26 protein-coding genes (1 of these 26 running past the window's edge) are annotated in these 47530 nt (G+C 56.0%); 8 read left to right on the plus strand and 18 right to left on the minus strand.

Translation table 11 applies throughout. The features are described from left to right. The 9 genes from HY962_01085 to HY962_01125 form a co-directional block, all read right to left on the minus strand. A protein-coding gene (locus HY962_01085; GenBank protein ID MBI5645497.1) for a M20/M25/M40 family metallo-hydrolase crosses the window boundary here: on the minus strand, window positions 1-594 show its 5' portion. The gene continues 411 nt to the left of window position 1, outside the view; 594 of the gene's 1005 nt are visible here — the first part of the coding sequence; the start codon lies at window positions 592-594; its stop codon lies off the left edge, out of view. A 95-nt stretch (window positions 595-689) separates the two neighbouring features. Beyond that, on the minus strand, window positions 690-9803 hold the full coding sequence (locus HY962_01090) for a T9SS type A sorting domain-containing protein (GenBank protein ID MBI5645498.1): 9114 nt from the start codon (window positions 9801-9803) through the stop codon (window positions 690-692). A 480-nt stretch (window positions 9804-10283) separates the two neighbouring features. Beyond that, on the minus strand, window positions 10284-10922 hold the full coding sequence (lolA, locus tag HY962_01095) for an outer membrane lipoprotein chaperone LolA (protein ID MBI5645499.1): 639 nt from the start codon (window positions 10920-10922) through the stop codon (window positions 10284-10286). Window positions 10923-10972: 50 nt separating this feature from the next. Further along, window positions 10973-13747 carry a DNA translocase FtsK gene (locus HY962_01100; protein ID MBI5645500.1) on the minus strand — a complete coding sequence of 925 codons (2775 nt, stop codon included), beginning with the start codon at window positions 13745-13747 and terminating at the stop codon, window positions 10973-10975. A 30-nt stretch (window positions 13748-13777) separates the two neighbouring features. Beyond that, on the minus strand, window positions 13778-14866 hold the full coding sequence (gene gcvT / locus HY962_01105; protein MBI5645501.1) for a glycine cleavage system aminomethyltransferase GcvT: 1089 nt from the start codon (window positions 14864-14866) through the stop codon (window positions 13778-13780). Window positions 14867-14906: 40 nt separating this feature from the next. Further along, entirely contained in the window at window positions 14907-15560 is a 654-nt protein-coding gene (gene fsa, locus HY962_01110) for a fructose-6-phosphate aldolase (GenBank protein ID MBI5645502.1), read from the minus strand. Between the two features lie 198 nt (window positions 15561-15758). Next, on the minus strand, window positions 15759-16196 hold the full coding sequence (locus tag HY962_01115) for a 6-carboxytetrahydropterin synthase (protein MBI5645503.1): 438 nt from the start codon (window positions 16194-16196) through the stop codon (window positions 15759-15761). Window positions 16197-16282: 86 nt separating this feature from the next. Then, window positions 16283-17389: an LPS export ABC transporter permease LptG gene (gene lptG / locus HY962_01120; GenBank protein ID MBI5645504.1), complete on the minus strand. Its 1107-nt coding sequence runs from the start codon at window positions 17387-17389 to the stop codon at window positions 16283-16285. After that, complete coding sequence (locus tag HY962_01125; GenBank protein ID MBI5645505.1) at window positions 17390-18868, minus strand: LptF/LptG family permease; 1479 nt, start codon at window positions 18866-18868, stop codon at window positions 17390-17392. 451 nt (window positions 18869-19319) lie between these two features. Here HY962_01125 and sprA point away from each other — a divergent pair, with 451 nt between their 5' ends. Together sprA and HY962_01135 are read left to right on the plus strand one after the other, a co-directional pair. Continuing rightward, window positions 19320-26597, plus strand: coding sequence for a cell surface protein SprA (sprA, locus tag HY962_01130; protein MBI5645506.1), 7278 nt, complete (start codon window positions 19320-19322; stop codon window positions 26595-26597). A gap of 96 nt (window positions 26598-26693) precedes the next feature. Continuing rightward, complete coding sequence (locus HY962_01135; protein ID MBI5645507.1) at window positions 26694-27611, plus strand: glycosyltransferase family 2 protein; 918 nt, start codon at window positions 26694-26696, stop codon at window positions 27609-27611. Here HY962_01135 and HY962_01140 read toward each other — a convergent pair. Further along, complete coding sequence (locus HY962_01140) at window positions 27597-28190, minus strand: sterol desaturase family protein (protein MBI5645508.1); 594 nt, start codon at window positions 28188-28190, stop codon at window positions 27597-27599. The genes HY962_01135 and HY962_01140 overlap by 15 nt on opposite strands. A gap of 204 nt (window positions 28191-28394) precedes the next feature. Here HY962_01140 and HY962_01145 point away from each other — a divergent pair, with 204 nt between their 5' ends. Continuing rightward, window positions 28395-31121: a UPF0182 family protein gene (locus tag HY962_01145; protein MBI5645509.1), complete on the plus strand. Its 2727-nt coding sequence runs from the start codon at window positions 28395-28397 to the stop codon at window positions 31119-31121. A 5-nt stretch (window positions 31122-31126) separates the two neighbouring features. Here HY962_01145 and HY962_01150 read toward each other — a convergent pair whose 3' ends face one another. Both HY962_01150 and HY962_01155 read right to left on the minus strand, forming a co-directional pair. Next, window positions 31127-31960, minus strand: a complete 834-nt coding sequence (locus tag HY962_01150; protein ID MBI5645510.1) for a sulfurtransferase — start codon at window positions 31958-31960, stop codon at window positions 31127-31129. A gap of 289 nt (window positions 31961-32249) precedes the next feature. After that, entirely contained in the window at window positions 32250-32420 is a 171-nt protein-coding gene (locus HY962_01155; protein MBI5645511.1) for a hypothetical protein, read from the minus strand. A 220-nt stretch (window positions 32421-32640) separates the two neighbouring features. Between HY962_01155 and HY962_01160 the strand changes: the two genes are divergently transcribed. After that, window positions 32641-35085 (plus strand): choice-of-anchor D domain-containing protein, encoded by a 2445-nt coding sequence (locus HY962_01160; GenBank protein MBI5645512.1) that lies wholly within the window; start codon window positions 32641-32643, stop codon window positions 35083-35085. 18 nt (window positions 35086-35103) lie between these two features. Here HY962_01160 and HY962_01165 read toward each other — a convergent pair whose 3' ends face one another. Further along, complete coding sequence (locus HY962_01165; GenBank protein ID MBI5645513.1) at window positions 35104-35862, minus strand: TerC family protein; 759 nt, start codon at window positions 35860-35862, stop codon at window positions 35104-35106. A 95-nt stretch (window positions 35863-35957) separates the two neighbouring features. On the opposite strand from HY962_01165, the gene HY962_01170 reads away from it, so the two are divergent. Continuing rightward, the gene (locus HY962_01170; GenBank protein ID MBI5645514.1) at window positions 35958-36887 is read left to right on the plus strand and encodes a hypothetical protein; all 930 of its coding nucleotides are present in this window, start codon (window positions 35958-35960) and stop codon (window positions 36885-36887) included. Between the two features lie 75 nt (window positions 36888-36962). Here HY962_01170 and HY962_01175 read toward each other — a convergent pair whose 3' ends face one another. Continuing rightward, window positions 36963-38330, minus strand: a complete 1368-nt coding sequence (locus HY962_01175) for a hypothetical protein (GenBank protein ID MBI5645515.1) — start codon at window positions 38328-38330, stop codon at window positions 36963-36965. 94 nt (window positions 38331-38424) lie between these two features. Between HY962_01175 and HY962_01180 the strand changes: the two genes are divergently transcribed. After that, the gene (locus HY962_01180) at window positions 38425-40008 is read left to right on the plus strand and encodes an SEL1-like repeat protein (protein ID MBI5645516.1); all 1584 of its coding nucleotides are present in this window, start codon (window positions 38425-38427) and stop codon (window positions 40006-40008) included. Here HY962_01180 and HY962_01185 read toward each other — a convergent pair. Then, window positions 39979-40893: an EamA family transporter gene (locus HY962_01185; protein ID MBI5645517.1), complete on the minus strand. Its 915-nt coding sequence runs from the start codon at window positions 40891-40893 to the stop codon at window positions 39979-39981. The two genes, HY962_01180 and HY962_01185, sit on opposite strands and share 30 nt — an antisense overlap. Window positions 40894-41035: 142 nt before the next feature. Here HY962_01185 and HY962_01190 point away from each other — a divergent pair, with 142 nt between their 5' ends. Next, the gene (locus HY962_01190; protein ID MBI5645518.1) at window positions 41036-41926 is read left to right on the plus strand and encodes a universal stress protein; all 891 of its coding nucleotides are present in this window, start codon (window positions 41036-41038) and stop codon (window positions 41924-41926) included. A gap of 1 nt (window position 41927) precedes the next feature. Next, window positions 41928-43622, plus strand: coding sequence for a cation:proton antiporter (locus HY962_01195; protein ID MBI5645519.1), 1695 nt, complete (start codon window positions 41928-41930; stop codon window positions 43620-43622). 148 nt (window positions 43623-43770) lie between these two features. Here the strand turns inward: HY962_01195 and HY962_01200 are convergent, their stop codons facing one another. The 3 genes from HY962_01200 to HY962_01210 form a co-directional block, all read right to left on the minus strand. Further along, window positions 43771-44166 carry a transposase gene (locus tag HY962_01200; protein MBI5645520.1) on the minus strand — a complete coding sequence of 132 codons (396 nt, stop codon included), beginning with the start codon at window positions 44164-44166 and terminating at the stop codon, window positions 43771-43773. Window positions 44167-44204: 38 nt separating this feature from the next. Further along, window positions 44205-44789 (minus strand): transposase, encoded by a 585-nt coding sequence (locus HY962_01205; GenBank protein ID MBI5645521.1) that lies wholly within the window; start codon window positions 44787-44789, stop codon window positions 44205-44207. 158 nt (window positions 44790-44947) lie between these two features. Beyond that, window positions 44948-47206 (minus strand): aconitate hydratase, encoded by a 2259-nt coding sequence (locus HY962_01210; protein ID MBI5645522.1) that lies wholly within the window; start codon window positions 47204-47206, stop codon window positions 44948-44950. Window positions 47207-47530 lie beyond the last annotated feature (324 nt).

Here is a 47530-nt window from a genome sequence, read left to right on the forward strand (position 1 = left end):
ATGTCCCCAAGATGCAGTACGAAGATCCTGTATCACATCCAGTAACTCATGTAAAGCCGAGTGCCCAAACTCGGGATATGCAGAATGAGCCGAGATCCCTTCAACAGTGAGCTCATATGAGAATACACCCTTATGTGCGGAGACAAATGTATTGTCCGTTGGTTCTCCAACGATAATATATCCGGCGCTACGCCCGGATGCAGCCGCGTGTTTAGCGCCAACACTATCTGTTTCTTCTCCAACAACGAACAGATACGAGCATCGTTTTCCCTCTGCGATGAGGTGATCTCCCGCACCAAGCATAGCCACAATAATTCCTTTGGTATCGCATGCTCCTCGACCAAAGAGGTAGCCATTTTCACTACGCGCTGGAAAATGGGGCGGGACTGTGTCCAAGTGGGTGCAAAAAGCCGCGTGGGGATTATCCTGCCAATTGACCCAAAGATTCCACCTAGAATCGCTCACATACTGACGAATTACATCATCACCACGTGCTCTGCAGTAGTTTTCGAGCAGCACTGATACCGCAGCTTCCTCGCCTGTGATGGAGGGTGTATTGACAAGTTGCGTAAGGAGGTCGAGAGAATGATCCATATTTCGAATCTACTGTTGACCCGGTAATAAAGAAAGCGCCCCGCCGAGGCGGGGCGCTTTCCCTTTGAAGACGAATCTTCTCAGGTCGAAGTGGATTACTTCAGCAGGGTCATCTTGCGAGTCTGCGTGAAGTCGCCAGCCACCATCTTGATGATATAGTTGCCAGAAGGCATCTGCTGACCAAGATCGTTTGTGGCATCCCATGTGGCCTTGAACGAACCAGCGTCCTTGGTCTCATTGACGAGCGTCTTCACCGGGGTGCCGAGGAGGTCATAGACCACGATGGACACCGGAGCGGACTTCGGCAGCGAGTAGGAAATGGTTGTTGTCGGGTTGAACGGGTTCGGGTAGTTCTGACCAAGAGCGAATTCCTTCGGTGTCGCGACAGTCTCGTTGCCGAGGATCTTGTCGATGACGATGGTCAGGAGGTAACCCGGGCGGTTGTCCGCGTTCGGCGGCGTGCTCTTCGTCGTATAGAGGTCGTCGTACGCTTCAACGAACCAGTACATGGAGTACTGACGCGTATTGTTCGTGCCCGACATCTTGTAGACGAGGCTCTGCAGCTGACCGTGGTTGGATGTGAACTTCGCGTCCATACCAAGACCATCAGACTCGAACCTTTCGGCGCGGGTGAGGCTTGTGCTGTCAACGAAGACCACGTTGTAGCGGACGACATCCGTGAACTTCTCGTTCGGCTTGAGGGCCGACACGACGATATCGGTGTACGGATCCTGCGGCACTGCCTTGGTCCAAGTAAAGGTCTCGGTCTGGAGGGCCGTGATCAGCTTGAGCACAGTCGCATCAGCCGGAGCTGTAAGCGGGAATGTGTTCGGAGCGTGATCGAGGACTTCGTACGAATCAGTCTGGCCGTTGATGGCCGGGTTGGTTTCATTGTACGCGCGGATCCACTGGAGTTCCTGTGCACCCTTAACACGCGCGATACGCGATGCCACGAAGTAATTGGTCGGACCGGTGATGAAGACCGAGCCACTGAAGATGTCGGACAGGCCAGGGATAGTGTTATCGAACTCGCCGGGGAAGCGGGCCGTAAACTTCGTCTGGATCTGCGCGTTCGACACGTTCAAGAAGCGGTCACGCGGCGACACAATGATTTCGTAGAGACGCATCTTGTAAACCTTGCTCGGAACCGGATTCTGCGCGGAGGTGAGTTCGACGAGGTAGTTTGTGATACCACCGACGTTGAAGTTCATCTTTGCAGAGGTCTGGTTGAGACCCGCGAGGATCGGGCTGACATCGATCTGGATGCCGCGCTCGGCCTTCGTATGGGTGACCTTGATCTTCGCAACGCCGTCAACAAAGGCAGACGGATCGATCACGAAGTCATTCGGACCGGCCTGAGTGAGGTTGGTTCCGTTATTGGTGATGACAGCCCAGGTGTAGCCGAGCTGATCAGCATTCCAGCTGCGGGAGCTGCTATCGGTGTTGGCAGTTGAGCCCTTCAGCGTGAGCGTCACGGGCACACCCTTGATGTTCCAGTCGCGGATGATGTTGCCATTCGCGTCCTTCGCAGTCAGGGTGAATTCAACTTCTTCACCGACCATCTTGTCGATGTCAGGATCAGCTGCGGTCGCGCTGATTTCCACTCCGCCCTTGTCGAGCTTGGTGAGATTCAGGTTGAACCAACGGCTGGCGAGCTCGTGCGGACGGCAGCCGAAGCGGCTCCACAGAGCTGTATCCGGACGGATGGTGCCATTCGGATCATAACGGAAGGTGACATCTTCCATCGGGAGGTTATCCGTCTGGTTGAAGTCTTTCACATACACCATCCAACGGATGATGACGGAGTCTGCACTTGTGCTGCTCGGATTCGTATCGAAACCGGCGAACAGGACATCAAGATCACTTGCGGTGAGCTGGGTGCCCGGCGTCGAACCGGCGTCTTTCACGATGATGGTACCAACAGGGGCACCCTTACCCGCCGGGAAGGTACGAACGACTTCGCCAACCCACATGTAGGTAAGCGTATCGACAGTACGACCTGACGGATCGTCGATCCACGTCTGGGATCCACCGTTGTAGACCTTGAAGCCACCGATAAGGATGCCCTTATTGATGTTGCGGTCGGAGGCGGCGGTCCAGATCACCGGAACGGGCTGCGATGTCGGGCCAAGCGCACTAATCGTGGCGTTGTCGACGGGCTGCACCGCTGTCGGCGGATTTTCCGGAGCACGGTTGATGGAGACGATAAGAGCAGGGGTCGGAGGCGGATTGTTCCGGATCGTCGCACCCGCGGTATCGGAATACGTTTCGAGACCGGCCTTGTTGAAGGCACGGACGAACCACTTCACGCGCATGACAAGACTATCGTTGTTCGGCTGCGGCTGTACGTTCGGGCGGAACAGGAGAGCACGGAGCTGGTCGCCGGGCACAGTCAGGGTCGGGCTGACTCCGAGATTGTCGGAGAGCATGCTGACGACGAGCTGACCAGTACCACCGGTACCAACACTGTCAATGATTCCGTACCATTCGTACTTCACAGTGTCATTCGGATTGTTCTTGCCGGGCACGTTGTTCCAGCGCGACGGGGTCCACTGCAGACGAAGGATATCGTCGGCAAGGCTGTTCGGCGGCTGGCAACCGGCTGTGCGGTCGAGACGGAAGAGAGTACGGTTCTGGGCCGTTGTTGTGCTAAGCACAAACGGTGCGGGCGCGAAGGCCTGCTTCACCCAGACCGGACGGCTGGAGACGACATTGGCCGGAAGGAGACCATGCGGAATCTTCAGGAGACCAGGATCGCCAACAGCAAGCGTCAGACGCTTGTCATCCGGCTTGATACCGACGTATTCGTTACGCAGGTTGGCCTGCGGGAACGGATTGAAGATGCGGAGTGTATCCTGACGGAAGTTCGTATTGTCAAGACCATCCGGGACATTGATCGGTTTGGCACCGAACCAGTTGCCGCCACCGCGGATCATGAGCGTACCACTCGGCTCAAGATTCGTGAAGCTCCAATCTGTGAAACGGGCACCAATCTGCACGAACATGGTGTCTCGTGCGTTCATATTACCGTAACGATCGTACGGGGTGACATTGTACACGTAGCGGAAGTCGCGGAAGATGGTATCCGGACGCGCATACGGAGTGTTGGCGCTATTCGGAATCGCGTCGGTGGCACCGTGACGGATCTGACCATAGAGACGTGTGAACATCTCCCAGTCGCTACCATCATGCATACCATCGGGATAGATACCGAGGTTTACGCGCGGAAGGGTATCGATGTCGGCCTGAACCGGGAGGATACCCAGCGGCAGGCGGGTGTTGTCAAACATACCCTGGGCAGGATCAAAGCTGCTCGGGAAGATCGACAGATAGGCGATACGATAAGGAACAACCACAAAGGTGTGGAGCAGTTTGCGGGAGGCAGTCGTACCGAAGAAGGAACGCGTCGCCGCGGCTTCCGGTGCGGTGTTTCCGAACTGCGAAGGAACACCCTTGTTAGCATACGGAAGTTCAGAAACCGACTGAGCTGTGACGTTCGGACCGAGGATACCATCCTCAATACCGTCGCCGCCTCTCCAGTAGGTGTCATCCAAATGCCAGAAGTTGTTCGCAATACGCTGGGCCTTGCGAACGACTGTCCACTTGCCCTGATCGTAGCTACACGTATCGTCAACCATCTGACCGGCTTTGTCAGTCAGGGTCGGATCGACAACGCGAAGGTCAACGACCTGCTCGGCCGTCGAGTCAATCAGACGAACGAATGCGCCAGGGGCAATCGGCAGCTGTGTACCGCTGCTGATACCAAAGGCACCGGCGATCGTCAGAACGCGGCGGTTGAAGTCGCCATTGAAAAGGTTGCCATTGGCATCCTGGCCACCCCACACACCGATGGCGGTCCGCGTACGGGCCATGCCATTCAGACCGGCGATGGTATAGTCGTCTGCACCCCAGCTGCTGACGCCGAGACGGGTGACGCGATCGAAGTCACCGCCGTTGGTCTGGGGAGCGTAGCTACCCGGACGGCCGCGATCCGTAAACGTACCCATGAGCTCGCCGCGCACGGAGTTGTTCTTTGCACCACCAAACGAGGGACTGGTATAGGTATACACCGAGTCAGCATACAGGCGGCTGCCGTAGACGCGGGTCTGGCCCGGCTGCGTATTGACACCCGTGAACTTGCTCAGATCATACGCTGCACCACCGGTCGGGGGATTGTTTTCCCAGATCGGAGTCACGCGAAGGAGGGTAGGACGCTGGTTCTGCGCACGGCCGCCGGCGATGTGCCAACCGATACCCTGATAGTTCAGAGTGCCGTATGCAGTGGTAAGCGGATTGAGATCATAGATGTTTCCGCCACCAGCCATGGTGATATCGAAGAAGAAGGTCGGGTTATCCGAGCGGACGCCAGGAATGGTGTACCCGAGCTTCACGATCATGTTGTCGTTGATGACGTTGAACGCATTGTTCGGTGCGGTCAACGGGCTGAGGTTGTTATACACATCGAGCTTCTGGAACACGGGGAGACCCGAGGCAGGATGACGCTCGAAGTTCGGGTTGATCGACGTGGCATCTTTGTCAAGATACAGCGGATCACCATCGCGGTCGACCGGCACGTTGTCGGGATTGACAACGAGGTACTTACCGACCATCGAGTTGCTCACGTTGCGCTTGTATGCCTGGCTGATCATGATGTTGTCGACACCAACTGCCGAGAAATCGTGCTGGATCGGATCCGCACCGGCCGGGAGACCGATCTGCGCAGCACCGATGGAACGATTCTCAGGCTCACCGACTCCAATCCAACGACCGGCCTGCGACTGCAGATATTCCTGGCCCGCGCGGAGAATGTCGAAGCGGGTCGGCTGCTTGGTCACGGACACGACGCGGCAGGTGTCGCGAATGATGTCTGTTGCGCCCGGACGGGAAAGATCGGGCCATGCGTCAGCCCATGCTTCAAAGTACATCGTGGTTCCCGCCGTCTTCGGCGTCGGGAATTCGAGTGCTGTGAAGTAGGACGTCTGGTTGATGTGCACACCCGAGACCAGATTGCTGATCTGCGTGTGGCGATAACGCGCTTTGCGCATCGGACCGAACTCATCACGAGTCCAGGAACCGGCGGGCATGATTGTTCCACCCGGTGCATTGTACGGTGCCGGCAGGGTACCGAAGTTCGGGCCCCACGCGCGGAACTTGATGCGGGCGGTGTCAATGACGTTACCAACATTGTTGCGATCGTACGGCGGCTTCAGCTGGAGTTCGACCAGGTTGCCAAAACGATCATACTCGCGGGCAAGAAGTGCCACGGTACGGCCGGCGGTAACCGAGTTTACGCTCTGCGGATCGGCATCCGTAAGATTCAGGGTGTCAACAATGTACGGACGGATATTCGAGTTCGCCATGCGGCCAAGGTGGGTCGCACGCTGCTCAACAAAGAACGGGTTGGCCGAATAGCCGTGGAAATACGGCGCATAGCCAGCACCACGCGAATCAGGATAGATGCTCACGTGCTCGAGCGACTGCATGCTGATAAGATCCGTCGGAAGCGGAACCGGGGAGGTCGCCGCTGCGGTGTACGGATAAATCTGCACGCGCACTGTCGGACCGGAGGTCAGATAGAGCGGCACGATAACACGCGGGGCATAGCCGCGGCGGCTTTCACCGACCGCGGTGCCTTCACCAAGGTTACGACCATTCGGGGAAAGGTCGAAAGCCAGGGTGTCGGGAGTAAGGGCAATACGAACGAGCTGGTGTGCAACGCGGCCGGAGACATAGTATGCAGTCACCCAACCAGCGGTGGCGGTATCACCAATCGTGGAACGCTTGAGAGTATCGTCGGAAACGAAAGTACGACCGAACTCACCAAAGCCACCACGCTGCGCGTTGTTCTGCAGCTGGGTCTTCGGAAGGGTGATCGGAAGCGTTTCGCTTTCAATGTAGAACTTCACCAGACGACCACCGACCGGGTTGTTATACTGGTCGAGGAGACGCGCGATGATACGCATCTGCTGGTTGTGCTCGGAAACCATGACGGTGTCCATCGGGATCGGAGCGGTGCAATCGCCATCGAGGCTCACATCGCTGGCAAGGAAGCCACCGATACCGCGGTTAACCGGCTCGAGAGGAGTCGGGAACGCGATGCCCGTTGTCGGAGGAACAGCACCGATTGCGCGGAAGAAATATCCGCGATAGAACTCGGAACCTTCAGCGGCGTCACGCGGCGTACCGGTGGAATACCAAGCGGCCAACGCATCGTTCGCTGTGATCGGGCTCCAGCCTTCCATCGGCGTCTGCGTTCCGGCCGGCTTGCCCCACGACTTGAAGATTTCAACGTTCTGAACAACGTCAGGAATGATGCTGACTTCTGCGAAACCACTGGTAAGGCTGAAGTCGCCAACATTCGGAATGTTCGTGTTGATGTTGAGATGCGCGCGGAGACGGATCACGTCTGTTCCGGCGAGGCTCAGCTTCGTCACGTTTTTCGGAGCGCGGAGGTAGAAACGCACCGCGTTGTAGTCCTGAAGCGCAGGGATGTCACCCTGAATGCCGGGAAGACCCTGGCCGGCTTTCACCAGCACGAGTTCGGCATTGAGGATCTGACCCGCGTTCGGGAGACCAACCGGAATCGCCGGATCGAAACCAGCGGGGTTGGACGGATTGTCGTAAGGAACCGGCGAACCGGCGCCACGCCATGCGACGTTCGGCGACACGCTACCGAAGAACACCTTCGTCGTCAGACCAGCGTTGAACGCGTCGACGAGCGGGGGATTGTCCGGAAGCTCGACCCACACCTTGTTCTGCTGGCGGTCGGTCGCATTGAAGTACGGAGCGATGTCTTTCGCATCGCCATGGCTGTTCGTCAAACGAACATACAGCTTGTCATAGATCTGCTTCGGCGCACCCGGACGGGTGAACGGACCGACGCTACCGACGACGAGCGCATCGCCCGTGCCGGTTACAACTTCAACGCGCGGATTGACCGGGAAGAAGAAGTAGTCATCGCCATTCCAGTACACGTCGGTGGAATCCATCGCCGTTGTCTGGAGGGTCGGGCGGCCAAGCTTGGCGTTGTAGCCAGTACCCGGACCAAACCACACACCCCAATTGTTGTTGGGCGAACCGTCCTTGATGAGGTACGTGTGCGCAAATCCGGGACCCGGATTCGGATCGTACTTCAGAGGATCGCGAAGATCGCTGTAACGATCATTGAAGGTGTAGCTGGCGCGGACGCGGATACGATATGCACCTGCGTTGTTGCTTCCAGTTGCAGCCTGGAATACGCGCGTGGCCATACCCATCGCACCGCGATTCGGATCGGCATACGCAGCAACGCGACCGGAGTCAGCACCCGGGTTACCGGACACGACCACGTTCGGAACGTACGTAACGAGCGAATCGAAGGTACCGTTCAGACGGTACGCAACTGTGCTGGGCGGATTCGTGAAGGTCAGATGACCAAACGGGCTGAGCTCGAACTTGAACGGCTCGTTGTCATCAACCGTGTTGCCGTAACCGTCATAGACCTTGATGTCCATACGGAGGAAACGGCGATCGGCTGTGTTCTTCCAAGCATCACGCGATTCGATGTCGATGACACGCGGAATGTTCGGACGAACGGTGATCTTCAATCCCGTCGGCGGAAGGTGATTGAGGCCTGCCGGATCGACAGGATCACGGTTCGGATCCACCTGCCACTGCACGCTTGTGCGTGTGGAGTTGTCAAGAAGAGCTTCCGTTGCACGAATGCTGTAGGAGTAGTTCTTCGGGAAACCACCGGAGGTATCCGGGAGAGCATTGAGGCCCTGGAGTGTGCCACCCTGGCCATCAAAGTATACTGTTGCTTCGGCAACGATGCGGACGGAGTCCTCAACGCCACCGGGGTTGCTTCCAACGTCAGCATGCGTGAACGCAAGACGACGGAACACGACCTGACCATACTGACGAAGAGTATCGTCGGCGGCCTGGTATCCCTTCAGGTAGATGGTTGCATCTTCGCCCTGCGGGGTGTTTTTCGTGTAAAGAAGCGCTTTCAGTTTCGGCTGAGTCATGCGATCCCATGTGCGGTTGCCCCAACCATCGAAGAAGCGAAGGGTATCAACAGCAGAGGACACAAGGCCCGGCTGATACGGATTGTGCGTCACAGCGTATTCACCAACACGATACGGCGGAATCTGGCCGAACTCGGGGTTCGGATTGCTTCCTGCATCGCCCGGGAAAGCCGGGTACACATTCGGGAAATTCTCGTTGTACCAGTACGGCGCGAGGGCCTGATACAGATTTGTAAACTTGATCGGGTTGCGCTCGGGCGGGAAGCCGTCGACCATCATTCCATAGTCAGGATTGACAATGGTGGTGAGGCCGAACGTGCGGGTTGTGCCCGGACGAAGCTGAAGAGTCTGGCTCTGCGCGACGGGAAGCCCATCGTCGCCGAGGAAATAACGACCGCGGGAATAATCACCGAAGGAGCCGATGTACTCACCAGCGTCGACGGCCTGCGCGGAGTCATTCACCCACGCGATAACCTGCGTGGTTCCGGGAAGGAGACGGAAGATACCGAGATCGGTCTGGCTCACGACGTCGCCAGCGTTGGCGAGGTTCGCGACGTTACCAATCACATGATACGCGCGAAGGGTGTCCTTCGTCGTGTCAGGCGGTACGGCAAGACCGGTCAGGTTGTTGATGTTCGGTTTGAAGTAGACGTTGCGAAGCTGAATACCGTCGCCGGCGCCCGTCGGCTGAAGAACCTGGAACGTGAGCACCTGACGAATGACATTCGGGTCTTTCGGGAAGAAGGGGGACGAGGTCGCGATGTTGCCGACGCGGCGATACACCGGACGCAGGCCGATGGATCGACCGGTTACTGCGTTGTCGGTGCCGTAGACGGCTGTTGCACCCACTGCTGTCACGACGTTGTTATACGCCTGACGGCCAAGGGTCATGCCCGGACTCGACGTGCTGATGCGCACGTTTGCGTAGTCAAACAGGTTACTCGTCAACATGTTGTTGACGATCTTGAACCTGTTCTGCACGAACATGATGACAACGGAGTCGCGATCGATGAAATTCTGAACACCACCGCCCATGTCGTACACCGAAACGGTATCCGTAACGAACGTTACGGAGTCACGTGTCTGCTCGACATTCCGGGTGATGTTGAAAAAGTCGCCCTTCCCCGTCCTGAGCTGCGCCTGTGCCGTCAGGCCGACGAGCACGAGAGCCAGGAAGGAGAGCAAGGTGAGGCTTTTTTTCATCCGAAAAATCTCCTGATTGTGAAATGGATTAGAAGGGATAGACTGGTTGATGCATGCTGTGAAGATGTGTGTGCTTCCTAGCCGCTGCTCATTCAGTTCCTCCTGTGAATACATGAGACATTAGTTCCTTAGAAAATCCAGTTGAATTGTTTTGCGTCGTTGATAAGAAAATGAAGCCTTGTAATATAGAGCACGGGTACTTTCCAAACAACCGTATCACTCGTTTACCGCGCTCACCCGCGTCTGGACACGATCGGGGCAGAAATGATACTGCAACATCCTTGCCAAAGATATATACGGCCAAAACGACAAGAAAATGGTTGTTTTGCTCTCCGCGTCAAAATTCTGACGCCTACGAATCTCTCGTTTTCAAATTTTGACGGACCAGGGCTGGAAACTAGTTTTCACGTGTCGGGATGTCGACTTCCTCCATTGCGGGTGACAGGGATGGCGGTTATATGTGACTGTTGCTGATTTTCCTTATCGCAGATCGATGATGTCCGTGCCTGAGGGCGCCTTGAACTCGAACCGAGTATCAGGGATGCCTTTGTCTATCGCGACATCCTTGATCGTGTACGTCGTGACCGTACCGCCCGATTCGGTTGCTTCAATTTTTCGGATAATCCAGTTTTTATTTACCCATATTTTCATTGTTCGCGCAGCGGGATTCCCCTCCTTGGGGGTGAGCTTCAGTACATAGCACGATTCGCCGAGCGACTTTTCTTCCCCGACCAAGGCCGAGAAATAATCCCGTGGATATTGGAGCAGCATGTTCTCGGGCGACAGCGAACGCGCGTCTTCCTTGTAAGTATTAACAACGAGCTGCTTGTTCTGCGGCGAGTACGACCACGACGTCTTGCCGTCGGTTACCAACACGCGTTGTTCGGTTTCGATCCGATACTTGTTTTTCTTCTTGAAATACAGTGTGCCCGAAGTCTGTTGTTCGAGCCGAGATACTTTGAAACGTACACTCTGGGTGAAGACGACGACTGCATCCTCCATGTCGTCGTATTTCTCCTGAACGTTTTCGATGATCTCTTTCGCGGTGATCCCGGCATATGCAACGACGTAGGCGGTGCCGAGCAGCATCAGCGCCGTGAGGATCTGCCATTGTGCCATTCTTCGCACATCAGTGGTCCGCGTGGCCACTGGATTTGCCTTTGTTCGCGTCATCGGTAATCCATCAACAGGGTGTCAATCTCATCTTCATTCTCTACCAGAACTTCGCGGGACTTGCTTCCGTCCGCAGGGCCCACCACACCCGCAATCTCCAACTGGTCAACAATGCGAGCAGCACGCGAGTACCCGATTTTCAATCGCCGTTGGAGCAGCGACACTGAACCCTGCTGATGGCGCACGATCAAATGAGCGGCCTCGAGTATGAGCTCATCGTTCTCAAGCGAATCTTCGCGGGACTGCCCCTTGCGTGAAGTTTTAAGGGAGGGCAACTGATACGGCCGCAAATAACCGCGTTGGTCGGCGATAAATTCCACCACCCGCTCGACCTCGGCCGTGCTGAGAAAGGCGTTTTGCACGCGCACCGGTTTTGGCTGGCCGCTTGGCTGATACAGCATGTCGCCATTTCCGAGAAGCTGATCCGCACCCGTCCCATCGAGAATGGTCCGCGAGTCGATACGACTTGCAACCTGGTATGCAATTCTCGCGGAGAAATTGGCCTTGATGACTCCTGTCAGAACGTCCACGGAAGGCCTCTGTGTCGCGACAATGAGATGAATGCCGACGGCGCGTGCCAGCTGTGCGAGACGTGCGATCGGCTCCTCCACTTCGCGCGCCGCGGTGATCATCAGGTCGGCAAGTTCATCGATGATGACGACTATGTACGGCAGACGGTAGTGCGTAAGCGTGTCGCTCTCTTTGAGCGCTCCGGACTTTACCTTCACGTTGTAATCAGTCACATGACGCACACCCGCTTTTGCGAGCTTGGTGTAGCGCATGTCCATCTCCATTTCCAGGCTCTTCAAAACAATGACCGCATTCGCAGGATCAGTAATGATTTCTTCGTCGATATCGGGACACGTTGCGAGGAAGTGGCGGCTGAGCCCGCGGTACTGCTGCAGTTCGATCTTCTTCGGATCGATCATGACAAACTTCACATCGGAAGGATGCGCTTTATACAGGATACTCGCGATCATCACATTGATCCCGACGCTCTTTCCCGATCCAGTCGCACCTGCAATAAGCAGGTGAGGCATCTTCGCGAGGTCGTCGATGAACACATCTCCCGTTATGGATTTTCCGAGTCCGAGCGGGAGGGAGTGACGGGCTTTCTGAAACACTGCCGATGATACCACGCTTTTAAAATTCACCATTTCAGGGGAATTATTCGGAATTTCCACCCCGACGGCACTTTTACCCGGTATCGGCGCGATGATGCGAATACCGCGAGCTGCGAGTGCCAAGGCAAGATCGTCAGAGAGAGAAACGATCTTGCTGATTTTAACACTGGAGTCTGGAACAAGCTCGAATTGTGTGACAACGGGACCAGGAATCACACGGATATCCCGGATTCCGATTCCAAAAACGGACAACTTCTCAATAACCTGATCGGCTTTTAGCTTGAGTTCCTGATCGGAGATGACATGCGCTCGCTGGGCATCGTCGAGCAAGCTTTCGTTCGGGTATTGATATCCCGAAAGCTTTTCGAGCGACAGCTCCTTGTTTGTCTCCTCACTGTTGACATCCGACTCTGCAAAGGCCATCTTCTTTGCCACGGCCTGCTGCACCGCCTTTTTTTCGTGCTCGTTGATGAGCGGTTCTCCGGCATCGATCGGGGCCACGGTTTCATTCTGGACTGCCAGTGCCTCGACTGGTGTTCGTTTTGCCACATCCTCTTTATCGCGTGACAAAGACGGCGCCTTCTGCGATGCGTCCGGTTTTAAATTCGGCTGCTCGGCAGACTTCCCATTCCGATCGTCACCGTATAATCCGCGCAACTCCTCAACGTTCTCCTTGGAAATTACTCCATTCGAGCGCGGCGATGAGTCTGAAGACAACGCGGGAGCCATGTTGCCGTTCAGCGGTGCGTCGGTGCGGGCGATAGAGACAGGCACATGACGCGGGGTGTCGATCGCCTGCACGGGCGCTGATGAAGGTACGGGGCGAGGCGGAACGGATTCAACCCGTTTTTTCGCAGGGAGAATAACATCCGGAACGGGATCCGGCACCGGCGGTAGATCCGCCTCAGCCAGTGACGCGGCTTCACGTTCGCGCCGCAATTCACGTATCGCGTCACCATGCATACTTGAGATGAGGGCACCTGCAAGGCGGCGCACCCGATCCAGCGTACGATGTATGTCGTAATCGACTGCGATGATCGCGAGAATTACGCCGGTTGCAATGACACCAATTATGCCGCCCGTTGTTCCAATCAATCGCGACAGGAGACCCGCCGCAAAATCACCGACGTTTCCAGCCCAGGCGGGCGAAATATCAGGCATCCAGGGAACAAGGCGTAGCAGTCCGAAAAATGTTGCGAGGAGGAGAACGAAGAGAACGGAATAATTCGTGTAATAACTCAGGACGCGCAGATCTTTTTTTCGGAGAATGAACCATCCCCAAATCGCCAGCCCTATCGGGAGTGCGATAGAGAAGAATCCCACCGTCGCGTTTATGAGAAATCCGGCGAGCAATGCGCCGAACAGGCCCAACCAGTTCCGGGTTAAGTCGGCGCGTGCCTGGATGTCGGGATCGCCACCAAACAGACGGAGCAGATCACCAGCGCCGAGATCGGCACTTGACTGATCCGCCGACGAGTAGGAGACAATAGCGAGGAACAACAGCATGGCGCATACGATCATCAGTATTCCGATGATATCGAGCTTGCGCCCAGGGTCGAGGCTGCGCTTCGTCTTCTGTTCGCGTGACGCGTCGGTATTAGTGCTTTTGCGTCTCACCGTCCTCTGAATGACAAAGTGGAACCGCACTGCGTCTCCGGCCTCGGGGCCGGGACCACGTCAGGAGTTCTTCTGAATGAAAGGAATTTTAACAACCTTGGCTGGGACGTCCTGATTACGGATACGTACATGCACCGTGCTTCCGGGTTCTGCGCAGGTGCTCGGGACGTATCCCATGGCGATGCCTTTTTCAAGCATCGGCGACATTGTGCCGCTCGTGATTACACCCGCGGGTGTGCCGTCAACGATAACGTCATACCCGTGACGCGGAACGCTCCGGCCCTCGACGAGCAGTCCGACGAGTTTACGGGGCATTCCGGCTTCTTTGGCTTTCAGAAGCACGTCGCGGCCAATAAAATCGCCCTTCGCGAGCTTCGTAATCCAGCCGAGTCCCGCCTCAAGAGGATGCGTTGTCTGGTCGATATCGTTGCCGTAGAGGCAAAATCCCACTTCAAGACGCAACGTGTCGCGGGCTCCGAGTCCAATAGCGGCGATGTCATATGGTTTGCCTGCCTCAAAGATTGCATCCCACATTTTAGATGCGAGCACCGGATCGTTCTTGAAATACACCTCAAAACCAAGCTCACCGGTATAGCCGGTGCGGGAGATGAGACACTCGATCCCTGCCACGGTTCCACGCAGGAAGGAGTAATACGGCATGGATGCGAGATCAAGATCCGTCAATACCCGCATGGTGTCGAGCGATTTCGGGCCCTGAATTGCAAGCAGCGCAGTGTCATCACTCTTGTCGATAAGCTGCACGTCGCCCGAAACATGTTCGGACAGCCATGCAAAGTCCTTCTCCATGTTCGAGGCGTTTACAACAAGCTGCACATAATCGCCGCAGTGGTACACAAGCAAATCATCCACGATGCCGGCGTTGTCGTAACACAGGGCGGAGTACTGGACTTTTCCTTCCTCGAGACGCGAGACATCGTTGGTAGTCATGCGCTGCACGAATGCAAAGGCGTCCTTGCCGCGCACTTCGAATTCGCCCATGTGGGTTACGTCGAAGACTCCGACGGTCGTACGCACGCGTTTGTGTTCTGCGATGATACCCTCATACTGAATGGGCATGTGGAAGCCGGCAAACTCGACCATCTTTGCGCCGAGGCCAATGTGTTTTTCGTGAAACGGAGTGAGTTTCATGGGACCATGTGCTTGTGTATGAATGTCGGTCTGATAGGAATCAGACAAGTTTCGCTTCGTTCTTCTTCCAGTCGGCGAGGAAGCGTTCGAGACCCGCGTCAGTCAACGGATGGTGGAAAAGCTGCTCAATAATCTTGTAGGGAATCGTCGCAACGTCGGCACCAGCGAGCGCGCTCTGGAGCGCATGAATGGGGTGCCTGATGCTCGCGGCCAGCACCTGAGTGGAAAAGGTGTAGTTCTGGTAGATTTGCACAATCTGGCGGATGAGATCCATTCCGTCTATCGAAATATCGTCGAGGCGGCCGACAAAAGGCGAGACATACGTCGCTCCGGCCTTCGCCGCAAGGAGAGCCTGCATCGGGGAAAAACACAACGTGACGTTGGTATGAATCTGTTCCGACGACAACACCCGCACCGCCTTCAAACCCTCCCGCACGAGAGGCACCTTCACAACGATATTCGGATGGATTGCTGCAAGTTCACGCCCTTCGCGGATAATACCCTCGGCGTCGATCGACACGACTTCGGCGCTTATTGGCCCATCAACAACGGACAGTATTTCATCGAGCAACTGCCTGAAGTTCTTACCTTCCTTTGCAACGAGAGAAGGATTTGTCGTGACTCCGTCGATCACACCCATGCTGGCGGCTTCACGGATTTCCCTGATGTCGGCACTATCGATGAATATCTTCATGGTCGGCCTGAAAAAGAACTTTAAATGGATGGCTGCAACTCAAAGCGTGAAAATACAAAAGCGGAATTTTCCACGCAATAATAGGGAAGGATTTCGAGCGGTTTTTTTCGAGGGCCGGCAAAGGATCGAAGCAGGCCTGGCGCGCAGAAGGGAAACTGTGGCCCGAGCCTTCGAGGGAAATATCAAGAGGGTTGCGGCCTAGACAGACCGGCTCATTTTTGCTTCCGCGTAGGAATTCTCGGTCTCATGAATTCGGACCGTTAGCTCCGTAATCCGAGGCTGTTTGGCAATGACTTCCCAAATCTTATCGAGGAAATAGCGCGTAATGTTTTCAGCCGTCGATTGAAAAGGGACGAGAGCACATTTGAATCCCTGGAATGCGAGAAAATCCCGCATGACAGAATCCCCTGTATAACAGAGGAAGGCATGATCAAGCGGCTCAACCAGAGGTTGCACCGCAAGTTTGAGATCACCGTAATCGATGAGCATCCCATTCTCATCGCACTGCCCCGCCACTTCAACCCACATGCGATACGAGTGGCCGTGAATATTCGCGCAGCCACCCTCGTGGAACGGGAGCCGGTGCCCCATTTCCCAGTGGAACAGGCGTGCGATGCGTACTGTGTCCATGTCCATGCATTAGATCCAGTTTGTGTGCGTTGGCGCCCTCGTCGGGCATCGAACGGAAAATTACACCCGACTCGAAGTGTGATCCAAGGCCCTTATTTCTGCACACGAGTGATGACAATCCCGGCAGCCACAAGAAAGAGCATATTCGGAAGCCAGGCGGCGAGGATTGCGGGTATCGAACCGTTGTACCCGAATATCTGGCTAAGCTTCTGTCCAACCAGATACACAAAACAGAGAAAGATGCTGATTCCGAACTGAACCGAAAGCCCGCTGCGCCGTTTTACAGATGCAAAAGGGACTGCAAAAAAAACGACAATCAGGGATGCGAACGGAAAGGCGATTTTCCCGTGGTAATCCACCAATAACCGGTCGATGTCGCTTCCCGCGCGCCTCTGGCGGTCTATGTAATCGCGCAATTCATCGAGTTCCATCTCTTCAGGCTTCTGTTGCATCCGCGCTATTACTTCCGGCGTCAGCGCGAGTACCGGCGCATCGAGCGAATCATCTCGCTCCACGGTCTCGCGACGAGCAGCTTTGAGAGACGAGTCGTGAAGGAAGGTCCGCGAGGTCGCGTTCTGAAGTTTCCATCGTCGACGGGGTAGATCCCAGCGCATCGACGCCGCATCAATACGTTTTTGCATGACCGTCGGGTCGGTAGTCCGGAATTGCTGAATCGAGACGCGCCGAGCAGTCAAGACCGACTCATCAAAGTACTCCACCGATACGATTCTGTTGTCGGTGTCTTGAAAATACATGTTGTACCTGCCGCCGACACGCAAGTTCTTTTTAAGGTACTCGCGTTCGATTGAGAGTCGCGCCGCATTGATCCGTGGTACCAGATAGCCATCGAACCCCAACATCCCAAGACTGACCAGCAGCGCCAGCGCAAGGAACGGCCGCATATACCGGCTTAAACTCACACCGCTGCATTTAATGATGGTGAGTTCGTTTGTTGCGCTCATCTTTCCGACAACAAAGAGGCCGGACAGCAGCAGTGCAACTGGAACCATCAAGCTGAGGATACGCGGAAGAAAGTACACGTAATAGGCGGCGATCATATGTGTCGGCACATTCTCGTCGATGAAATCATCCAGATTTTCGATCATGTCGACCATGATGAAGATCACGCTGAAGGCGATGATCGCAAACAGCGATACCTTGAGAAACTGCATGGCCAGATGGCGATCGAGGCGCGTCATTCAGGACTCGTGCGGATTGTGTACCGTCGATTGATGCTCCACGCGCCATGCACGCGGGATCAAACGTGTAAACACGGACCAGTCAATGACCCAGGTTTCTCGCGCGGTTTTAATCGCCAGAAGCACCCCGATGGTACCGAGCACCATGTTCGCAGCCCACATGCCAACAAATGGCGTGAGAATGTTCCTGTCTGCAAGCTTCTCTCCGCCTATCAGAAAGGCCCAATAAAAGAGGAAAAATCCCAAGCTGATTCCTGCTCCAACACCGAATCCTCCGCGCCGCGCCATCATGCCTAGCGGAGCACCGATGAGAACAAAGACAAGACACGCAGCGGGGATCGAGTACTTCTTGTATACTTCGACCAGGTATTTATTGACCTGCGTCTCGTCGTAGTCGATGGAGCTCTGTTCGGCGGCAATCATCGCCTGTGATTGCCGGAGGTTTCCCACAACACGCATGATGGCGTCGAGCGTGTCACGCCTAGTGGACACACCATGCACCGGGGACAGAATCGTATCCGGATCCACATCTGTCAGCATGGGTTCGAATGCATCTGCCGCGAAGGGGTCGGCGGGATCGCGTTCGTGTCGCATTAAGGTCCATGGAGAAATATCACGAATAATTCTCTGATGAAGAGCTTGCTGCTTTTTACCCTGCAAGGCGCTGATGGAGTCCACTATTCCCTCCATCATCTGCGCGCTCATGGTCCGGTCGTCTCGTTGTGCGGATGAAGCATCGCTTCGCTGAAAGCCGAAGCCGGAGGCCGGGATGCTGACGCGATGCCGCGAAAAACGGAGCGTGCGGTAGGAACGCGACTTGTCGGAATCGATTTCATGGATTTCACCATTTCGAAGATCCATGATCACTTTCGAATAGTCTGGTGAAAACGCCACACTGCCATGAGCCGCGGTCACAACCACCGATTTTTCCGGCCGGGACAGATCATAGATAGTCACGCCTTCCAGATCATTCGTTTTTTCAAACGTCTTCCTGACGAGGATGCGGTAATTCGGCAACTGATCGTCGGTGGTGAACACTCCGGCCTGGAGCGACAGCGTGGGCTTGATCCGCAGAATATCGGTCATGAGTGTGCGGAGGCGGATATTCGCTTCGGGCAGCACGCGGTTATTAAACAGGATTAGGCCCCAGGTGACCAACCCTGTCATGAAAAAAACCGGCAGCAACATGCGGTAGAGGCTCATGCCGCTTGCCCGCATGATGACGACCTCGTTGGTGGACGAGAGATTTCCGAAGGCCATCAAGGTTGCAACCAACACCGACATCGGCACGGAAAGAACCAGAATCCAAGCGAGATTCAAGGAAATCAGTTCAAGCACCACCCAAATGCTCAGTCCTTTCCCGACGATGTCACCCGCGGATTTCATAAGGAACTGAAGTAGAAAGAGAAACACGATGACTGCGTTCGAGAAGAGGAACGGGCCGACGTGTGCCCTCAGGATGTGCCTTCCGAGAATCATACGACCGCCTGCAATGCACCATCACACCGCATGGTCACAGTGTCTCCGTCGTCATAGGCGCGATCCGATATCCGACCGGGTGCGTCCGCTTCCTTGACTCCCCGCGGCACGCAATATTTCTGCATTGAATCAGTCGCATGAAAAAATATACCTTTGATCGGCGTGAACTCCAATGACGAACCGTGTCTCTCATGAGCAATCACGTATTTCTGCCCCTTCATTTTGTTGCACGTATTGCACGATTGTTCGTAGTTTTGAAGCTTGACAGAATCAGATAACGACGGAACCGAATATTTTGAGACCTCTCCAACACGAGTTTCCCACCAAACACAGGCGTCTATCGACACCTCCGCTACAGCGTTCATAAGTTGATTTTATCCACGACTGTACTTTCAGGAGTGTCATTCTGAACCCCTTACGTGTGATACCCCCACGAGTCGCGCGCGCGTCTATGACGTTCGCGCACATCGTCGCGGTGGTGGGACTTTCTGCAGCAGCCTTCGGCATCGTCGTCGGCCTGGCACCACGCCCGGCCTCAGGGAACGCCATATCCATGCATGGCGCGCGGCAGTGGAACGCGCTGTACAGCGATTCGCATCTACCCCGGACTGACAGCGGGAAAATTCTCGACGCGGGTCTTCGCCCCGAATCCGGGGAGCGGTCCGAAGCACAGGAGGTTGTGGCAGAAGCCGGAGAGTCGCGCGGGCTCACGACTTTCGATTTGAATGAGTCATTGAGCGTATATGATTCTTCACGTGTCCCAGACAACACGGCGGCTACCGCGTATCAGCCGGGTACCGAAGGCGACGACAGTCTCACAATTGTTTCCGATTCCACAAACAGAATCCGCTTCCTCCCGGATCGTCGGCGCCAGGGCGCTGTTGCGCGTCCATTCCCGGAGCGCATGTCTCCCGCATATCTGCAACCGAGCGAGGGGTACGGAATTCAGCGTGTTGTGAAAGTGGACTCGACACGCAACGTGGTGATCATCCGCGAACAAGTCAACGGCCGTGATGTGCGGATACCGTATGAGATGCCGCTCGAGGAGTACATTCAGCAGCGTTACGACTACGAAAGGAATCGGCGCACCGCGGAATTCATTGCGAAGCGCAACGACAGCCAGGCAGGCAAGCTCGAAGGGCTGTTGAAGAATATTTCCGAATTCGACATCCCTGTTCCGCCAAATCCATTGATGAGCATATTCGGAGATCGGAACCGTATCAGTCTGCGCATCAGCGGTTCGATAGACATCAACGCCGGATTCCGCATCGAGAAGTCGGACCAGCAGTCGGTGTTCATGCGGCAGACCCAGTTCTCGCCGAACTTCCGTCAACAGGTCAACGTGAACGTCAACGGCCTGATCGGCGACAAGTTGAGCATCCGCGCCGATTGGAGTACGGAGCGCACGTTCGATTATGAAAACCAGTTGAAGATCAAATACACCGGATACGACGACGAGATCGTAAAGAGCATCGAGGCGGGAAACGTGTCGTTGCAGACCCCTTCGCAGCTTGTGGGCGGGAGCGGCGCGCTCTTCGGTATCAAGGCGGAATTTCAATTCGGCCCGCTGCATCTATCAACCGTTGCGAGTCAGAAAAAGGGTGAGTCCAACAAACTCTCGGTGGCGGGAGGTGCAACAGAACAGAAGTTCGAAAGGCATGCGTACGATTACGCCGAGAATCACTATTTCGTCAGTCTCGACTACCGCGAGCCGGATCCGAACAAGGGCGGGGCGAACGTCTACGAGTCGTATTACAATTACCGCGCGGATGGAGGCACCGCCCCGCTCATCCTGCGGCCCGACCTGCAGATCCGCGATATGGAAGTCTGGATCACACGTCCGGCTTCGGTGGGTAGCGTGTCCGATCCCGAAGAGCGTCCGGGCGTCGCGTTCATCGACATGCCGAACTTCCTGTATTTCCAGTCCTCGCCCACGCTGAGCGACAGTGTGTTGAAGTATGCGGACGGAAATCTCAAGGTCGAATCACAATCAGGGATCGTTGAGGTCGGTAATTTCAAAAAGCTGAAAAAGGACGCGGACTACACCTACAATCCCACGACGGGCATTCTGACGATGACGCAGAGCGTCCAGGAGGATCAGGTCATCGCTGTTGCGTACAGAGTCGTGGGTGCGGATCAGGCCGGGCTCGGGGATTATTACTACGGCACATTTGTGAGTGATCAACGATTCGTCTCTTCCTCCGCCACGCCGCGTTTGGTGCTCAAGCTGGTCAAGCCCAAGAATCTGAGTCCGGCGTTCACGAAAGCGTGGAAACACCGTGTGCGCAGCATCTATTCGCTCAACATGCGCAACATCAAGAAGGAAGATCTTGCCAATTTCCGCATCGTTTACCGGCAGGGCGGAACCCCCGACGACGAGAACATGCCGGGCACATTTTTCAAATGGCTGCGTCTGTTCGGCATCGACTATTCGGACGACAACGCGACGGGACAGCCCGACGGAAAAATAGACTTCATCCCGGGGCTGACCATCGACTACATCCGCGGTGAAATCATTTTCCCAACTCTGGAACCGTGGAACGAGGGACTCAAGGCGCTCTATGCGCGACTTCCGGGTACAAACGTGGCTGACGTGCAGCAGTACCTCTATCCTGAAGTTTACACGTCGACGAAAACGATCGCGCGACAGAGTCAGAACGATAAAATCATGATTGTCGGCACGACGAAAGGTTCGAGTTCATCGACATACTATCTCGGATTCAACGTCGTTCCGGGCAGCGTGCGTGTACGTCTCAATGGCCAGCCGCTCGCCGCGGGGAGCGATTTCACTGTCGACGAGCAAGCCGGACAAGTCCGCCTCATCAAGGAAGAAGCGCTCGTACCCGGTGCGAAGGTCGAAATCGAATACGAGAAGCAGGATCTGTTTTCATTTGCATCGAAGACACTGCTCGGTGCGCGCGGCGAAGTGGACTTCGGGAAGGAGTCGTTCCTGGGATTCACTCTGCTGAGTCTGAATCAGAAGACGCTCAGCGACAAAGTGCGCATCGGTGAGGAACCGATCAGCAACACCATGTTCGGCGTCGACGCACGCACGCGGATCGACCTCCCCTTCATTACCGATGCGCTCAACACGCTCCCCTTCATCCAGACGAAGGACAAATCGTCACTAAGTATGCAGGGCGAGGCGGCTGTGATACTCCCCGATCCGAACACAAAGATCAGTCCCATTCCCTCGGATCAGGGCAAGGGCATCGCGTACATCGACGACTTCGAAGGAGCGAGAGTGTACATTCCTCTGCAGACTGCGTACTCCGCCTGGAAGATCGCATCCGTTCCGAAATCCGTGCCGGGCATCGACGCAGCAAGTGATTCGATCATGAATGGCCGCCGCGCGAAGTTGAACTGGTACAACGTGCCGATCTCTTCGTCTTCCAACCGTTCCGTAGTTGTCACCGACATCTGGCCGAACAAACTTGCGGCACGCGAAGATCAACGTGTGACGGTGCTCGACCTCGATTTCAAGCCCGATCAGCGCGGCGCATTCAACTACTCGCCTGATCTTGCAGCTCCATCGCAGACGTGGAACGGCATCATGCGCACGCTGCCAGTCAACGCAACCAATCTCGTCGACGGCAACTACAACTACATCGAGCTGTGGATGCGCGTCGAATCGCTCAATCAGGGTTCGAAGCTGCTGATCGATCTTGGCAAGGTGACCGAAGACGTGATTCCGAACGGCGTTCTGAACTCCGAGGATCTTGTCAATCCGGCGTCAATCCGCAACGGCATATTAAATCCCGGCGAAGACATCGGACTCGACATGCTGACCGATGCGGAGGAACGCGCGCTCTACCCGTCGCTCGGCGATGATCCATCACTCGACAATTACTCATACAACATCAACAACTGGGATGCTTTCAACGGAACGCAGACGAATATCGACGATGCCGCGGGCCAGTTTCCCGATACGGAAGATTTGAACAACAACGGCATCCTCGATCTGACAAACGATTATTTCCAGTACGAGATAGATCTCGACACCACCAAGTTTTCGCTGTCTCTTCCGCCATCGCAACGGAATCCGTGGGTGGTCGGAGGTGGGACAAACGGCTGGTATCAATTCCGCATACCTTTGACCAATGCGCGTGTTGTCGGCACGCCCGCCCTCGACAATGTGGAATACGTCCGCGTGCTGATGACGGGCATGGAGCGCGCGGGCATCGTGCGCATTGCCGAGTTTAATTTCGTGGGCAACCAGTGGTACGAGCGTGAGCGCAGCGATCCTTCGTTCACCGTATCAGTGGTGAACGTCGAAGACAATCCCGAGTACACGAGCCCGCCGGGCGTTGTGCGAGAGCGCGACCGTCGTCGACCCGATCAGGTGGTGTATATGAACGAGCAGTCTCTTGCGCTCGCCTTCCATAATCTGCCTGACACAACATACCGCGAGGCGTATCGTCTTTTCCCTGCCACCGGTGTCGACATGTTCAACTACGAAAGTTTGAAGATGTACGTGCACGGCGAGCAGAGTCTTGGACCGGACGACTACGAAGTCGTCATGCGTTTCGGCATCGACACTGCCAACTATTACGAATACCGGGCGCCGGCGCATCCCGGTTGGGACAGCAAGAACGAAATCGCGATTCGATTTGCAAACCTGACCGCGATAAAAACTCTGCGTGACACATGCAGCAAAGTCGCGGAAGTTGACGCCGAAAACCTCGGAGGTGCACCGGGTTCCAAGTACCGCGTCGTGGGTTGTCCGGACGTGGTGAGCGTGCGGTTCATTTCCGTGGGCGTGCGCAATCTTCATGTGGGACAGACAATCTCGGGCCAGATCTGGATAAACGAACTCCGCGTTGTCGGACCGAACAAAACAAAAGGCATGGCCTACACCGGCAGCATGAACCTGCGCATGGCGGACATCGCTGACATAAGCGCGTCGATGAGCCACACGGATCCGTACTTTCACTCCCTCTCCGAGCGGTTCAGCTCTTCGCGTGCGAGCACGACCACTTGGAGCATGAACACCACGTTGAATATCGACAAGGCCTTCCCGAAAGACTGGCAAGGAACGCAGGTTCGCGTCACGTACTCGCACTCCGAGAACCTGTCCAAACCCCTTCTACTGCCGGGACAGCCCGACGTGGAAGTCGAGGGCTCATTGCGCATCCTCGCAGAGGAGCTCCGGCGCCAGGGGAGACCGCAGCAGGAGATCGATGTTGCCGTGCGTGATGCGCGACTCGCCGCACAGACACTTGAGATCCGCGACAGTTGGGCCATACCAACCGTACGCCTCAAGGCGCCCGGCAAACACTGGCTGATCGAAGATTTTGTGAATCGGCTTGAGCTCAGTTACAATTATTCGATCGTGCGCTTCCGCGACCCCACGATACAGCGACGGCGCAATTGGCAGTGGCAGGCACGTGTCGGATACGGATACGATTTCGGACGCGAAGCATTTATCAAGCCGTTCAGCTCGATCTTCGACGGCGTATTCCTCCTAGATTTTTACAAGGACGCGAAGTTCTACTACCTGCCGTCTCGCATCAATCTCGGCGCGGATCTGAACCGCTCCCGCATCGAGGAGCAGAGAAGAAATCCGCCGGAATTCCGTCCTTTCATCAGAGAGTTCTCTCACAACAGGTCGATGAACATTTCGTTCACGCTGGCGGAGCAAAGTCTGCTCAATCTCAGTGGATCGTACAATTCGTCCTTGCAAACCTCCCTGCTGCATCTGGAAACCGATTATGCGGTTGATGAATTCGGCATGCGGATGAAAGATGCGTACGGTGCTGACGTCGTGACCCAACGCAAGAGCTCGACCATTTTCCGCGAGATCTTTTTTGGAAAGGGATCGTTGTACTTCGGCATCCCGATCCGCTACACCCAGCAATTCAGTTTGAACAGCCGTCCGTTGCTCCCGCGCTTCTTCGACCTCGACCGCTACTTCGACATGTCGGGAGGCTACACCGTGAATTACACGTGGCAGGAAAATCTGCAGCAGCTTGGTCTCGGTCGTCAAGCGAGCTATAACGCCAGTGTCAACTGGTCCGTCAACCTGCGTTTGAAGTCGCTCTTCGATCCGCTTTTCGACACCAAGGACGGCGGGCCTGCCGCGGGCGGACCGGCCGGAGCCGGCAGGCAGATCAGCATGCCCGAAGCGAAGAGGCCCAACGCGACCGCAGCCATCGATGACGCAAAACGCGATCTGATCAAACGGCAGAAGGAGTTGAAGGAAGCCGCGCGTGAGCTGCAGCAAAAGAATCCCAAGGAATTCGAGCGCGTTCAGGCCGACCTTAAAAAGAGCGAAGCGGAATTGAACCGTTTGATTGGCGCATCGACCGACACAACATCGGTTGCAACCGCAATTGTCGATTCGGCTGTTGATGCATCCTCGGGATTCGACGTCGAGAAGTTCCTGAAGAACGCGGCATACTACGCAATCAAAGTGCCCTTCCTCGATTACGAGAACATCAGTTTCACCTTTTCCGAAACAAACCAGAGTACTGTGACCGGCGTGCGCGGCGCAACCGGATTCTCCGTGTTCTGGACGACGGATCCCTTCGGGAACCCTGCCGACGCTGGGATCGGACCTTCGCGTCTGTATCAATTGGGTCTTGTGAGCGATCCCAATCCCGCGTCGGGCTCCCTGGGTTTCAAGAACAGCTTCCCATTCATCGGCATCGATAACTTCTCAAGGGGATTACGCGCACCGAATCCCAACGGCATATACACCGACAACTTCTCGCAGTCGAACACGATCGCGATAAAGACAAATCGCCCGTTGTGGGAAGGTGCACGCATCGAACTCAACTGGGACCTGCGCTGGTCGGTGAACAAGAATTATCAGTTCTCCACCGACAGTCTGGGAATCCAGACCATCACCAGTCTCACATCGACCGGTCAACTCGAACGCTCCTATCTCGCTTTCCCCGACTTCCTCTTCTTCAGTTTCTTCAACACGAACATTGAAGCGGTGAACGCGCGGTACAAGGAATTGATGTCGGACGCAGGCGACCGCCGCAGCCAAAGCGAGAAACTGACACAGGCCTTCGAGGAGGGTTTCGAGGCGATTCCGTGGCTCACGCGCGTCCTTGGCGGATTCCTGCCTCGCGTGAACTGGGGACTGCGCTGGGACGGCATCGAAAAAATCGGCTTCATGCAGAGCGTCGCCGATCGCATCGGCCTCGAGCATCGTTATTCCTCCACGATGACTACCGCCTTCCGTTACGATCAAAGCACGGGTGAGCGCAATACAGAGTCCAAACGCATCGGGTATAATTTTTCGCCGCTCATCGGTCTCTCCCTCGGCTTCAACAAATTGTGGGGCGGGGATATGACGGTGACCGCACGCTGGGGGAAGCAGCGGAATTTCGATTTGAATTCCTCCGCGAACAACATTGTGGAACAATCCACAGACGAAGTATCGATAACAGCGAATTTCAGGAAGACCGGTATCGAAATGCCGCTGCTCGGCCTCACGCTCAAGAACGATATCGACTTCAGTTTCTCGTTCAGTCTCAACAAGTCCGCATCACATGTGTACGAAGTTGTGAGCTTGGACTCTGGCGGTCAGCCTCGAGAAGGAACAACCAAAATCACCATCGAACCGCGCGTGCGGTATGTCATCAGCCAGCGCGTGCAGTCATCGGTATTCTACCGCTTCCAGCAGACAAAACCGGATTCGTCGGTGGGTTCGAGAATTCCCGGAACGACAATTCATGAAGGCGGTCTCGAACTTCGCATTTCGATCACGGGATCGTGAGCACCCATCGCGGCGCGGCACCATGCTCGCTTCACATTTGTCGGCGGCACTGGATTCAAAGCCGGGCCATCCGGTAATCAAGAACGCGGCCGTTCGATGACACACAGCGTGGTGATAGTGACACGCAACCGTGCGCAGGAAGTGAAAGACCTCCTGCACTGCCTTGCCGTTCAGACGACCTGTGCCGACGAGATACTTGTTGTCGATGCGTCGGACACTGACGAGACATCCGGATTCTGCTCGAACGATAAACCCGCAGGTACGCCTCTCCGCTACCTTCGCGCGGATGCGGATATCTGCACACAGCGCAACATAGGTATCGAGTCGAGCTGCGGGGACATCATCACATTCCTCGACGATGATGCTCGCATTGGCCCGGACTATTGCGCCACCATGCTTCGCTATTTCGAAAATGACGCCTCCATCTCGGGCGTCGGCGGTTCAATGACCGATGTCCCATTGCCCGGACTCGTCGAGCGCGTGTTCCGCTGTCTGTTTTTCATCCAAACAAACAGAGGCCGGAACCGCTTTCGTCTGTCGGGATTCCCTGACTTTGGATTCGCATTTCCACACGACCGCGAGGTCGACTTTCTTGCCAGTACGGCCGCCTCGTTTAGAAAATCCGCCATCGGTGCGCTACGATTCGACACAGGGGCATTCAGCGGGCGGGCGCTGGGACTACAAACCGGTCGAGCATTTGCGGAGGACGTGTGGTTTTCATTTCAGGTGGGACGGAGCGGCCGCCTTATCGTCGGCGCGTCACTGGCATTTTTTCACACGCCAAGTCCGGCATCGCGTGATGGTGTCCATGTGACCCAGACCTTGTACTACCACGCGATGCGGACCGTAAGCGCGCGCATGGCACACGGCATCATTCAGCAGCTCGCACGCCGATGGGCTCTTATCGGGTGCGGCCTGCTTGCGATGATACAAACGGTTGTGAAACGCGACCTCGGGTACCTCACCGGCTATCTTGCTTCATCCCGTCTACCGGCATCGTCAAGAACGGCCTGATTGATCCCGCTGAAATGATGTACGAAGGATGATATCCCAAAGCGGGGAACTGACACCATAGCCGCGATCAGGATCCGCGAAGTGATGGCGCATGTGATACTCTCGAAGATAGCCGAACACGCGGCCTTTTATCGGGAAGTGATGCACAGCGTAATGCGTCATGTCGTACGCTAGGTATCCTGTCAGCATGCCGGCCATGAGCGGTGCGGCATGTACGGTGCCAAAAAGCACTGTCCATAAAAAGTAGAACGCGGTGGCGAGCGGAAGACTCACGGCTGGCACCATGACGAGACGCAGCGGATCGCTGGGATAGTCGTGATGGACACCATGAAACATCCAGTGAATCTTCTGTCCCCACCCGGATTTCGGATGGTAGTGGAAAATAAACCGGTGAAGCGAGTACTCGATAAACGTCCATAGCGCGAGTCCGGCGAGGATCACGAGCACTGCTTTCGAGAGAGGGAGTTCGTACACGGCAAGAGCGGCGTACGTACATGCGGCTATCACGGGGACGAAGATCCAGAGCGGGACGGACCAGTGCACATGCGAGAAAAACTCCATGAAGTCGCTCTCGAACATTCTAGGCGTTCGTTTACTGTTTTCAATAAATAGCTTCATAGTCCTGCACTTTCAGCATATCACTTGAGCGTTGCGCGATGCGCGATAAAAAATAATACGAAGACGCGCGGAATACCGCAACGAGCGCGTTTCAAATGCACCCGTAGTTGGACTTCGCGGGATGACGCGCTAGATTTCATTTTCCTCCAGAAACCGGATCCTCCCATGAAGACGCGCCGCATCATCACGTTTGTACTGCTCGGTCTAATTGCGCTCCTGATTGTCCTCTCGATGGCGGCAGGATTCATCACCGACTTCTGGTGGTTCGACAGTCTCGGTTTCGCGGGTGTATTCCAGACCTCCTACGAGACACGATACGGACTGTGGCTGGCTTCGTTTGTACTCTTTCTTGCCGCGATGTACGGAACGCTGCGCACAGGCCTCGCCAGCGTCCCGTCGATTCCCGCCGATCCACGTTTTGCAAATCTTTTCGAGGCCCTTGGCAAGTTTGCCCGCGTCGCCCTTTACGGCGGCGCCGTGATTTGCGGTTTCATGACCTCGGGGTACATCGCCGGCCACTGGATGGACGCACTTGCGGCGGCCCAAGCGGAATATTTCGGAATAGCGGATCCAATCTTCGGCAACGATGTGGGGTATTACGTTTTCACACTTCCGTTCCTGGATGTGGTGAAGAACTGGTTGCTGGCCACCGTGGTACTCGCATTTATCGGCACGCTGCTCGTGTACCTCGTTCGGCAAGGCGTGTCTTTCGCGTTCGGCCGCGTTGCAGCGTCACCCCGTGCGCGCGTTCATTTGGCATCGATCCTTGCAGTGTTTTTTGTTCTGCTCGCATTCCATTCCTGGCTCGGGCGTTATGATGTGCTGTACTCGACACGGTCAGGCAGTTTTTTTGGAGCGGGATACACCGACGTCAACGCGCAACTTCCCGCCGCATGGATAGTGATTGTGCTGACCCTGGCGGCAGGCGGGCTGCTTGTGCAGGCGCTTATCAAGGGCGCGTACAAACGCCTGGCGCAGGTCTTTGGTGGATACGTCGCAATCGCGATTCTCGCGACAGGCGTGTTCCCCGCGGTTATTCAGGGCATCGTTGTCAACCCGAACGAGCAGATAAAGGAACTCGAATACATCCGCAACAACATCACGTTCACTCGTGTCGCGTTCGGGCTCGATCGCATCGAAGAGCGCACCATGAAACCGACGATGAATCTGACGGCCTCCGATCTTGCCGCAGATACCGCAACTCTGAGGAACATCGTTTTGTGGGATTACCGCCCGCTTGCGTCGACGCTCGACCAACTTCAGGTCATCCGCTTGTACTACGACTTTCCCGATGTCGATGTGGACCGCTACCGTCTGCCCGACGGATCGTATCGACAGGTTATGCTCGGCGCCCGTGAATTAAATCAGGACAAACTACCCGCAAATGCGCGGACCTGGGTGAACCAGAAACTCGTCTATACGCACGGCTATGGCATCGGTATGAGTCCGGTGAATGTTGTCACCGACGAAGGTCTGCCTGAATTTTTTGTGAAGGACATACCTCCGACCTCGAGCGTGGGCTTGGAGATTCGCAGGCCGGAGATTTATTTCGGCGAGGAAACACGCACACCTGTGGTGGTGAAGGGCAACATCGACGAGTTCGATTATCCCGTCGGAGACCAGAACCGCATGACTCGATACCTTGAGCAGACAGGCGTCGACATGGGATCCTTCTTCCGTCGGCTGATGTTCGCTCTGCACTTCGCGGACTTCAACCTTCTCATTTCGGGATACATCGGTCCGGAGAGCAGAATGGTGTATCATCGTGCGATACAGGACCGTGTTTCGAAGATAGCTCCCTTCCTCTCGTACGACGGGGATCCGTACCTGGTGGTCGGTGACGGGCGTCTGGTGTGGATGTACGACGCATACACGACGACCGATGCGTTCCCGTATTCGCGTCCTGTGGGAAACATCTCCTACATTCGGAACTCCGTGAAGATCACGATCGACGCGTACAATGGCGAGACGCAGTTTTACTCGTTCGGGATTGACACCGATCCAATCATCAGGGTCTACGCAAGAATCTTCCCGGGTCTGTTCAAACCGATCGACGCGATGCCCGCCTCACTTCAGAAACATGTTCGGTATCCGCAGGACTTGTTCGATATGCAAGCCGAGGTATACTCGACCTACCACATGGAGGATCCGACCGTGTTTTACAACAAGGAGGATCTGTGGAATATCGCGAACGAAAAACTGCAGGAAGAGGTGCAGAAGATGGAGAGTTACTCCGTCGTCATGCGCCTTCCCGGCGAACCGCGGGAAGAGTACATACAGATGGTCCCGTACACTCCGAACAGACGTGATAACATGATCGCCTGGCTGTGCGCGCGCAGCGACGGGGCGAATTACGGGAGAATGCTCGTGTTTAAATTCCCGAAGCAGGAACTGACATATGGTCCGATGCAGGTAACTGCACGAATCGATCAGGATCCGATCATTTCCTCGCAACTCACCCTGTGGAATCAGCAGGGATCGAGCGTTACGCGAGGGAATCTGCTCGTCTTTCCGATCAAGGAAGATGTGATGTATGTGCAACCGGTGTATCTGCAGGCGACGTCAGGGAAGCTTCCCGAGCTGAAGAGAGTGATTGTCTCGTACGGAAATCGCATTTCGATGGAGCCGACTTTGGAAGAGGCGCTGCGGCGAGTATTCGGAGGCAATGCCGCTCTGAGCACACCTGCTCCGAGGTCAAGCCCGGCTGCTGCGATCACATCTCCCACCGCCAATACATCGCCACTCAATGTGTCGCAGCTTTCGAAATCGGCTCTTGAGCGATATGAACGCGCGGTCAAATATCAGCGCGAGGGCAACTGGTCGAAGTACGGCGAGGAACTCGAACTTCTGAAACAGGATCTCAAAAAACTTGTGGAGCAGAGCGCGAAGTAGTCGCGTCAGTCTCCCGTCGCGACGGGATTATCCGGCCAGGAGATCCAATCGCTCCAACTCCCTGTGTATAGGCGCGGCATGCCGAGTCCCGCTTCTTCCATTGCAAGGACGGAAATGCAGGATGTCACCCCCGAGCCACAGTAAAAAATAGATTCAGGATGCAGGTTCTCGTACCGCGCACGCAATTGCTCGACGGGCAGCAGGTGCAATGATGCGCTGTGATTGCCCGCCCAGGGCAGATTCACCGCGCCCGGGATATGGCCGGCAATCGGATCAATTGGTTCGTTATCGCCGCGGAATCTTTCCGCTGCACGCGCATCCACAAGATGCACGCCGTCGGCGCGTCCTTTCACCTTGTCGATATCAACACGCATTCCCAAATGCGGTTCTGCCCGAAACACAGCGGGGGCGGGAGGTGTACCCGATCCCATTTCCGTATCACCGGGAAGCGATTTCCACGCGGTGAATCCGCCGTCGAGAATCCTGACACAATCATGCCCGAGATAGCGGAGCATCCACCACAGACGTGCAGCCCAAGAGCCGCCCGCGTCATCATAGGCTACCACGTTGGAGGTCCCACTCTGTATTCCGAGTGCTGAAAAGACGCGTTCCATACGCTCGATAGAAGGCAGTGGATGTCTTCCTCCGTGCGAACCAACCGGATCGGACAGGTGCTCGTCGAGAGCGCAGAAGACGGCCGATGGAATATGCGCCTGCATGTAGTCCTGACGACCCGCTTCAGGCCTGCCGAGGTCGTGGCGGCAATCAAATATCCGGAGAGAAGGATGGTTGATTTCGGTCCGCAATTCGGACGCGGTGATGAGGTTTGTTCTGCTCATATGTGCGAGTGGATTGTTGCGGAGAAGTGCGTTGACTGGGAAGAACCGGGGACTCAAGGTATGGAGAAAAAGAATTGCACCGAAAATCGATGGATAATGTGTAACGTTCCATCAGGTATACATGTTTTATATATGAGTCCGGCAGGCGAAAGGTTCCTACCCTCAAGATGGATAGACTCAACTTCACCTCCCTTTGAACAGGCTCATAGAGCGGCACTTCTCCCAAGGCCTTTCCTACTCCGGAACTCATGAATACTCCCGATGACCTATCTTCGCATCGGGTGCGGATTCACCCCGGCACAGCCGGTTTGCAGAACGAGGACGCCCGTCCTCGTTCTGTTTTTTCAACCATGATGGCCTGAGGGGATTGATCCTGCGATGTCTGTTGAATACCTTTCATGCATTCAGTCATATTTACGGCGGGATGCATCATGTCAATCGCACGGTTTGTCTTCACCATGGCGGTTCTTCTCCTCTGTTGTCAAGAGAATGTAATCGCACAGATCCTCCGCTGGGAAGCACAAGGGAGGGCACTCTGCACCGCAGCGGGTTGGCAAAAGAACCCCTACGCAACAACAGATGGTCGAGGTGGAGCGATTGCCGTTTGGGAGGACATTCGCAGCGGAACCGCACCCGGGATTTACGCAGCACGAATCAGCGCAGTCGGTGCACGACCATGGATGACTGACGGCATCCGGATCAGTTCCGCAAATACAGGCCAGCAATTGGCCGGCATTGTAACAGACGGCGCGGGTGGCGCCTATGTCGCGTGGTGGCATCGCGGCAACGGCTCGTACGATATTTATGCGCAGCGCATCGATTCTGCAGGAAGGATTCAATGGAGCGAAAACGGCTATCCGGTGTGTCGCGCGCAACATGATCAGCAATGGGCCGCAATTCGCTCGGACGGACAGGGTGGCTGTATCATCGCATGGCAGGACAAACGTGGACAGGACAACGATATCTACGCCCAGCGATTCGGCGCTTCGAACGTCCCTCTCTGGGGAGACAGCGGCGTAGCGGTCACGAACGCCCCAGGTGATCAGATGTACCCCGATCTCGCGTGTGATGGAAATGGCGGCGCGTTTATCGTGTGGATGGACCGCAGGGCCGGAGACGATGTATATGGACAGCGACTGCGGGGCGACGGCAGCCGTGCATGGGCTTCAGATGCGCCAATTGCTGTGTACAACGACCGTCAGATCGCACCTCGAGTAGTTGCCATGAGTCAAGGACGCGCAGCGGTTCTGTGGCAGGATTTTCGATCAGGCAATGCAGCAGCAGCACTGTATCTCCAGCTTATAGATTCGACCGGAGCGCAGAGCTTTGACCAAGGATATCAGATCGCAATCTCGCCGAAATCGCAGTCGGGGGTCTTTTTCACCGATGACGGGCGCGGTGGCGCAACGGCCTCATGGACGGACTTTCGCAACGGCCTCACGGATGGAGATGTGTACACCGGGGCAATCCTCCCCGACGGGACAATCCCACAGACTGCCTCCATCTACGGGCAGCCGATATGCACTATTGCGGGCACGACACAGGAACTGGCCCAGGTGCTCAGCGACAGTGCAGGCGGAGCATTCATAGTCTGGCAGGACAAGAGGAACACCTTCGACTACGATCTGTACATAAACCGCATATCGGCGGCGGGGCTGACGAACTTCACGGGATGGGACCTCAACGGCACGGTGCTGATCAAGGAAGAGCACGACCAACTGCGACCACAAATTGTCGCATCCGGTCGCGGCTCCGCAATCGTTGTATGGGTTGACGGACGTGTCGCCGACGGACAGGCCGACATATATGCACAAAAGGTCGACTATGCTCCGTGGTTGAGTTCGATGAGAGACACCGTGCGGTTTGGGATCCGTCCTGTCAGCAGTACCACATTTGATACACTCGTAGTTTCGAATTCCGGTCCCGTCGATCTCACGATCACCGACATCCGCAGACCGCCAGGAAACAATGGCGCGGCTGATTTCCGCATCACGAGTCCGGCCACACTCCCAATCACACTCAAGACCGATTCTTCGCTCCGGATCCCGCTTGCATTTACGCCAACGACTACGGGTTTGAGGGAAGCACAGGTACGCATCAAGAGTAATTTTTCCGTCGATCCGTTTCTGATTCCTTTGAGAGGAACCGGTACGAATCCAAAGATTTCGACTCCTTCACTCTTTATTTTTGGACCCAGCCGTGTCGGCTCTCCGATCGATACACAGATTGTTGACTGCATTACCAATTCCGGGACCGGGCCACTTGTGGTTACCAATCTTCGTTTCACTGGTGAACATCCGGGTGATTTTTCTGTACTGCATCCAGACACGGTTCCTTTCATCGTTGACGAGCGATCATCGCTGCCGTTGCGGTTACGCTTCACTCCTTCGGGCGAGGGCTCGAGGAGCGCGATCCTCGAGGTTATCAACGCGACGACAGACTCGGTCCGGCGCATCACGCTACGCGGCGCAGGCGGCTACCCCACGCTCACCACAAGCCCGAGCCGTGTTCGTTTTGACCGCGTGATGATCACACGTACGAGCACCAAAACCGTTGAAGTCCGGAACACGGGAGGCATAGATCTCCGTCTGCTTCGTGCGCAACTCGACAGCGGACGTGCCGATCAGTTTACCATCGATGGCTTTACTGCGACCACCGTTCCGCCCAACGGATATGTTCAATTCTCGGTAACTTTTCGACCAACCGAAGTGGGTTCCTTTGCTTCAAAGGTTAACATCGAGAGCGACGATCCGGCTTCACCGCATCGCATCCCGGTCGATGGTATCGGCGATCAGTTCAATGCTGCAGGCACCGTGGCCGAAACACCTGATGCGCGCATCATCGCGTTGTCGCCCCAGCCATGTCAACAAGGGCAGCCATTAGCCATCGAGTACGGACTCATGCGCCCCACGGCCAATCTCCGTCTCGGACTCCGTGACCTCCTCGGCAGGAGCTTGGTGTTGGTGACTTGGGGCAGGCGTGATGCAGGACGACACATTGAACACCTGGATTTTGGGTCGCTGCCTTCACCTGCGCCTCCAGGCGTATATATGCTGACGATTGAAGCTGAAATGGAAAATGGAACATTGGTACGACTTGCAGCGCCGGTCCTGATAACGCAATAATCACGTCGCTCGGATGATTCAGGAACCGCGTTCCGGGGACGGGGCGGGTCGTTGTCGTAATGCGACAGGCGTGCCTCGCCTTTTCTTCACACGGAGATTGAGCATCTCGACAAATACCGAGAAGCCCATCGAAAAATACACGTAGCCCTTGGGGATGTGCTGGTCGAGACCTTCCGCAATCAAGGACAAGCCGATCAGCAACAGGAAGCTCAGGGCCAGCATCTTTATCGTTGGGTGTTTCTCAACAAAGACACCTATCGGTTTCGCGGCAAACATCATGACACCGACCGCAAGCACCACTGCAAGTACCATCACCTCGAGCTGATTCGCCATTCCGATCGCAGTGATGACCGAATCGAGTGAGAAGACGATATCGAGCAGCACGATTTGCACGATGACATTGGCAAACGATGCCTTCATGCGACTGCGCGCCTTCTCCTCCTCTCCTTCGAGCTTGTCATGAATCTCATGCGTGCTTTTAAAAATGAGGAATGCGCCACCGAGGAGCAGAATGATATCCCGGCCGGAAATTTCGGCGCCGACGAGTGTAAACAGCGGCGCTGTGAGCCGCATGATCCACGACAACGAAAAGAGAAGTCCGATACGCGTGAGCATAGCGAGCGCAAGCCCCACCATCCGGGCCTTCGGCTGTTTCTTCGCCGGCAGTTTTCCCGTCATGATGGAAATAAAGATGATGTTGTCGATGCCGAGCACTATCTCGAGCACCGTCAATGTCAGCAGGGCGATCCAAGCCGACGGGTCGGTAATCCATTCCACGCGAATCCTCGTTTCTCACTGTGAAAGTTTGTAATCTAGTCAGAACAGTACTTTTGAATGAAATGATCCCGCAACATCACTTCCATAATCCACGCATGGCGACTGCTGTCGCCTTTTCAGTCCTGTTCAGTCTGAGTGTGGCAGGAGAACTGAACGCACAGAAGCGCGTCGCTCCAGTCCCGGAGATAACAAAAACGACTCTGTGGGATGTAGCCTTCTCAACCACGCACATCGGAATTGCTGTTGGCGACTATGGCGTGATACAGCGGACATCTGATGGCGGGCAGACATGGACTCCACAGAAATCCACCGACCAGTTCGCCTTTCGCAATGTCCATTTCTTCTCCCCTGCTGAAGCAATTGCCGCAGGATTCTGGGCGAGCATTTTCCGCAGCAGCGACAGCGGGCGAACGTGGACAAAAAGCAGCGTGGGGATCCGCCACCATCTTCCGGGACTTGCAGCAGCGGGCTGGGGATGTGTGTGGCTCTCAGGTGAAAAGGGTGTCATATTAAAATCGACGGACAGGGGAGCGACATGGTCGGAGCAGACTTCCGGAACGGGCCTCATGCTCGATGCAATTTCATTCGCTGATTCGCTTCACGGATGGTGCTCGTCGGTGCAGGGCTTGTTACTCGCAACAACAGACGGTGGTGCTCACTGGACAAAGCGCCAGCCGCCATCTGCGATGCCCATTACCACAGTCCTGTCACGAACCCTGCGCGAGTGCTGGATCGCGGGGTACAATGGATTGATCGCACAGACCACAGATGCGGGCGCCTCATGGTCCGTGAAGCAGGTATACAATGCAACGATCCAACGCCTGCGCTTCGATCGTAATGGCGTTGGATGGGCTGCGTGCAACAGGGGTATTGTCCTTCGATCAAATTCCGACCTCTCAGGGTGGAATCTCTTCACGCGTGCCGAGACCGAATCCCTGAATTCATTGCATTTTCCAGACGATTCGACTCTTGTGACCGTAGGCTCGGCGGGCACCATACTCCGCCTTTCGAGACAGCTTCACTAATCGCCCCAAGAAATTTAGCGACAGAAGCACGGTTCGGAGCGGTGTGTAGTTCGTGACGTGTTTTCAGTCCGGGCTTCAGAGGATCGTGATCAGTGCATGGCCAGTCCGCGTTCCATTCTGCGCGTGTATCACATAACAGCCGGCTGGTACATCCTGAAGTTCCATTCGAATGCTCTGAAATGTACCGGAAGGCACGCCGCACTCGATACTCATCACTAGCCGACCCAGCAAGTCAATGAGAGTAATCCGCAGTGGGGCTGCGACGATATCGCGAACGCCGATTACGACCAGACTCCCATTCCGTGCCACCACGGGCTGAGGAAAAACCTCTACAGCCAATCGCGGCGATGCTGCAAATGCAGGCGTATCGTTGCCACTGGGATCGAATTGCCGGCGGAATAGACCGCGCCCGCTGCCGGCGGCGAGTGTCAGTGAGGAGGCACCAGGGTTATCGAGCTGTCGCGTCGCAAGGGCATACACGGGGCAATGGATCTCGCCGCCTCCACCATCCAAGCGCCAACCGCCACCGTGGTTGTTGGAAATAAGAATTGCTCCCGTCTGCGTGCCGACGAAGATGTTCGACGCTTGTGCTGCCTCCTGCGAAGACGCCGCAACGCTCCATGCAAAACCAACCGATGGGAGAGTGTCGGGGAGAATCGACCACGTGCCGAGTTCATCCATCCATGCAATTCGTGGATTGCCCGCAAGAGCGAAGGGGTTCCCGCCGACGGTAATGATTCCACCGGATCCAAATCCCGTTGCGATATCGTGCGGCAGAAACGGAAGGTTGTTGACCGCCACCGACCAACCGCCTCCATTGTCCGTTGAGACGAGGATTCTCCCTCCTGAAAGCGGACTGTACACTGCAGCAAAGCACCGTCTCTTGGGACCCTGTCTTTCTGCCGCAAGCGCCCACACGAAACTTCCGGGATCTACAAATGTTGAAGCCCACGTTTTGCCACCGTCGAGACTTCGAAGAATATAGCCATCGGGAACAGCCAGAGACCCATGAGCGACAGCACGCGAACCGCCACCGAGCAGCGCTGTCGAGCTGTCGATCCAGCACATGGCGTAGTGCGCGCGCGTCTCGAATCCGTCAAGCTTCGTCCGCACCCATGTTGCGCCATTGTCCGGACTAAGAAGAAATACACCGCTGTCGCCACATACGGCGAGAGTAAATCGGGAAGGGAAACCGGTGTCGTACAGGTCGATGGCTGTTCCGATTCGAAGTGGAGTGAAGCTCACGGACTTGTCTTCGCTGAAATAGGCCAGGCCGTCTTCCCCTGCAAGGAGCACACGACCGGTGCTGTCAATTGCAAGACCGTACACACTGCTGTCGGCAGAGCATTCCTTCTCCTGGAGCAGCCGCTGCCAGCTCTGCCCATATACCTGCAACGATATACACGGCAGAATGACGAAGGCAAAGATGTATGGACGGATCATTGACGAAGATACACAGAACAGCGTACGCAGGACAGCCGAACGGTTGCGTGTTTTTGGGGTTGCGAGAGCGGGGTTGCGGGATGCACATTGCAGCATGCCACAGACACACTCGCCGCGACGATACACGCGCCTCCCTGTCCGATCGTTCGCGGTGATATTCTGCGTGATTGCTACGGCCGCTCATGTAGACGCGCAGGAATACGGGAACAGCCCGGTTTTCCGCGGATATCGCCCGAGGCAGCAAAAGTCGCGGCCGCAAAATCCGGATCCGGCACAACAATGGCGGGACCTGCAGCTCGTTCGTGAAGCAAATGCAGGCGATCAGTTTGCTCAACACGAACTCGGTTTGCGCTACCTGTTCGGTGACGGCTTTCAAGCCGATACGGCAAAAGCCGCCTATTGGATAGGAAAAGCGGCCTCTCAAAAACTGGCGCTTGCGAACTACAATTACGGTCTGTTGCTTGCGAATGGCTGGGGTATCACATGGGATCCATTTGCTGCGTACCGGCACATTCGGTTTGCCGCTGAGCGCGGACAGACCGAAGCCCAGCATGTTTTAGGTTTGACATACACCGAGAATCTCGTGGTTGCACGCGACTGGAAAACAGCGTTGAAATGGGTTCGTCTCGCCGCGGATTCGGGATTTGTTCCGTCACGCGCCCTACTGCCGGAGCTCGAATCCATCGCAACACGAAATGGTGTATCGGATTCGATTGCTCAAAGTGTTTCCGATTCTGACGAAGACAGTAATCCGGGTTCCAGCGGAACATGGTCGCCTGTATTGCTGGATTTTCGACGCGACACGGTTCCATCGCAGCCCGACGCTCGCGGCCTTGCCCGTGACGCCATCGCCACCGCAGGATTGAGCGGGCCCGATTCTACGGGTGTGTATGCGCTTGCAACAGGTGATTCGACTGACCAGACTCTCCTCCATCCATTATTTCCGGCTGCCGATGTTGGGAACCCCGAGGTTCTGACCTTTCTTGGGTACTGCATCCAGGAGGGCATGGGAATGACGAGGGATCCCGTGCACGCAGCAGAACTGTACATCAGAGCGATTTATATGGAGTCCCCTCGCGCGGCACAATTATTATGGACGCTGACACGGACCAAGGGTTTCCTCGGTGTGCTGCAGGCCCGGGTTTCGGAAGGTGAAACTCGTGCGATGTTTGTACAGTCCGAACTCGTCGCGCTTGAATTCGACGGACACATCACCGAGCGACAGGCCTATGATCTTCTTCTGAAGGCAGCAGAACGCGGGAGCAGCATAGCGGAGGTGCATCTCGGCATCTGCCACCAGACCGGACGGTGGGTGACTCAAAACAAGGAGAAAGCGCTGTTCTTGTGGCGACGTGCCGCAACCGCTGGAAATGCCGAAGCCGCAATCCGCGCGGCCGGGAGCACGCTGCTCGCGCCGGACGCCGTGGACATCGACGCAGCACAGCATCTCATAACGTTGCGCAGAGCGGACACGCACGGCTCAATACTCGCGCGCGTTGCAATAGCACGCATGCTCGAGGCGGGAGTTGTGTTGCCGCGCAACCCAGGAGCAGCAACCCGGCTCTACCGGGGCTGCGCGCAACGAGGCAGCCGCGCCGCACTCGAGGCCTTGCGACGCATGCACGACAGTATCAGACCATCGGATCCTTTATTCCGCATTCCGTCCGGCACGCGGTAACCGGCTCCGGGTGATCCACACCAATCCTGCGACAATAAAAACAAAACCCGCGGCTTCACGCCATCCGGCGGATTCGCCGAGGAACAGGACCGCGAGCACTGCCGCGACCACCGGCTGAAGAGTGGTGTACGTCGCAACGAGCGCCGACGACGAGTGCCTGATCGCCCAGGTATTCAGTGCATAGCTGACGACGGACGCAAAGACGACAATGTATCCGACACCGATCCATGCAGACGCCGGTATCACAGAAAGATCCAGTGCAAACAGTGACGGGAGACTCACCACAAAGACAGCACTGCCGCCAAAGACGTAGCTCCACGCAACAACAGTAAAGGGCGGGAGTCGTTTTAAAACCGGTGTCGCCAAAACCAGGAAGCCGGCATAACTCAGACAATTGAGGACGATCAGGAGATTTCCGACTGACGATGTGCCCTGCAGCGAAAGCTGTGATGGGTCGAGCATCACTAGAGCCCCTGCCACGGCGAGAGCCACTCCCGGCAGGCGATGTTTTTGCAAGCGCTCGACGCGGAGCAGCGCCGCGACAAGCACGGTGAATACGGGTATGGATGTGATAAGAATCGTGGCGTTGATCGCAGTGGTGTATTTCAGACCCACGATGAACATCAATTGATTTGCACAGACGCCCAGCAATCCGAGCAGTGCGAGCATCGGCATCTCCCGCCGCGGCGGCACCACTTTGTGCCGATGCCAGGCGATCGCATAAATGATGGGTGTGGCAAAGAGCACACGGAGTCCGGCAACGGCAAGCGGCGGAACCGTCCCGAGTACATATTTCCCAAACACACTGAAGCCGCCGAATGTCAACTGTACAACGAGCAATGCAAGATGCACACGCAGGGCGGGGCGTACCGAGTCTGTTTCCATCAGGTTAATCTACCCGAGACCAGTGTTGTGTGCAATGCATGGGACGAGATCCGCATAATAATCCAGCGGATTTCCGATTGCGCTGCTGTGACGAATGACGTATACTTCGCGCTGCCACGCATGCCATCTTCGAAGGGCTAATATGTCACCAGTAGCTGCCGGCATCATCCCCCCCATTCGCACGGTCCTCGCAAGTGTTTCCCTGAGTGAGCGCGGTATCGCCGTTGCGGCCGAAACCCATCGCATCGCGCGCGCACACGGAGCGAACGCCATTTTCCTGCATGCCGGGGAGGATACGCCCGGTGTGCGTGACGCGCTGGACGGGATTATTCGGGCAGCATGTGGCGACATAGGCGTGGCATCAGTCTCCATCCGTCCCGGAAAAGTAGATGATGTCGTCTGCAGTTGTGCCGAGGAATACAATGCGGACTTGATTGTCGCGGGCGCATTGCAACGCGAGGGCATGCTCGGATATTATATAGGCAGTGTCGCCAGAAAAATCGCCAGGAAAGCGCAACGCTCCGTTGTTCTTATTACCGCACCCTCCGCGGAATCACGCCCTCTTCGCGCCCCTGCCGTCCGGCTCGACATAGACGCTGCATCAAAGGAGGCACTTGCGTTTGCGGCCGCATTTGTGCTCCCCTTCGGAGCCGAGAACCTTCACGTGTTGTATGAATACGAACTCCCGGCATTACGCGCGGGATTGGAAGATGCTTCCGATATCCGGGAGGAGGAGCAGGTCCAGGCCCAGTTCGAGGCGGAGGAGGAAGCACGGTTACACGCGTTCATAGACGACATAGATTTTTCCGGACTCACAGTGCACGCACACTGCCTGCTCGGTCGCAGGGGAGTGCAGGCGTCCGAGTATTGTGTTGCCAAGGGATTCGATCTGCTGATCACAGCCGCGCCGCGACGCCGACTCGGGCTTCTCGACAAGATTTTCCAGCACGATGTGGAATACGCGCTTGAATCACTGCCCTGCGATTTCCTGATGTTTCGTCCGCAGGCGACGGCCGACAGCACGGAGGTTTGAGATGGGGGGGCGTCTCGCCACGGGAGAAATCGTGATCTTTCTGCTTGCACTCGCCATCCTTCTGGCTACTGCGCGTGCACTCGGCGAGCTCATGAAACGATTCAATCAACCTTCGGTGCTCGGCGAAATTCTTGCGGGGATCCTGTTGGGACCTACAGTACTCGGAACTCTGTCGCCCTACCTTCACGCGACGATTTTTCCCGCGCAGGGTTCAAACGCCCTTGCGCTCAACGGATTAACAACCGTAGCGATTGTCCTGTTTCTCCTCGTCGCAGGGATGGAAGTGGATCTTTCCATCGTCTGGCGGCAGGGCAAGAAAGCACTGCTTGTGAGTCTTTTCGGCATCACAATACCGGCGATTCTCGGATTCTCGGTCGCCTACTTTCTGCTCCGAAACACATCATGGATAGGCGGCGGCGATCTGCTCATTTTTGCCCTCTTCTTCGCTGTAGCGATGTCGATTTCGGCACTTCCCGTCATTGCAAAAACACTCATGGATCTTAATCTGTACCGGAGTGATTTGGGAATGATCGTGATTTCGGCAGCAATTGTTGACGATCTGATCGGCTGGATGTTCTTTGCCGTATTGCTCGGCATGATCGGATCGGGTGCAACAGGCGACATGGTCGTGAGCAGCACCATTCTTCTTACCATCGGGTTTGCGGTCGGTATGCTCACCGTAGGACGTTGGATCATCCACCGAGTCCTCCCGTGGATTCAGGCGCATACGAGCTGGCCCGGCGGCGTGCTTGCGTTCGCATTGGCGGCCGCTCTCGCAAGCGCCGCGTACACGGAGTGGATCGGCATTCATGCAATTTTCGGCTCCTTTATCTTCGGTGTCGCTCTCGGAGATTCATCACATCTCCGCGAACAAACACGCGCCATTATGGACCGCTTCATCTCGTTCATTTTTGCACCGCTGTTTTTTGCCAGTATCGGACTGCAGTTGAATTTTATCACCAACTTTGATCCCGTTCTCTGCCTCATCGTGTTGGCAATTGCGATTACAGGTAAAATAACCGGCAGCAGTCTTGGCGCACGCGTGGGTGGTTCGTCGTGGCGCGAAGCATTCGCTGTGGGCAGTGGGATGATTTCCGTTGGATCCATGGGCATCATTCTGGGCTTGCTTGCCTTTCAAAGCGGAGTCATCGATGCGCGCATGTTCGTGGCTATCGTTGTGATGGCCATCGTGACATCCATGATGAGCGGTCCTCTCATGGAACGTATCCTGCAACGCACGAAGCGAAAGCGATTCACCGATTTTCTCAGCGCGCGCTGTTTCGTGCCCGGGCTCCGCGCAACCGATCGACGTGCCGCCATCGAGGAACTTGCGCGCACAGTGCCGGCTGTGGCCAACACTCAATCGATCGCAACGGCGGTATGGGAGCGCGAAGAGATGCTCGCAACCGGCCTGGGCAACGAGCTTGCGGTCCCTCACGCGCGCATCGCGGGTCTCACCTCCCCTGTGCTCGCCTTCGGCCTCTCCGCCGATGGCATCGATTTCGATGCCCCTGATGGAAAGGTGGCGCGCATCATAGTCCTTATCCTCACACCTGAGGCCGACGATGTGGCGCAATTGGAAATTCTGGCGGACATCGCCCGGACCTTCAGCGACGAGACGCTCCGTGAAAAGGTGAAGGCAGTGCGAAATTACATCGAATTCCTTGCGCTTCTGCGGAGCGAGCGACGCGACTGATAGTCCCCGTCTGTCTGACGGCTGCGACGTGCCACACAATGCGTGTGATGCGATCGATCTGCGGCCCGGATCAGAACACGAACATCGGATGTTCTTGTCTGTTACTTCGATCCTTTCGGCATGGAGACGGAAGCACGGGGAGACGCGGTCAGGAGCGCAGACCATTGCGCCTCTGCAGGATGGCGAGTTCGGTGCGCGAATCACGACGCTTGTGAACACGCCACTGCGAGAAGATGACGGCGCGTTCACTCTCTTTTCGCGAAGATGATATCGAGAATGATCGCCACTCATGATCCCACAGGAAACGCCGGTCGTTGGGATGACGCCGGTTGATCCACCGTGCCACTGCCGATTTGATTTTTTTCACATACGCCCCACTAGCCACAGATGGTCGCAGTTGCGCCAACAGATGGAGATGATCGGCCTCCATCGAGACAGCATGCAGAGTGTGTTTCTCGCGGCGATGCCACTGCGCAATAAACGCGTTCACCCTTCTACGCATTCTGGCGTCCAACCGGAAACCATTGTCGCTTGAGAAAAGCATCGTATGCACGAGAATGTGACTCTGTACTCGCGGCATAGTCACCCCGTCACCGCACGGACAACCGCATCGGCGAGCAGTTCGCCGGAAAAGACCAACGGTTCTGGATCCCTTTGACGCAGTACTCGAGGCCGGGGTGCCTCATCCCCGCGCCACGTCCGTACTTCATCATAGAACTCAAAGAGGTGACGGTCCTCGAAAGGGATCTCCATGTGCCGCAGCAGCCGGGTGTATTCCTCGCGGAAGGAATGCTCCCTGTGGTACGATTCCTGCCGATTGAAATACTCTTCGAGCGCGGGGATATGCGTTTGTGAATATCCGAACACACCAAAGCCCCGTTGCCAGGAAAAATTGTCCGGCAGGAAACGTTTCCTGTTCATCCATAAGGTGGATGCAGACTTCACCTGCTGGAGAAATTTTGAAACGACCGTGTCCGCGTCGATTGTGAGCAGGAGGTGTACATGATCCGGAAGGCAGGCGCTAGCCAGGAGAGTCTGGCCCTTTGACGCGACTATGTCGGCAAGAGACGCGCGCAGCTCCGGCGCAGCCGCACGAGGTAATAGAGAACGTCGTCCCTCTGGTGCTAGCACGACCTGCAGTGTGATGGAACTGAATGAAGTGGTCATATGAATCTCCCCATCGATGAAAGTGACTCCCAGTCCTTACACGCGGCGAATGCCCGATTTGTTCCCATTCTTCGGGAAATATTTTTCTCGGGTGAAAAAGAAACGGGCGCGACGGGAGATTTCCGCCGCGCCCAACACGCTGCCGGTTTCCGAAATGTTTATTTGCCGCGCGCGGCAATCAGGTTCAATGCGCTGCCTGCCTTCCACCAATCGATTTGCTGTGCATTAAACGTGTGGTTCAGCACAATGGCATCGGTGCTTGCATCGCTGTGTGTAATGGTCATCGACACCGGCGTACCGGGAGCAAACATATCGAGATCGAGTGTGAAAGTGTCGTCTTCCGCGATCTTATCGTAATCGGCCGGATTCGCAAATGTCAGGGGCAGCATTCCCTGTTTCTTCAGATTTGTCTCATGGATCCGCGCAAAGGATTTGACGATGATCGCTTTTCCACCGAGATGGCGTGGTTCCATCGCCGCATGTTCGCGGCTTGATCCTTCGCCATAGTTTTCATCACCCACAACAACCCACCCGAGCCCGGCCGCCTTGTAGGCGCGTGCAACGTTAGGGACTTCATCGTGCGCGCCTGTAAGCCGGTTCTTCACTTTGTTGGCGGTATCGTTGAATGCGTTTATTGCGCCGATGAACATGTTGTTCGAGATGTTATCGAGATGCCCGCGAAAGCGCAGCCAGGGACCCGCCATCGAGATATGATCGGTGGTGCACTTGCCTTTCACTTTTAGAAGCAGCGGCATATTTGAGAACTCCTCGGAACGCGGAGCGGGGAACGGCGCCAATGCCTGCAGACGTTTGCTGACAGGATCGATGTGAACCATGACGCCGGAACCGTCCTCGGCCGGTTGAACATACCCGTCCAGATCAGGCACAAACCCGGTTGCCGGAAGCTCTTCGCCTGTGGGAGGATCAAGACGCACTTCCTCTCCCGCCGCGTTTCGCAGTGTCTCTTTCGTAAAATCAAAGGTCAGATTTCCCGCCAGTGCAAGAGCGGCTACCGTTTCCGGACTCGCCACGAAAGCGTGCGTGTCGGGATTCCCGTCATTTCTCCCAGTGAAATTGCGGTTGAACGAAGTGATGATCGAGTTTCGGTCTCCCTTCTGCACGTCGTGCCGTTTCCACTGGCCGATACAGGGTCCGCACGCATTTGCAAGCACCTGCCCGCCGATTTCCTCGAGTAACGCCAGTTGACCGTCGCGCTCGATGGTTGCGCGTACCTGCTCCGAACCCGGTGTGATTGTGAACTCGGAAATTGCACGCAGTCCCTTCGCGTGTGCCTGGCGCGCAACCGCCGCTACGCGGTCGATGTCCTCATAGCTCGAGTTTGTGCACGATCCTATCAGCGCTACACGCAACTCCTCGGGCCACCCGTTCTCGCGCACGGCCTGTGCGAATTCGGAAATGGGAAATGCACGGTCAGGAGTGAAGGGTCCGTTCACATGCGGCTCGAGGGTGTCGAGATCAATATGTATGACCTGATCGAAGTAGGATTCGGGATTCGATTCGACTTCGGCATCGGCGCGAAGATGCTCTGCGATGCGATCAGCACGCTCCGCCACATCCGGACGTGCAGTCGCCTTCAGGTATCCGGCCATTTTTTCATCATACGGGAAGAGAGATGTTGTGGCACCGATTTCGGCACCCATGTTGCAGATGGTGCCTTTGCCGGTGGCGGAAATATTCCGACATCCTTCTCCGAAGTACTCGACAATGGCTCCCGTCCCGCCCTTAACGGTGAGTATACCCGCGAGCTTCAGAATGACGTCTTTTGGTGAAGTCCAGCCGCGCAGGCGGCCTGTGAGCTTCACGCCGATGAGCTTGGGAAATTTCAATTCCCACGGCATACCCGCCATCACATCCACCGCGTCTGCTCCACCGACACCTATGGCAACCATCCCCAGACCGCCCGCATTGGGAGTATGGGAATCGGTGCCGATCATCATGCCACCCGGAAAGGCGTAGTTTTCCAGCACAACCTGGTGAATAATTCCAGCACCTGGTTTCCAGAATCCGATCCCATATTTTTTCGAGACGGAGGCGAGAAACTCGTACACCTCACGGTTGAGATCCAGTGCCGACAGCAGATCACTCTTCGCGCCCTTTTCCGCCAGTATCAAATGATCGCAGTGCACCGTTGACGGCACGGCAACCGTCGGTATGCCCGCGCTCATGAATTGCAGCAGCGCCATCTGCGCGGTTGCATCCTGCATTGCGACACGGTCCGGACCAAAGTCCACATAATCCTTCCCGCGAGTGAATGGCGCCGCGGGACTTTCCCATGCGTGCGTATAGAGCACTTTCTCGGCGTACGTCAACGGACGCCCGAGCAACGCCCGGGCTGCGTCCACCTTACTACCGAATGCCGCGTACACGCGGTCGATCATGTCAAGATTCATGGTCATGTCTTCAATCCTCGATGTCCTTGGGTACAAACGGTCAAATATAGGGAGTTTTGGCGTAAAGGCGTAAAGGCGTAAAGGCGTAAAGGCGTGAAGGCGTGAAGGCGTAAAGGAGTGAAGGCGTGAAGGCGTGAAGGCGTAAAGGCGTAAAGGCGTGAAGGCGTAAAGGCGTAAAGGCGTGAAGGCGTAAAGGCGTAAAGGCGTGAAGGCGTGAAGGCGTAAAGGCGTGAAGGCGTAAAGGCGTGAAGGCGTAAAGGCGTGAAGGCGTAAAGGCGTGAAGGCGTAAAGGCGTGAAGGCGTAAAGGCGTGAAGGCGTAAAGGCGTGAA

This window comes from Ignavibacteriota bacterium (assembly GCA_016218045.1).
GTDB lineage: Bacteria > Bacteroidota > Ignavibacteria > SZUA-365 > SZUA-365 > JACRFB01.

Coding starts and splice junctions, on each gene's coding strand:
- HY962_01090 (MBI5645498.1), bottom strand. CDS start 9,803: ATGAAAAAAAGCCTCACCTTGCTCTCCTTCCTGGCTCTCGTGCTCGTC.
- lolA (MBI5645499.1), bottom strand. CDS start 10,922: ATGGCACAATGGCAGATCCTCACGGCGCTGATGCTGCTCGGCACCGCC.
- gcvT (MBI5645501.1), bottom strand. CDS start 14,866: ATGAAACTCACTCCGTTTCACGAAAAACACATTGGCCTCGGCGCAAAG.
- fsa (MBI5645502.1), bottom strand. CDS start 15,560: ATGAAGATATTCATCGATAGTGCCGACATCAGGGAAATCCGTGAAGCC.
- HY962_01115 (MBI5645503.1), bottom strand. CDS start 16,196: ATGGACATGGACACAGTACGCATCGCACGCCTGTTCCACTGGGAAATG.
- lptG (MBI5645504.1), bottom strand. CDS start 17,389: ATGACGCGCCTCGATCGCCATCTGGCCATGCAGTTTCTCAAGGTATCG.
- HY962_01125 (MBI5645505.1), bottom strand. CDS start 18,868: ATGATTCTCGGAAGGCACATCCTGAGGGCACACGTCGGCCCGTTCCTC.
- sprA (MBI5645506.1), top strand. CDS start 19,320: ATGACGTTCGCGCACATCGTCGCGGTGGTGGGACTTTCTGCAGCAGCC.
- HY962_01135 (MBI5645507.1), top strand. CDS start 26,694: ATGACACACAGCGTGGTGATAGTGACACGCAACCGTGCGCAGGAAGTG.
- HY962_01140 (MBI5645508.1), bottom strand. CDS start 28,190: ATGTTCGAGAGCGACTTCATGGAGTTTTTCTCGCATGTGCACTGGTCC.
- HY962_01145 (MBI5645509.1), top strand. CDS start 28,395: ATGAAGACGCGCCGCATCATCACGTTTGTACTGCTCGGTCTAATTGCG.
- HY962_01150 (MBI5645510.1), bottom strand. CDS start 31,960: ATGAGCAGAACAAACCTCATCACCGCGTCCGAATTGCGGACCGAAATC.
- HY962_01155 (MBI5645511.1), bottom strand. CDS start 32,420: ATGGTGAAGACAAACCGTGCGATTGACATGATGCATCCCGCCGTAAAT.
- HY962_01160 (MBI5645512.1), top strand. CDS start 32,641: ATGACTGACGGCATCCGGATCAGTTCCGCAAATACAGGCCAGCAATTG.
- HY962_01170 (MBI5645514.1), top strand. CDS start 35,958: ATGGCGACTGCTGTCGCCTTTTCAGTCCTGTTCAGTCTGAGTGTGGCA.
- HY962_01175 (MBI5645515.1), bottom strand. CDS start 38,330: ATGATCCGTCCATACATCTTTGCCTTCGTCATTCTGCCGTGTATATCG.
- HY962_01180 (MBI5645516.1), top strand. CDS start 38,425: ATGCCACAGACACACTCGCCGCGACGATACACGCGCCTCCCTGTCCGA.
- HY962_01185 (MBI5645517.1), bottom strand. CDS start 40,893: ATGGAAACAGACTCGGTACGCCCCGCCCTGCGTGTGCATCTTGCATTG.
- HY962_01190 (MBI5645518.1), top strand. CDS start 41,036: ATGTCACCAGTAGCTGCCGGCATCATCCCCCCCATTCGCACGGTCCTC.
- HY962_01195 (MBI5645519.1), top strand. CDS start 41,928: ATGGGGGGGCGTCTCGCCACGGGAGAAATCGTGATCTTTCTGCTTGCA.
- HY962_01200 (MBI5645520.1), bottom strand. CDS start 44,166: ATGCTTTTCTCAAGCGACAATGGTTTCCGGTTGGACGCCAGAATGCGT.
- HY962_01205 (MBI5645521.1), bottom strand. CDS start 44,789: ATGACCACTTCATTCAGTTCCATCACACTGCAGGTCGTGCTAGCACCA.
- HY962_01210 (MBI5645522.1), bottom strand. CDS start 47,206: ATGACCATGAATCTTGACATGATCGACCGCGTGTACGCGGCATTCGGT.